General features: G+C 72.5%; 54 protein-coding genes and 1 pseudogene (1 of these 55 only partly in view). 33 read left to right on the forward strand and 22 right to left on the reverse strand.

The features are described from left to right. The first annotated feature begins 653 nt into the window (after positions 1–653). The 6 genes from ACIBL4_RS25385 to ACIBL4_RS25410 all read left to right on the forward strand — a co-directional run bounded on the left by ACIBL4_RS25385 (position 654) and on the right by ACIBL4_RS25410 (position 6,513). Entirely contained in the window at positions 654–1,715 is a 1,062-nt protein-coding gene (locus tag ACIBL4_RS25385) for a hypothetical protein (RefSeq protein ID WP_399413823.1), read from the forward strand. A 123-nt stretch (positions 1,716–1,838) separates the two neighbouring features. After that, positions 1,839–2,174, forward strand: a complete 336-nt coding sequence (locus ACIBL4_RS25390) for a hypothetical protein (RefSeq protein WP_399413825.1) — start codon at positions 1,839–1,841, stop codon at positions 2,172–2,174. Between the two features lie 4 nt (positions 2,175–2,178). Next, the gene (locus ACIBL4_RS25395) at positions 2,179–4,701 is read left to right on the forward strand and encodes a caspase family protein (protein ID WP_399413827.1); all 2,523 of its coding nucleotides are present in this window, start codon (positions 2,179–2,181) and stop codon (positions 4,699–4,701) included. Continuing rightward, positions 4,701–6,113: an extracellular solute-binding protein gene (locus ACIBL4_RS25400; protein WP_399413829.1), complete on the forward strand. Its 1,413-nt coding sequence runs from the start codon at positions 4,701–4,703 to the stop codon at positions 6,111–6,113. Before ACIBL4_RS25395 ends, ACIBL4_RS25400 begins: the two co-directional genes overlap by 1 nt. 20 nt (positions 6,114–6,133) lie before the next feature. Next, on the forward strand, positions 6,134–6,319 hold the full coding sequence (locus ACIBL4_RS25405; RefSeq protein ID WP_399413831.1) for a hypothetical protein: 186 nt from the start codon (positions 6,134–6,136) through the stop codon (positions 6,317–6,319). Then, a complete protein-coding gene (locus tag ACIBL4_RS25410; RefSeq protein WP_399413833.1) occupies positions 6,298–6,513 on the forward strand; it encodes a hypothetical protein in 216 nt (71 codons plus the stop codon). Before ACIBL4_RS25405 ends, ACIBL4_RS25410 begins: the two co-directional genes overlap by 22 nt. A gap of 62 nt (positions 6,514–6,575) precedes the next feature. Here the strand turns inward: ACIBL4_RS25410 and ACIBL4_RS25415 are convergent, their stop codons facing one another. Further along, positions 6,576–8,576: an Ig-like domain repeat protein gene (locus ACIBL4_RS25415; RefSeq protein WP_399413835.1), complete on the reverse strand. Its 2,001-nt coding sequence runs from the start codon at positions 8,574–8,576 to the stop codon at positions 6,576–6,578. A 143-nt stretch (positions 8,577–8,719) separates the two neighbouring features. After that, entirely contained in the window at positions 8,720–8,872 is a 153-nt protein-coding gene (locus tag ACIBL4_RS25420; protein WP_020277587.1) for a hypothetical protein, read from the reverse strand. A 115-nt stretch (positions 8,873–8,987) separates the two neighbouring features. Between ACIBL4_RS25420 and ACIBL4_RS25425 the strand changes: the two genes are divergently transcribed. The 4 genes from ACIBL4_RS25425 to ACIBL4_RS25440 all read left to right on the forward strand — a co-directional run bounded on the left by ACIBL4_RS25425 (position 8,988) and on the right by ACIBL4_RS25440 (position 13,243). After that, positions 8,988–10,331 (forward strand): tetratricopeptide repeat protein, encoded by a 1,344-nt coding sequence (locus tag ACIBL4_RS25425; protein ID WP_399413838.1) that lies wholly within the window; start codon positions 8,988–8,990, stop codon positions 10,329–10,331. 88 nt (positions 10,332–10,419) lie between these two features. Beyond that, complete coding sequence (locus tag ACIBL4_RS25430; protein ID WP_399413840.1) at positions 10,420–11,409, forward strand: permease; 990 nt, start codon at positions 10,420–10,422, stop codon at positions 11,407–11,409. Further along, positions 11,406–12,137, forward strand: a complete 732-nt coding sequence (locus tag ACIBL4_RS25435; protein ID WP_399414148.1) for a TIGR03943 family putative permease subunit — start codon at positions 11,406–11,408, stop codon at positions 12,135–12,137. The genes ACIBL4_RS25430 and ACIBL4_RS25435 overlap by 4 nt, the downstream gene beginning before the upstream one ends. Positions 12,138–12,442: 305 nt before the next feature. Further along, the gene (locus tag ACIBL4_RS25440) at positions 12,443–13,243 is read left to right on the forward strand and encodes a GAF and ANTAR domain-containing protein (RefSeq protein WP_399413842.1); all 801 of its coding nucleotides are present in this window, start codon (positions 12,443–12,445) and stop codon (positions 13,241–13,243) included. Between the two features lie 24 nt (positions 13,244–13,267). Here ACIBL4_RS25440 and ACIBL4_RS25445 read toward each other — a convergent pair whose 3' ends face one another. Further along, positions 13,268–14,071 carry a hypothetical protein gene (locus ACIBL4_RS25445; RefSeq protein ID WP_399413844.1) on the reverse strand — a complete coding sequence of 268 codons (804 nt, stop codon included), beginning with the start codon at positions 14,069–14,071 and terminating at the stop codon, positions 13,268–13,270. 314 nt (positions 14,072–14,385) lie between these two features. Here ACIBL4_RS25445 and thrS point away from each other — a divergent pair, with 314 nt between their 5' ends. Together thrS and ACIBL4_RS25455 are read left to right on the forward strand one after the other, a co-directional pair. Next, positions 14,386–15,645: a threonine--tRNA ligase gene (gene thrS, locus ACIBL4_RS25450; RefSeq protein ID WP_399413846.1), complete on the forward strand. Its 1,260-nt coding sequence runs from the start codon at positions 14,386–14,388 to the stop codon at positions 15,643–15,645. Between the two features lie 88 nt (positions 15,646–15,733). Next, the gene (locus ACIBL4_RS25455) at positions 15,734–16,699 is read left to right on the forward strand and encodes a nucleoside hydrolase (RefSeq protein ID WP_399413848.1); all 966 of its coding nucleotides are present in this window, start codon (positions 15,734–15,736) and stop codon (positions 16,697–16,699) included. Positions 16,700–16,765: 66 nt separating this feature from the next. Here the strand turns inward: ACIBL4_RS25455 and ACIBL4_RS25460 are convergent, their stop codons facing one another. After that, positions 16,766–17,692, reverse strand: coding sequence for an LAETG motif-containing sortase-dependent surface protein (locus ACIBL4_RS25460; protein ID WP_399413850.1), 927 nt, complete (start codon positions 17,690–17,692; stop codon positions 16,766–16,768). 305 nt (positions 17,693–17,997) lie between these two features. On the opposite strand from ACIBL4_RS25460, the gene ACIBL4_RS25465 reads away from it, so the two are divergent. Then, positions 17,998–19,680, forward strand: coding sequence for a glycoside hydrolase family 13 protein (locus ACIBL4_RS25465; RefSeq protein ID WP_399413852.1), 1,683 nt, complete (start codon positions 17,998–18,000; stop codon positions 19,678–19,680). Positions 19,681–19,902: 222 nt separating this feature from the next. After that, complete coding sequence (locus ACIBL4_RS25470; protein WP_399413854.1) at positions 19,903–20,514, forward strand: carboxypeptidase regulatory-like domain-containing protein; 612 nt, start codon at positions 19,903–19,905, stop codon at positions 20,512–20,514. 58 nt (positions 20,515–20,572) lie between these two features. Here ACIBL4_RS25470 and ACIBL4_RS25475 read toward each other — a convergent pair whose 3' ends face one another. Together ACIBL4_RS25475 and ACIBL4_RS25480 are read right to left on the reverse strand one after the other, a co-directional pair. Then, entirely contained in the window at positions 20,573–21,049 is a 477-nt protein-coding gene (locus ACIBL4_RS25475; protein WP_399413856.1) for a hypothetical protein, read from the reverse strand. Positions 21,050–21,054: 5 nt separating this feature from the next. After that, entirely contained in the window at positions 21,055–21,429 is a 375-nt protein-coding gene (locus tag ACIBL4_RS25480; protein ID WP_399413858.1) for a DUF6479 family protein, read from the reverse strand. A gap of 141 nt (positions 21,430–21,570) precedes the next feature. On the opposite strand from ACIBL4_RS25480, the gene ACIBL4_RS25485 reads away from it, so the two are divergent. Continuing rightward, a complete protein-coding gene (locus ACIBL4_RS25485) occupies positions 21,571–22,422 on the forward strand; it encodes a hypothetical protein (protein ID WP_399413860.1) in 852 nt (283 codons plus the stop codon). 132 nt (positions 22,423–22,554) lie between these two features. Further along, positions 22,555–22,968 carry a DUF5994 family protein gene (locus ACIBL4_RS25490; RefSeq protein WP_399413862.1) on the forward strand — a complete coding sequence of 138 codons (414 nt, stop codon included), beginning with the start codon at positions 22,555–22,557 and terminating at the stop codon, positions 22,966–22,968. 10 nt (positions 22,969–22,978) lie between these two features. Here the strand turns inward: ACIBL4_RS25490 and ACIBL4_RS25495 are convergent, their stop codons facing one another. Beyond that, positions 22,979–23,341: a DUF1304 domain-containing protein gene (locus ACIBL4_RS25495; RefSeq protein ID WP_399413864.1), complete on the reverse strand. Its 363-nt coding sequence runs from the start codon at positions 23,339–23,341 to the stop codon at positions 22,979–22,981. Between the two features lie 641 nt (positions 23,342–23,982). On the opposite strand from ACIBL4_RS25495, the gene ACIBL4_RS25500 reads away from it, so the two are divergent. From ACIBL4_RS25500 to ACIBL4_RS25525, 6 genes are all read left to right on the forward strand, one after another. Beyond that, positions 23,983–25,326 (forward strand): serine hydrolase domain-containing protein, encoded by a 1,344-nt coding sequence (locus tag ACIBL4_RS25500; RefSeq protein ID WP_399413866.1) that lies wholly within the window; start codon positions 23,983–23,985, stop codon positions 25,324–25,326. A 73-nt stretch (positions 25,327–25,399) separates the two neighbouring features. Next, complete coding sequence (locus ACIBL4_RS25505) at positions 25,400–27,292, forward strand: hypothetical protein (protein ID WP_399413868.1); 1,893 nt, start codon at positions 25,400–25,402, stop codon at positions 27,290–27,292. 242 nt (positions 27,293–27,534) lie between these two features. Further along, positions 27,535–28,095, forward strand: coding sequence for a TerB family tellurite resistance protein (locus ACIBL4_RS25510; RefSeq protein ID WP_356922240.1), 561 nt, complete (start codon positions 27,535–27,537; stop codon positions 28,093–28,095). 108 nt (positions 28,096–28,203) lie between these two features. Next, the gene (gene bla / locus ACIBL4_RS25515) at positions 28,204–29,160 is read left to right on the forward strand and encodes a class A beta-lactamase (RefSeq protein ID WP_399413871.1); all 957 of its coding nucleotides are present in this window, start codon (positions 28,204–28,206) and stop codon (positions 29,158–29,160) included. A gap of 51 nt (positions 29,161–29,211) precedes the next feature. Next, a complete protein-coding gene (locus ACIBL4_RS25520; protein WP_399413873.1) occupies positions 29,212–29,577 on the forward strand; it encodes a DUF952 domain-containing protein in 366 nt (121 codons plus the stop codon). Positions 29,578–29,598: 21 nt separating this feature from the next. Continuing rightward, positions 29,599–30,291, forward strand: coding sequence for a DUF4328 domain-containing protein (locus tag ACIBL4_RS25525; protein ID WP_399413875.1), 693 nt, complete (start codon positions 29,599–29,601; stop codon positions 30,289–30,291). Positions 30,292–30,298: 7 nt separating this feature from the next. Here the strand turns inward: ACIBL4_RS25525 and ACIBL4_RS25530 are convergent, their stop codons facing one another. Beyond that, positions 30,299–31,177, reverse strand: coding sequence for a putative RNA methyltransferase (locus ACIBL4_RS25530; protein WP_399413877.1), 879 nt, complete (start codon positions 31,175–31,177; stop codon positions 30,299–30,301). Positions 31,178–31,368: 191 nt separating this feature from the next. Then, positions 31,369–32,931, reverse strand: coding sequence for a carbohydrate-binding protein (locus ACIBL4_RS25535; RefSeq protein ID WP_399413879.1), 1,563 nt, complete (start codon positions 32,929–32,931; stop codon positions 31,369–31,371). 169 nt (positions 32,932–33,100) lie between these two features. Between ACIBL4_RS25535 and ACIBL4_RS25540 the strand changes: the two genes are divergently transcribed. Then, complete coding sequence (locus ACIBL4_RS25540; protein WP_399413881.1) at positions 33,101–34,120, forward strand: cytochrome c oxidase assembly protein; 1,020 nt, start codon at positions 33,101–33,103, stop codon at positions 34,118–34,120. 35 nt (positions 34,121–34,155) lie between these two features. Here ACIBL4_RS25540 and ACIBL4_RS25545 read toward each other — a convergent pair whose 3' ends face one another. The 9 genes from ACIBL4_RS25545 to ACIBL4_RS25585 form a co-directional block, all read right to left on the reverse strand. Continuing rightward, the gene (locus tag ACIBL4_RS25545; protein ID WP_399413883.1) at positions 34,156–34,656 is read right to left on the reverse strand and encodes a hypothetical protein; all 501 of its coding nucleotides are present in this window, start codon (positions 34,654–34,656) and stop codon (positions 34,156–34,158) included. Beyond that, positions 34,640–35,131, reverse strand: a complete 492-nt coding sequence (locus tag ACIBL4_RS25550) for an RNA polymerase sigma factor (RefSeq protein WP_399413885.1) — start codon at positions 35,129–35,131, stop codon at positions 34,640–34,642. The genes ACIBL4_RS25545 and ACIBL4_RS25550 overlap by 17 nt, the downstream gene beginning before the upstream one ends. Beyond that, complete coding sequence (locus tag ACIBL4_RS25555; protein ID WP_399413887.1) at positions 35,128–35,769, reverse strand: class F sortase; 642 nt, start codon at positions 35,767–35,769, stop codon at positions 35,128–35,130. Before ACIBL4_RS25555 ends, ACIBL4_RS25550 begins: the two co-directional genes overlap by 4 nt. Then, positions 35,766–36,173 carry a sortase-dependent protein gene (locus ACIBL4_RS25560; RefSeq protein WP_399413889.1) on the reverse strand — a complete coding sequence of 136 codons (408 nt, stop codon included), beginning with the start codon at positions 36,171–36,173 and terminating at the stop codon, positions 35,766–35,768. The genes ACIBL4_RS25555 and ACIBL4_RS25560 overlap by 4 nt, the downstream gene beginning before the upstream one ends. A gap of 291 nt (positions 36,174–36,464) precedes the next feature. Further along, positions 36,465–37,103 carry a response regulator gene (locus ACIBL4_RS25565; protein WP_399413891.1) on the reverse strand — a complete coding sequence of 213 codons (639 nt, stop codon included), beginning with the start codon at positions 37,101–37,103 and terminating at the stop codon, positions 36,465–36,467. After that, positions 37,100–38,305 (reverse strand): sensor histidine kinase, encoded by a 1,206-nt coding sequence (locus tag ACIBL4_RS25570; RefSeq protein WP_399413893.1) that lies wholly within the window; start codon positions 38,303–38,305, stop codon positions 37,100–37,102. Before ACIBL4_RS25570 ends, ACIBL4_RS25565 begins: the two co-directional genes overlap by 4 nt. Before the next feature lie 5 nt (positions 38,306–38,310). Further along, positions 38,311–40,515, reverse strand: a complete 2,205-nt coding sequence (locus ACIBL4_RS25575; protein WP_399413895.1) for an MMPL family transporter — start codon at positions 40,513–40,515, stop codon at positions 38,311–38,313. A 111-nt stretch (positions 40,516–40,626) separates the two neighbouring features. Continuing rightward, on the reverse strand, positions 40,627–42,609 hold the full coding sequence (locus ACIBL4_RS25580; protein ID WP_399413897.1) for a glycoside hydrolase family 97 catalytic domain-containing protein: 1,983 nt from the start codon (positions 42,607–42,609) through the stop codon (positions 40,627–40,629). A 171-nt stretch (positions 42,610–42,780) separates the two neighbouring features. After that, entirely contained in the window at positions 42,781–44,439 is a 1,659-nt protein-coding gene (locus tag ACIBL4_RS25585; RefSeq protein WP_399413899.1) for an alpha/beta hydrolase, read from the reverse strand. Positions 44,440–44,749: 310 nt separating this feature from the next. Here ACIBL4_RS25585 and ACIBL4_RS25590 point away from each other — a divergent pair, with 310 nt between their 5' ends. Continuing rightward, positions 44,750–45,262 carry a signal peptide protein gene (locus ACIBL4_RS25590; RefSeq protein ID WP_399413901.1) on the forward strand — a complete coding sequence of 171 codons (513 nt, stop codon included), beginning with the start codon at positions 44,750–44,752 and terminating at the stop codon, positions 45,260–45,262. 180 nt (positions 45,263–45,442) lie between these two features. On the opposite strand, the gene ACIBL4_RS25595 is transcribed toward ACIBL4_RS25590, so the two are convergent. Continuing rightward, the gene (locus tag ACIBL4_RS25595) at positions 45,443–46,294 is read right to left on the reverse strand and encodes an SDR family oxidoreductase (protein WP_399413903.1); all 852 of its coding nucleotides are present in this window, start codon (positions 46,292–46,294) and stop codon (positions 45,443–45,445) included. Between the two features lie 102 nt (positions 46,295–46,396). Here ACIBL4_RS25595 and ACIBL4_RS25600 point away from each other — a divergent pair, with 102 nt between their 5' ends. The 3 genes and pseudogenes from ACIBL4_RS25600 to pip all read left to right on the forward strand — a co-directional run bounded on the left by ACIBL4_RS25600 (position 46,397) and on the right by pip (position 48,658). After that, positions 46,397–46,972, forward strand: coding sequence for a TetR/AcrR family transcriptional regulator (locus ACIBL4_RS25600; protein ID WP_399413905.1), 576 nt, complete (start codon positions 46,397–46,399; stop codon positions 46,970–46,972). 526 nt (positions 46,973–47,498) lie between these two features. Next, a pseudogene (locus tag ACIBL4_RS25605) lies at positions 47,499–47,624 on the forward strand (Lrp/AsnC family transcriptional regulator); the annotation flags it as partial. A 65-nt stretch (positions 47,625–47,689) separates the two neighbouring features. After that, on the forward strand, positions 47,690–48,658 hold the full coding sequence (pip, locus tag ACIBL4_RS25610) for a prolyl aminopeptidase (RefSeq protein ID WP_399413907.1): 969 nt from the start codon (positions 47,690–47,692) through the stop codon (positions 48,656–48,658). Between the two features lie 25 nt (positions 48,659–48,683). On the opposite strand, the gene ACIBL4_RS25615 is transcribed toward pip, so the two are convergent. Continuing rightward, the gene (locus tag ACIBL4_RS25615) at positions 48,684–50,027 is read right to left on the reverse strand and encodes a BTAD domain-containing putative transcriptional regulator (protein WP_399413909.1); all 1,344 of its coding nucleotides are present in this window, start codon (positions 50,025–50,027) and stop codon (positions 48,684–48,686) included. A gap of 107 nt (positions 50,028–50,134) precedes the next feature. Here ACIBL4_RS25615 and ACIBL4_RS25620 point away from each other — a divergent pair, with 107 nt between their 5' ends. From ACIBL4_RS25620 to ACIBL4_RS25640, 5 genes are all read left to right on the forward strand, one after another. After that, positions 50,135–50,641, forward strand: a complete 507-nt coding sequence (locus ACIBL4_RS25620) for a hypothetical protein (protein ID WP_399413911.1) — start codon at positions 50,135–50,137, stop codon at positions 50,639–50,641. 100 nt (positions 50,642–50,741) lie between these two features. Continuing rightward, entirely contained in the window at positions 50,742–51,659 is a 918-nt protein-coding gene (locus ACIBL4_RS25625) for an amidohydrolase family protein (RefSeq protein WP_399413913.1), read from the forward strand. Between the two features lie 14 nt (positions 51,660–51,673). Continuing rightward, a complete protein-coding gene (locus ACIBL4_RS25630) occupies positions 51,674–52,111 on the forward strand; it encodes a glutaredoxin domain-containing protein (protein WP_399414150.1) in 438 nt (145 codons plus the stop codon). A 31-nt stretch (positions 52,112–52,142) separates the two neighbouring features. Continuing rightward, positions 52,143–52,820, forward strand: a complete 678-nt coding sequence (locus ACIBL4_RS25635; protein ID WP_399413915.1) for a 2-phosphosulfolactate phosphatase — start codon at positions 52,143–52,145, stop codon at positions 52,818–52,820. 39 nt (positions 52,821–52,859) lie between these two features. Continuing rightward, positions 52,860–53,579: a VOC family protein gene (locus ACIBL4_RS25640; protein ID WP_399413917.1), complete on the forward strand. Its 720-nt coding sequence runs from the start codon at positions 52,860–52,862 to the stop codon at positions 53,577–53,579. Here the strand turns inward: ACIBL4_RS25640 and ACIBL4_RS25645 are convergent. Further along, positions 53,570–54,742, reverse strand: a complete 1,173-nt coding sequence (locus ACIBL4_RS25645) for an epoxide hydrolase (RefSeq protein ID WP_399413919.1) — start codon at positions 54,740–54,742, stop codon at positions 53,570–53,572. The genes ACIBL4_RS25640 and ACIBL4_RS25645 overlap by 10 nt on opposite strands. A gap of 104 nt (positions 54,743–54,846) precedes the next feature. Here ACIBL4_RS25645 and ACIBL4_RS25650 point away from each other — a divergent pair, with 104 nt between their 5' ends. Continuing rightward, positions 54,847–55,422 carry a CGNR zinc finger domain-containing protein gene (locus ACIBL4_RS25650; RefSeq protein ID WP_399413921.1) on the forward strand — a complete coding sequence of 192 codons (576 nt, stop codon included), beginning with the start codon at positions 54,847–54,849 and terminating at the stop codon, positions 55,420–55,422. Positions 55,423–55,478: 56 nt separating this feature from the next. On the opposite strand, the gene ACIBL4_RS25655 is transcribed toward ACIBL4_RS25650, so the two are convergent. Beyond that, positions 55,479–55,668, reverse strand: partial view of a LacI family DNA-binding transcriptional regulator gene (locus ACIBL4_RS25655; RefSeq protein WP_399414152.1) — the 3' portion only. 815 nt of this gene lie beyond the right edge of the window; only the last 190 of its 1,005 coding nucleotides appear in the window; the start codon falls outside the window, past its right edge; its stop codon occupies positions 55,479–55,481.

Below are 55,668 nucleotides of genomic sequence, written 5' to 3' on the forward strand. Positions count from 1 at the left end.
GGACGGCGGCATGTGCGGCATGGTGGTGGATGCGGTGTGCTGTCGGGACTGGATGGGGCGTATCGCCGGGGGGCTTGGCCCGGCTCGACCGGTACTGTCGGTCCGGCCTGCCTGGCCGCCTTCGTGGGGGACGGCGGCATGTGCGGCATGGTGGTGGATGCGGTGTGCTGTCGGGACTGGATGGGGCGTATCGCCGGGGGGCTTGGCCCGGCTCGACCGGTACTGCCGGTCCGGCCCGCCTGGCCGCCTTCGTGGGGGACGGCGGCATGTGCGGCATGGTGGTGGATGCGGTGTGCTGTCGGGACTGGATGGGGCGCATCGCCGGGGGGCTTGGCCCGGCTCGACCGGTACCGCCGGGACGGCGTGCGGCGGCAGGAGCGGGTGCGGGGCCGCGGGGGCGGCCTGGGTGCCGCTGCTCGTCGCCGTCGGGGTGGGCGACCACGACGCCACCGGCGACCTTCCGGCCCGGGACGGCACCGGGGCGCTCCACCGGCTCGCGGAGGAGGTGAACCGTGCTCGCCGGCGAGGCCACGCACCGTCGCCGAGGAGGGGGGCGAAGCCCCCGAAGGCGGACGTTTGCGGTGCTGGGGCCCCCCTTTGCAGCCGCAGCGGTTACGGTGCTGACGTACGTGATCGACAGGGGGAGGGACGAGATGCCCGGAACCGTGCTGCTGCTGGCGGCCTCGCCGGTGGGCAAGGGGCGCCTGGTCGACGCCGCGTCCGTGCTTCCCGTCCTGGCCGCCGTACCGCCCGGCGTGCTGGCCGGTACGGACACCGCGAACGTCGTCGAACTCGCCGACCCGCTGGAGCCGCAGGCCGTCCTCACCCGGCTGCGCGCCGCCGCGGCGGCCCCCGGCCCGCTGACCGTGTACGTCACCGGCCAGCTCCAGCTCGACCGCCGCCAGCGCCTGCCCCACCTGGCGCTGGCCCGCACCACCGCGTCCACCGCCCGCTACACCGCCTTCCCCTGGCACTGGTTCCGGGACGAACTGCGCCTCAGGCCGGCCGGCGCGACGACCCTCCTGCTCGACCTGCACGCGGACGCCGAGACCTGGGAGCTGCTGCGCGGCACCCCGCTGGACTCGGGCCGCGGCAACGCCGTGCACGGCCGCATCGCGCCCCCGCCGTCCAGACGCACGGTCGCGGCACCGGCGTACATGAAGGCCGTCGCGACGATCCTGCGCAGCGGGTTCCGGCCGCCGCTGGAGCAGTTGCACCAGCAGGCACTGGCCCGGATCGCACCGGAGAGCGCGGGCACGGACCTCGTGCTGAGCACCCCGGGCCCCGCGGCCGGTGACCCGCACGCCGCCATCACCGCCGCCGTCCAGTCAGGCCGCCACTCGGACGCCGACGCGCTCGCCGCCCGGCACGAGCAGGCGGCCGTCGCCGCTTACGGGCCGGCTTCCGAGGAGGCCCTGCACTGGGCGGAGGTCCGGGCCGACCTGGCGATGTTCGCCGGGGACGCGGGCCGCAGCTGTCACACCTGGCTGACGGTGGCGACCGTCCGCCTGAACGCCGGTCAGGCGCCGGACGCGCCCGCCGTCGAGGCCGCCGTCGACCGGGCCCACCACCAGTGGGGCCAGATCCGCGACCCCGCCCGAGCCCGCGAACTGGGCGCGGCGCTCGCCGAGTTGCGCGGCCGGGTCCCCGGGCGCCGCGAGGGGGCGCTCGACCATGTGCAGCGCCAGCTACGGCAGTTGCAGACCCCGGCCTGAACCGCGTGCGCCGTGTGCGCCTGGCGTGAAGGGGGCGTGTAATCGCTTGCCCAGGTCGCGTCACAGGTCTGCCGCCGAGGCCTCACCCGGTGTCATGATGTCGGGATGACAGAGGGGGACGAAGTGGCTGTCTTAGGCGTGCGCGTCCGGCTGGGCGCCGGCGGGACCGTGGACGATGTCAGAGCCCTGAAGACGTGGCTGGAGCGGGAAGAGCCACTCGCGGAACTGCTCTCCGAGAAGAAGCTGACCATAGAGGCGCAGACCAGCACGGACGGGACGAAGGGGCGGCTGGGGCCCGACCTCGAACTCGTCCTCAAAGTGCTCGGTGACGTCGTCACGATCGCGGCACTGACCGAGTACACCGCACGCGCGGTGAAGACCTGGACGAACAACCGCCGCAGGCTCCAGGGCGGCGATCCCCAGCCACAGATCCGCCCGCTGGACACCGACGGGGAGTAGACCGGTGACTCGCTTCGACCCGCGCGGCGAAGTGAACCGGGCGCTGCTGGTCGGTGTGTCCGAGTACGACCACACGGCACCGGATCCCCAGGGCGTCACCGGCCAGCTCCCCGCCGTGCGGCACAACCGGAGGACACTCGAGGACGCGCTGCACCGGGGCAACGTGTTCGGTGCGCACGAGGTGCGGGCGCTGGCCTCGCCGACGCCGGACGAGTTCACGGGGGCACTGCGCCGCGCCTGCCAGGACGCCAGGGGACTGCTGCTGCTCTACTTCGCCGGGCACGCCGTCACCTCCACCTCCGGCAACGAGCTGCACCTGCAGATGCGTACCGCCCGGGTGCTCACGGGCGACGGGCTGCCCGGCTCGGTGAGTTTCACCGAGGTGCTGGGCGAACTCGTCGAGAGCCGCGCCCGGCAGGTGGTGGTGATCCTCGACTGCTGCTACGCGGGCAACGCCGCGGGAATCTGGCACCGCTTCGACGATCCGAAGCGGAAGAAGCACAAGGTCCTGCTGCTGATGAGCGTGCAGCCCAACCGCTGCATCCTGGGCGGGGACGCCGACGCCCCGACGCCGTTCACCCGGGAACTCGTGCACGTCCTCGACGAGGGCGGGCAGGCCTGGCTCTCCGAGCTGTACGCCCGGGTGAAGCAGCGGATGGAGGAGGCGAAGTACAAGGCGGAGGACGACGACCCGCAGCGGCCGCAGGCACTGGCTCCCCCCTGGGACCCGGACACGGACGTGCTGCTGGCGGCGGGCCCGGTGATCAAGCGTCGGCAGGACCCCCCGGTCAGCCCCTGGGTCCTCTTGCTCCGGCGCACGATCGCCCGTGCCCGCAAGGCCCTCGAACGGTTCGGCCGCACCGGCCTGGCGATGGTGCTGGCGCTGCTCGCCACCGGCGCCGGCGGCTACGGCGTCCTGGTCCTGACCGGCGATTCCGGTCCGTGCAGCCCGGCGCTGGAGCTGCGTCTGCTCGTCGACCCCGATCTGGAGCAGTCGATGAAGGCGGCCGCGGACGCGTACGTCGCCTCGGACGCCAACACCACGGATGACGGCTGCCGGCGCAGCGGCGTCACCGTCTACAGCGCGGGCGCCGCCGGTGTGGTGACCGCGCTGGGCAAGCGGACCGACGCCTGGCAGCAGCCGCGCGACGACGACAACCCGCAGCGGGACATCGGCCCGCAGCCGGACGTGTGGATCCCCGGCACCCGCGCGGACGTCCGCCGGGTCACCGCGGCCTACCAGGACCGCGTCTTCGCCCGGCTGGAGCCGGACCCGCGGCCGTTCGCGTACTCGCCGGTCGTGCTGGCCGTCCCGGAGGGCCTGGAGGACGCCGTCGAGCGCACCGGGCAGTCGCTGTCGCAGCTGGTCACCGACCTCGAAAACGCGCCCGGCGAAGCAGAAGTGCACCGCCCCGACCCGGAGTTCGCCGACGCGGCGCTGCTGGCGACGACGGGCCTGTACCGCGGCGGAGCCGAAGCGCGCAGCGCGGAGCGGCGCCTCACTCAGTCCGGCCGGCCCGAGCCCTCCGCCGCCGGGCTGCTGTGCACGCTGCCCGACGTCGACGCCGTGGACGACCGCAGCGCGGCCCTGGTACCGGAGTTCCTGCTGCGCAGTGGCGTCGGCTGCCACCCGGCCACGCGCGCCCATCGTTCCGCCGCCTACCCCGACGACGTCCCCGGTCTGGAGCCGACGTTCGTGCGGGTGCGCTGGGAGGACGGCGAGCGGGACGCCGACGCGCGCGACGCCGAGGTGGCCCGCTTCCGCTCCTGGCTGACCGGCGACGAGGGCCGGCGGGTGTTCGGCGAGCAGGGCTTCAGGTCCGCGCACGGCGAGCGGCGCCTGCTCGATGCGAAGTCGGCCCCCGAGGGGCTGATCGACGAGGTCCGGCCGGCGGACTCCGCCGACCCGTCGGAGCTGGCCAAGGCGCTGGAGCGCTACGGCAACGCGCACGGCCCCGGCCGGGTCCTGTTCCTCCTGGACAGCTCCGGCTCGATGGCCGGCCTGTGGGACGGGCCCAGCGGCGGTCCCGGCATCATCGAGCAGACCCTGACCGGGCTCGGCGGGGAGGACGAGTACGGGGTGTGGGCCGTGCACGGCCTCAAGGCAGGCCGTACGCACAGCGACCTCCTGGGCTTCGGCACGCACGACCGCCCGGACGCCGAGCGGGCCCTGGACGCCGCCCGGGTGCGGAACGCGGAAGCCGATCCGTCCGCCGCCCTGCTGGACGCCATGGCGTTCATGCGGGAGCGCGCCGCCGGCGACGAGCGGCCGCAGCTGATCGTGTACCTCACCGACGGCGAGGACGACAACCGCCTGACCGGCGACGGACTGGAGAAGGTGGTCGACCGGGCCCGGACCGCCGGCGTGCCCGTGGCCATGGTGACCCTGAACAGCGGGGCCTGCGACCGGGACCGCCCCGGCACGCGGATCGCGGAGGCCGGCCGGGGCCGCTGCCTGGACGCCGGGGACGACCTCGTGCCCGCCCTGCGCGACGAGGTCGCCCGCACCGGAACGGGGGAGGAATGATGGCCCGACGCCTGAGAGCCGCCGCGCTGTCCCTGCTGTCGCTGCTGACGCTCGCGGCCTGCACGAGCGGTGGCGTGCAGCAGCAGCAGCCGCCGGGTGCCGACACCTCCCCCCGGATCGTGCTGGCCAGCGGCCAGGACGTCACCGGCAAGAACGGCATACGCCAGCAGCTCATCGACGCCTGGAACGCCCAGGAGGGCGAAGGCGGCTACCGGGCCCGCCTGGTGGAGCTGCCCGGCTCGGCCGACCAGCAGCGCAGCCAGCTGATCGGCGCCCTGCAGTCCGGCAGCGCCGAGTACGACGTGGTGAACCTGGACGTGACCTGGATCCCGGAGTTCGCCGACGCGGGCCTGATCCGCCCGCTGGGCGACACGGCCGTCAAGGACCCCGAGGACCTCATCCCGTCCGTGGACAGCACCGCGTACTGGGACGGCAAGCGGTACGCGGTCCCCTTCAACAGCGACGCCGGCCTGCTGTACTACCGCAAGGACCACCTGATGAAGGCCGGTACCTCCCGGACCGACCTCGACGAGAACGTCACCTGGGACGAACTCCGGGAACTGCTCGTCCCCCTCGACAGAGCCGAGATCAAGGGCCACGAGGCGGTGTGGACCACCCAGCTCGCCGCCTACGAGGGCCGTACGGTCAACGCGATCGAGGCCTTCGCCTCGGCCGAAGAGGGCTTTCGGCTGACCGACGACGACGGCGACTACGTCGCGACCGAGGAGCAGTTGACGGCGGGGGTGACCGAACTGCGCAAGCGCACGGAGCCGCCGTACCTCCTGGAGGGGGCCGCCGAGTCCCGCGAGGCCGAATCGCTCAGCGCCTTCGCCGAGGGCCGCACCACGTTCCTGCGGCACTGGCCGTACGTCTACCCCACCCTGCACGAGACCTTCGGGGCCGACCTCGGGGTGGCCCGGCTGCCCGGCACGTCCGTCCTCGGTGGCCAGAACCTGGCCGTCACCTCGTCCACCTCCGAGCAGCGCGCCGCGAAAGCCGCCGAACTGATCGCGTTCCTCACCGACCCCGACAGCGAACGCTGCCTGCTGCGCGCCGGGTTCGCCGCGACCCGCACCTCGGCCTACCGTGAGCCCGGCACCGCCCCGGAATGCGGGCACGCCCCCGCGTACGCCGAGGGCCCCTCGGCGTCGCCCGGCGGCGAGAACACCGCCCGCCTGGCCCCCGACCGGATGGCCGACGGCACCAGCTACTCCCGCGACATCCTGCTCCCGGCCCTGCGCGAGGCGGTACACCGCCCCCGCACTCCGCTCTACGGAGCGGTGACCCACACCATCACCACCGAACTCGACGCCCTGTACGGCCCGCCGAAAGGGCCGGGCGGAAGCCGGCCCGGTGACGCGGAGGTGGCGAAAAGCCTTGACGAGGCGTTGAGAGCGATTTTGCCCGGTTGAATCAACTTGCCCCATGACCGATGCGCTGGGGCGCGGTCCTCGGGATCGGCAGCGGCGCGGCGGGCCGCGATGATCGCGTCCTACAAGAGGAGAGCGGCGGTGGTGGCGGCACCGGTGTCGCACCCGCCGACCCGACCGTGAAGGTGGGGTACCGCGACATCAAGATGAAGGGCGTGACGTACAAGTGCACGGCGACCGGGGACTGACCGGCCGGCGCGGCCCGGGCCATGGAGAACGCCTGCTGTTCTCCCTGGCGCTGGTCGTGGTGAGCCTGCTGTGGATGACGCGTGACATGGCCACGTGGGCGACGGCGACCTGCGCGGTCGGTGCCGCCGGTGGGGCGGTCGGGATGTGTTGTTTCGGCTGGCGTTATATGCGCTCCCGCGAGAATTCGCAGTAGCTGAATCCGGTGGGTGAACTCGCTTGGCTTGCTGGATTCACCCACCGAATTCGCGGGCTGCGTCAGCGCGTGAAGACGAAGTACTTCCATGCGCCGTACGTCGTCGTGTTGACGTTGTCGCCCGACTTCGTGTCGATGTAGGACGAGCGGATGCGGAAACGCGGGCCGACGGGCGGCGTGCCGTCGAGCGTCACCGCGTCATTGCCGTAGCGGTCCAGGGCGAAGTAGTCCGTGGTCATGGTGCGCCACGCGCCGTCCGAGTACTGCTGAACCCGGAGCTGGTGCTTGCGGCCCGGGTACATCGACATCGTCGTGTTGTGGACCGGGTCCTTGGACTTCCGGAAGTAGTAGTACTTCTGCTTCCAGGCGGTCGCCGACTTGTAGTAGCCGCTCAGGGACGTCGAGATCTTGACCTTGGTGTAGGCCGAGTTGGTGACGGTCTTCGGCGCGTACCGCGTGTCCCCCGTGAACGTCGCGCTGACCTTCGTGTCACGGGTCAGGTGGACCGTCGCCGACAGGTCGCCGGCCGAGTCGACCTTGCCCTTCTTCACCAGCGTCTTCGGCTTGTCGGAGCCGTACGGGTCGGCCCAGATCTCGACCGTGCGGTTCTTGTACGTCGTGCCGAGGTGCGCCGTGAAGGTGACGTCACGGCCGTAGCCGTACACCTTGCCGTTGTTGTCCAGCGTCAGCGTGGTCGCCGTCTTCGTCACGGTCGTCGACGCCGAGGCCGTGGCGCCCGCGTGGTCGGCGTCACCCGCGTACGTGACCGTGTACGTCACCTTGCCACCGGCCGGCGGCTTGTCCGTGAAGGAGTACGAGCCGTCGGCGGCGACCGTCGCCGTGCCGAGCGGCTTGCCGGAGGGGGACTCGTCGTCGGTGCGGGTGACGGAGACCTTCGTGCCGGCCGGGAACGCCGCCGGCGAGGACAGCGTGCCGGTGAGGGTTAGGGACTTGGCGCGGGTGGCCGTGGCGGGGGCGGTCGCCGTGAGGGTCGTGGACGCCTTGGCGGGGGCGTCGAGGACCCGCAGTGAATAGACGTTGTCGTCGTTCTGCGAGATCGCGAACAGCCTGCTCGCGTCCGGCGCCCAGGCCAGGCCCGCCGACGCCAGGGTGTCGGCGCCGCTGCTGGTGCCGGTGTTGGGGAAGTCGTACTGCTTCAGCGGTATCGAGGTGCCCGGCTTGAAGACATGGACGTCCGGGTCGTACCAGGAGAACGTGCCCGCCGCGACGTCGCCGTTGGGGGCGATGTCCACCGCGTTGGGGTACGTGTTGGTGACGTACTTGCCGTCCGCCGACAGGTCCGTGAGCTTGTAGACCGGCTGGTAGTACGGGGCGCCGCTGGCCGTGACGACGTCCTTGCCGTCCGGCGTGACCGCGAGGTCCTGGAGGTTGCCGCCGCCCGTGTCGCCCGGGTCGCGTGCGTACGCGGTACGGGTCGCCGTGCCGGAGGAGACGTCGTACACGGCGAGCTCGACCGGGCTCTGGCCCGGCGAACCCGCGACGAGCGTGCCCGGGGCGCCCTGGGAGGCGTCCAGGATCGGTGCCTCGTAGAAGGTGCGGCTGGTGTCCTGGCCCAGGGTGACGCCCGAGCCGGCGGCGCTCGGGTCGAGCGAGCCGATGTTGCCCTCGCCACCGTCGCCGTAGCTGAACCACAGCCTGCCGCCCGCCAGGGCCACGTACGCCGGGCCGCCGCCCTGGCCCGTGGACCAGCGGCGGGTCTCGGTGGCCTTCGCCGTGTCGATCGCGACGACCGCGTCCCCGTCGTGCAGGGCCGCGTACAGCGTGCCCGAGTCGGGCGACAGCTCCAGGCCCTGGACGCCGGGCAGCGAGCCGACGGTGGCGACGACCTTGCCCGCGTAGTCGGTGACGACGACCTGGCCGGCCGTCGGATCGCTGATGAAGACGCGCTGGTGGACCCCGTCGACGACGATGTCGCCGGTCGACTTCACGGGCAGGAGCGCGCTGGAGTCGGCCGCCGCCGACCCGGCACCGGCCGCGACGAGCGTGACCGAGCCGAAGAGGACCGCGAGCGCCGTCGCGGTCGAGAGAGTGCGTCTGTGCACGGTTTTCGAACCCCCCGGTACGAAAGTGATCAGCAGGAAGAAGCGATCAGCCCGTGCAGGCTAGAACACCCCACTGACACACGGGAACCGGATATCAAGGCGTTGGCTTGAAGGGGTAGTCGGGGCGTGACGGCACCGTCGCGTCAGCGGCTGTCCGCGACCGTCCGGGGGCCCTGCTGGGGCTCCTCGGCTCTCGCCGGCCCCGCGTTCGCCGCCAGCAGTAGGGTCGCGACAGCGACGACGGCCGCGGCGAAACCTCTGGCGTACCGCTCGGCGGTGCGTGTGCGTTCGAGCACGGCGACCTCGCAACTGGGGCGGTGGCTGTGACAGCAGCGTGTTAAGCACGTTTAACTCTCGGTTTAACCTAGGGGCTGTCCGAGCCGAACGGCAAGAGGGGCAGGGGGAGTCGGCGTGGGGGAGCGTGACGATCCGGGGACCATCGGGCGCCGGGTGCAGCGATTGCGTGTCGAGCAGGGGCTGACCCAGCGGCAGTTGGCGGAACCCGTGTACACCCCCGCCTACATCTCCACCCTGGAGTCGGGCCGGGTGCGGCCCTCCGACGACGCCCTGCGGCATCTCGCCGGACGGCTCGGCGTCGCCTTCGACGAACTCGCCACCGGCCGTTCGGCCCGGCGCGTGACCGAGCTGCGGCTGCGGCTGACCGAGGCCCAGCGCGTCTTCGCCGTCGGTGAGGCCGAGGCGGCGGCGGAGCAGTACGCCGGGTTGCTCGTCGAGGCCGAGACGCAGGGGCTGGTGAGGGAACAGGCCGCCGCGCTGCTCGGGCTCGGCGAGTGCGCCCTGGAGACGGGCGAGCTCGTGGCGGGGCGGCAGTACTTCGAGCGGGCCGAGGAGTGCCTGGCAGGCGCGCCGCTGCCCGCACGCGTCCCGGCGCTGCGCGGGCGGGCCGTCGCGCACTATCTCGCCGGTGAACTCCGGTACGCCGTGTACCTGCTGGAGAGCACCCTCGACGAGCTGAATCGCGGCGGGCTGCACGATCCCGACGCGCTCCTGCTGCTGTACGCCAGCGCCATCGGGCCCTACATGGACATGGGCGCGCACGCCCGCGCCGCCCAGGCCGCCGAGTACGCCCTGGCGCTCGCCCCGCAATCCGGCGACCCGGCCCTGGTCGCGCGCATGCACCGGTCGGTCGCCCGCACCCTGGTCGCCGAGGGCCGTCTCGCCGAGGCCGACGCCTCGCTGGCCAAGGCAGCCGAGCTGTACCGGGGCCTGCAGATCCGCACCGAACTCGCCAACTGCCACTGGATGCGCGGCTACGTCTACGCGCAGGACGGCCAACTGGAGCGGGCGGAGAGCGAGTTGCGGGAGGCCCTCAGCATGCTGTCGGCCCAGCGCGCCGCGCTCTACAGCAGCCAGGTCGCCGTCGAGCTGGCCGACGTGCTGCACCGGCGCGGCAAGTCCGACGAGGCGGCGGCCCTGCTGCACGGTGTCCTCGACGACCTGTCCTCCGAGCGCGGCGCCGTCCACTCCGCCGCCGCGCACCGCCTCCTCGGCATCATCGCCGAGGACGCCCGCCGCACCGAGGACGCCGAGGAGCACTACGTCCGCGCCCTGAGCCTGCTGGAGCGGGCCGGCGCCGCGGGTGACCTGGCCGACGTGTGCCGCCTGCTGGGCGACCTGCTGCGCCGCACCGGGCGGGTGGAGGCCGCGCTGGACGCCTACCGGACGGGTCTCGGGCACCGTACGGCTCCCGGCACGACGACCCTGGGGCCCGCGCCCGCGCAGCCTCCGCTGTGAGGACACACGGGCCTCGCGCGCTCGTGCGGGTTAGCCTCCTCCCGGGACGCGAACGACCGGGGCGGGGCACGTGGAGAACCAACGGACAGTGGCCGACGGCATACGGCTGGGCCTGCGGGCCCTCGTGTACGCCGTCCTCGGCGGCGCCGCGCTGATCGCCATCGTGACGGTGGTGTCGGTACTCGGGCCGATGCTGGCGCTCGACCTGTACACCCCGCCGGTCGCGGCCTGGTGGACGGTGTTCACCGCGATCACCGTCCAGGGCGTGCCCTTCCTGCTGCTGGGCACGGTCGTGTCGGCGGCGATCGGCGCGTTCGTGCCCCAGCGGGTGTTCCAGCGGTTGCTGCCCCGCCGTACGGCCCTCGCCGTGCCGGTCGCGGGTGCGGCCGGGGTCGTGCTGCCCGGGTGCGAGTGCGCGTCCGTGCCGGTGGCGGGCAGCCTGATGCGGCGGGGTGTCGCCCCGGCGGCCGCCCTCGCCTTCCTGCTGTCCGCGCCCGCGATCAACCCCGTCGTCCTGGTGGCGACCTCCATCGCCTTCCCGGGGCAACCCGGGATGGTCCTCGGCCGGCTGGCCGCCTCGCTCGGCACGGCCGTGGTGATGGGCTGGCTGTGGGCGCGGTTCGGGCGGGAGGAGTGGCTGCGGCTGCCGAAGCGGGACACCGCGCACGGGCCGGAGGGCGGGCCGCGGGCCTTCGTCTCCGGTCTCCAGCACGACTTCCTGCACGCGGGCGGCTTCCTCGTGCTCGGCGCGGCTGCCGCGGCGACCTTCGCCAGCGTCGTACCGAGCTCGCTGCTGGGGGTGTTCACCGGGTCGGCCTGGCTGTCGGTGCTGCTGCTGGCCGTCCTGGCGGTCGTGCTGTGCGTGTGCAGTGAGGCCGACGCGTTCGTGGCGGCGTCGCTGAGCGGCTTCTCGCCCACCGCGCGGCTGGCGTTCATGGTGGTCGGGCCGATGGTCGACCTGAAACTGATCGCGCTGCAGACCGGCACGTTCGGCCGGTCCTTCGCGCTGCGGTTCTCCTCCGTGACCTGGCTGGTGGCCGTCGCCGGCAGCGTTCTGGTGGGGTGGTGGCTGCTGTGAGGCGGTACGGACCGGCCGTCCTGCTCGCGCTCGTCGGCGCGGCGATCCTGCGGGTGTCGCTCTTCAGCGACCTGTACCTGCGGTACGTGCAGCCCGCGCTGCGGCCGTATCTGGTGGTGTCGGGCGTGGTGCTCCTGCTGCTGGGCGTGGCGGTGGGGGTGCTGGTGCGGACTGCCGATGACGGGGAGGCGCAGGAGGACCTCGGGGCCCCCGCCGGGCACACCCACGCCCCCGCCGGCCCCCGCGTCGCCTGGTTCCTCACCCTCCCCGCCCTGGCCTTGCTGCTGTTCCCGCCCCCCGCCCTCGGCTCCTACAGCGCGCAGCGCGAGGCCGGCCGGCGTGCGGAGCGGGGCGTCGGCACCTTCCCGGCGCTGCCGGCCGGGAACCCGGTCGACCTCACCCTCGGGGAGTTCGGCTCCCGGGCGGTCTACGACAGCGACCGTTCCCTGACGGGACGCACGGTCCGGCTCACCGGCTTCGTCACCCGCGACGCCGACGGCACCTGGTACGTCACCCGCCTCATGGTCTCCTGCTGCGCCGCCGACGCCGGCTCGGCCAGGGCCGAGGTGCGCGGTGCCGCCGCCCCGCCCGTCGACACCTGGGTCACGGTCACCGGCACCTGGCACCCGGAGGGCGAGCCCGGCTCGGACGCCGCCTGGCCGCCGGCCCTCGACGCCACCTCCGTACAGCGGATACGGCAGCCGGACAACCCGTACGAGAAGCGCTGAGAAGCGCCGAGGGCCGGGCAGGGGCGGTGGCCCGGCGCCCGGGTTTCGCCCCACCCCCGACGGGTAGTCGGGCGACGACTCCGGGAAGGCTCGGTGCATGATCCGGGCGGGCGCCCGGTTCGGGTGCTGTGAGGCACCGGGCACGGCACCGGGTCGGCCGCTGAAGTCGGCCGGCCGGGCGGTAGCCGTACGCGACGGCCGCGCGGCCGTCGCGCCGCGGGTCGTCCCGGGCGGGTGGTTGTGCTCCGGCCCACTTCGCGTCCGCGGCAGGGCGCCCGGAAGAGCGTCGATGGTGAAGGCCGGTGATGAAGGAGGCGGTGATCGTGCGGCCCAGGGACGATCCCCGAGGAGTTCCCGGCGGCGACCCCGGTCCGCGTCGCACCGGGGGCGGCGACCTGGACTTGGACGGGATCCGGGCCGCCGATGTGATCGCCAGGGGTGTGCGCGGCGTTGAGCCCTCGAAGGTCCCGCGCCGGCTGTGCGAAGTGGCGGTGGAGCTGCTGCCGGTGACCGGCGCGAGCGTGTCGCTGCGCAGCGAGGGCATGCCCGTCCAGCTCAGCGCCAGCAGCGAGCGGGCCGCGCGCCTGGCGCAGCTGCAGGCCACGCTGGGCGACGGCCCCTGCCAGAGCGTGCTGGAGGAGGGGGCGCCCGTCTTCGCCTGCGATCTGACGACCGGCCGGGACGCGGGCCGCTGGCCGGTCTTCGCGCAGCAGGCGACGGAGGCCGGGGTACGGGCGGTGTACGCGGTGCCGCTGGGCAGCGACGCGGTGTGCGTGGGCACCCTCGACCTGTACCGCGACAGCCCCGGCGTGCTCACCGACCGTCAGTTGCACGTGGCCCGGCTGGTGGCCGGTGTCATGACGGTGGCCCTGATGGCACTGCCCCGCGAGTCCGAGGCCGAGCCGCGGGACGCGGAGCCCTGGCTGAGCGGGCTGGCCGCGGACCACGACGAGGTCTACCAGGCCGTCGGCATGATCATGGCGCAGCTCGGCGTCGGTGCCGACGACGCGCTGGCGCGGCTGCGCGGGGACGCCTTCGCGCGCGGCATCACGGCCGTCGACGTGGCCCGCGACGTGATCGCCCACCGCAGGCGTTTCGAGCGGTAGACCCGCTGCCGACCCACCGCCGGTTCAGATCTGTGCCCGCCCCTGCTTGGTGATCTCGGTCAGGCGCTGCGCCCCGAGTTCCACCGTCTGCTGCGTGACCTCCTCGTACACCTCGTCGAGGCCCGCGTTGGTGAGCGTGATCGCCTCCTCCCCGACGCGCACGGCCGCGAGGTCCATCGTCAGGTACGTCAGCTCCCCCTCCTCCGTCTCCCCGGCCAGGGTGACCCGCAGGGCCTGCCGGGCGTCCCCCACCGGCGGCAGCGGCAGGTCGCCGACCTGGACGGTCTGGACACCCCCGCGCGTGGTCGCCGCCGTGAACTCGCCGCACTTTCCCGGCAGCGACTTCAGCCAGGCCAGGGTGCGGTCGACGTCCGCCGGGGGATGCGCGGCGACCTGGTAGCGCACCTGGGCGTCGGTGTCGGCGTCGTCGAACGCGGCCGTCGCCCGCGGCCCGGCCGGGGTCCCGAAGAGTTCCTCCGTGTAGAGGGCGTCGAGCAGCCGCTGGCAGTCGCCGTCCTCCGTGGTCGCCTTGAGCAGCCCGTCCCGCCACGTCCTGGCACCCCGGGTCGGCCCCCAGGGCTCGCCCAGGTCGGCGTCGGTGATCAGCGCCGCCCGGGCCTGGGCCTCGGTGAGTCCGGCCCCGGAGCTCGCGGGCCGCTCGACGGCGGGTGACGCGCCGGTGTCGGTCGGGGAGGCGGAGAACCACCGTGGCCGCGGCTCGTCCTGGAGGGAGCAGGCGGCCGTGGCCAGCAGAGCGGTCACGGACAGCGCGCAGGCGAGGAGGGCGCGGGCACCTGGGCCACGTCGGCCGGCCGGAGGGTGGGGCATCGGAGGGCCTCCTGCGGGAGTTCATGGAGGTGCCTCCCGGCGGGGCGGGCTCTCCAAGATCGGGTACGTGCTCTTACGGCACCACCGCGACGGGCGGCACACCAGTGCGACGGGCTGTTCGGGTGAGGGAGGAGTACGCACTGCGGGCCATGGAAAAAGCCGTGGCCCCGCGCGCCACGCCCCTGTTACGGTCACGCCCATGAAGCGCGCCCAGCCGTTCCCGTCTCTCACGACGACGCCGGAGAGTGTCCCGGCGCGCTGACAGCTGACGCAGATGTCTTCAAGCCCCGGGGCGAGTGCCCCGGGGCTTCTTCGTGTGGTGCTCGCCTCGCCTCCGACCCGAGGAGCCCACCATGCACGACCACCGACGGCTCGGCCGTGAACTGAACCTCTTCGACACCGACCCGCTGATGGGCGCGGGGCTGCCGTACTGGCTGCCCGACGGCGCGATCGTGCGGCACACCCTGGAGGAGTACGTCCGCGAGGCGGAACAGCGGGCCGGCTACCGGCACGTGTACTCGCCCGTGCTCGGCAAACGCGAGCTGTACGAGATCTCCGGGCACTGGGACCACTACAGCGAGGACATGTTCCCGCCGATGGACCTCGGCTCGGAGCAGGTCCTGCTGCGCCCGAGCCTGTGCCCCCACCACGCGCTGATCTACCGCTCCCGCTCCCACAGCTACCGGGAACTGCCCCTGCGCATGGCTGAGTTGGGCGGCATGTACCGCTCGGAGCTGTCCGGCGTCCTCGGCGGTCTGACCCGGGTGCGCGCCATCACCCTCAACGACGCGCACATCTTCTGCACCCTGGAGCAGGCCGTCGACGAGGCCCGTGCCGCGCTGGAGCTGATCGGCCGGGCCTACGCGGACCTCGGCATCCGCGCGGTCCGCCACCGTCTCTCCCTGCCCGGCGAGGGCGGCAAGTACGTGGCGGACCCGGACCTGTGGCGGCGGGCCACCGCCCTGCTGCGCGAGGTCCTGGACGGCTCCGGCATCCCCTACGAGGCCGCCGAGGGCGAGGCGGCCTTCTACGGCCCGAAGATCGACGTGCAGATCGCCGACCCGGCCGGGCGGGAGTCCACCCTGTCCACCGTCCAGATCGACTTCCACCAGCCCGAACGCTTCGACCTGCACTACATCGGCGCCGACGGGGCCAGGCACCGCCCGGTCATGGTGCACCGCAGCGTCATCGGCAGTGTGGAGCGCGCGGTCGCCCACCTCGTCGAGGCCCACGGCGGGGCCTTCCCGCCGTGGCTGGCCCCGGTGCAGCTGGTGGTGCTCCCGGTGGGCGACGAACAGGCGGACCGTGCCCGTGAACTCGTGGGCCGTGCCCGGGAACTCGGCCTGCGCGCCGAGGTCTCCGGACGCGACCAGGGGACCCTGGCCGCCCGCATCCGCGCGGCCCGGCTGGTCCCGTACCAGGCGGTGATCGGCGGGCGGGAGGCCGAGGCGGACCAGGTGGCGCCGCGCCTGCGGGACGGGCGACGGCTGGGGGCCCTGCCCGCCGCCGCGTTCCTGCGGTGGGTCGCGGACCGGGTGGCGGCGCGCGGCACCGAGCTGTGGGAGGCGGCGTAGGGCGGGCTCCCCGTATGCGCAGGTGCCGCGGGCCCGTAGGGTCGCTCGTGCGGAACCCCGTGCCAGAACAGTGGAAGGAGCCACCGCCGTGACCGACGGTCAGCGTATTCCGGTGATCATCGACTGCGACACCGGCGTCGACGACGCCCTCGCCCTGCTGTTCGCCGTACGGCATCCGGGCCTCGACGTGCGGGCGATCACCTGCGTGGCCGGGAACACGGACGTGGACGGCGTGGTCCGCAACACCCTGACCGTGCTGGAGGTGGCCGGTGCCGGTGACATCCCCGTGGCCCGGGGCGCCGAGCGGCCGCTGATCGAGCCCGTGCGGACGGCCCGGCATGTGCACGGGCAGGACGGGATGGGGGACCTGGGGCTGCCCGCGCCGACCCGTGTGCCGGTGGACGTGGACGCGGTGACGCTGCTGCGGCGCGAGATCCTCGCCTCGCCGAGGCCGGTCACGCTGATCCCCATGGCGCCTCTGACGAACATCGCGCTGCTGCTGCGCACGCACCCCGAGGTGACCCGCAACATCGAGCGGATCGTGTTCATGGGCGGCGCGGTGGCGACCGGGAACGCCACGCCGGTCGCGGAGTTCAACGTGTGGCACGACCCGGAGGCGGCGGCCGTGCTGCTCACGGCGGGGGTGCCGATCACGATGTACGGGCTGGACGTGTTCAAGAAGGTCCTGGTCCCGGCGGGCGATGTGCAGCGCCTGCGGGCGGGCACGGACCCCAGCCTCCGCCTGGCCGGTGAACTCCTCGCCCACCGCGACCCGGCCACCTCCGGGGACCCCACCCCGACGGGCGGTCTCGGCGACGCGGGCGCGGTGTGCGCGGTGGTCGACCCGGGCGGCCTGACCACCGAGCGGCTGCCCGTCGAGGTCGCCCTGGCCCCCGGGCCCACCCGCGGCCAGACGATCGTCGACCGCCGCCCGGTCCCCGGCGAGTCCGAGATCCACGAGGGATCCCGCACCCAGCCCCTGGTGGACGTGGCCCTGGGCGTCGACGTGGAGCGGTACGTGAAGCTGTGGCTGACGACGGTGGAAGGGGCCTAGCACCGGTCCTGGCACCGGTGAAGCAGAAGGGCCCGGGACTGTCGAAGTCCCGGGCCCTCCACGATGTCAGGAACGCGCGCGCTTCCTGCGGGTCACGATCACCATGGCCGCGCCGCCCGCGAGGAGGACGCCCGCGCCGATGGCGATGGGTCCCGTGCTGCTGTCGGCGCCGGTCTCCGCGAGGTCGCCGCCGCCGTTCGGCTTCGGGGCCGGGGGCGTCGTCGACTCGGAGGCGGACGGGGTGGGGGTGTCCGTCTCCGTGGCCGGGGGCGACGAGGGCTCCGACGGCTCCGACGGCGCCGGGGGCGTCGTCTCCTCAGCCGGCTTCGAGGGGCTCGCGGGCGGGGTGGACGGGGGCTGCGACTGAGCCGGCGGAGGCGTGAGCTCGCACTCCTTCGTGCCGCCGTTCCAGGCCGCGATCAGCTTTTCCTTGATGACCGGGCGGTCGGGACCCTTGGGCAGCTCGCCGTGCTCGAAGCCGTCCTTCGCGTCGAGCTCGCCGTCGAACTTCGTCGCGCCCCGGTAGAGGTCGATCTGCCCGAAGCAGTCCTTGTCGGGGATGGCGATGTCGAGCGAGTCGGTGCCGCCCGGCTTGACCGTCACCGTGTCGAAGTCGACGAACACCTGCTCGCCGGAGGTCTCGAAGGTCGCGCCGTGCGCGAGGTAGGAGGCCAGGGAGGCCGTGCACGTCGTCGCGTCGCCGGCCGTGCGGACCTTGATGTGGACCTTGCCGTCCTCGGTGGGCTTCAGGTTCTGGTCGTCGACCTTCACCGAGTCGAAGAAGTTCGAGCCGTCGAGCGAGAACTGGCAGCGGTCGGTCCCGGTCTCGGTGCCCGCGCCGGTCCCGGGCTTGTAGGTGCCGCCGGACGACCAGCCGTCACCACCGGGGGTGCCGGTGGCGAACGCGGTGGTGGCGGAGGCGGCGCAGAGGGCGAGGGCCGCGGCGCCCGTTCCCAGCAGGCGGCGTGCGGTGACACGTCTCGCTATGGACATGGGTATCCCGTTTCTTGGCTGTGCCGGAACCCGGGTGGCGGCGTGCGGGCAGCGCGCGGCGCACGGCTGCCGGGGCCGCACCGTGGGGTGAGTGGTCGAAGAAACACTGGGCTCATTGGTCACATGCGCCTCAGTGCGCCCCCATCGTGGCCGTGCCGCAGCAAGCTGTCAACCTGCGGCTATGCCAAGGAAGTTGCGCCGCCATCACACTTTCATCACAGCAGGAATGGATCACTCCGATCAACGCGATGGTTCCTTTTTCCGGCATTCTGGACAGATTCAATGCTGTCGATGCTGTCGTCCGTATGCCGTGCGAAGGAGACCGCGTGACCGATCGCTCCACCCTCGACCTGTCGTCCCGGGACCCCGACTGGTGGCGCCAGGCCGTCGTCTACCAGGTCTATCCCCGCAGCTTCGCCGACGCCGACGGCGACGGCCTCGGCGACCTGCGCGGCATCACCCGCCGCCTCACCCACCTCGCCGCCCTGGGCGTGGACGCCCTGTGGCTGAGCCCGTTCTACCCGTCCGAGCTGGCCGACGGCGGCTACGACGTCGCCGACCCCCGGGACGTCGACCCGCGCCTTGGCACCCTCGACGACTTCGACGCCCTGGTCGCCGAGGCCCACCGGCTCGGTCTGAAGGTCATCGTCGACATCGTGCCCAACCACTCCTCGCACCAGCACGTCTGGTTCCAGGAGGCCCTGCGCTCCGGGCCCGGCTCGCCGGCCCGCGACCGGTACGTCTTCCGCGACGGCCGCGGCGAGCACGGCGAACTCCCGCCCACCGACTGGCAGTCCGTCTTCGGCGGCAGCGCCTGGAAACGGGTGCCCGACGGCCAGTGGTACCTGCACCTGTTCGCCCCCGAGCAGCCCGACCTCAACTGGGAGAACCAGGAGGTCCGCGCCGACTACCGCACCACCCTGCGCTTCTGGTCCGACCGCGGGGTCGACGGCTTCCGCGTCGACGTCGCCCACGCCCTCGTCAAGGACCTGAGCGAGCCGCTGCGCGACCTCGGCGCGCCCGAGCTGAGCCGCGAGGGCGCCCTCACCACGATGCCGCCCGGTACGCACCCGTTCTACGACCGCGACGACGTGCACGAGATCTACCGCGACTGGCGCAAGATCCTGGACGCCTACCGCCCGCCCCGCATGGCCATCGCCGAGGCGTGGGTGCCCGGCGCCCGGCGCGCGCTGTACGCCCGCCCCGACGAACTCGGCCAGGCCTTCAACTTCGAGTACCTGGAGGCCGGCTGGGACGCGGACGAACTGCGGCAGATCATCACCGACTCGCTCGCCACCGCCCACGCGGCCGGTGCCTCGGCCACCTGGGTCCTGTCCAACCACGACGTGATCCGCCACGCCTCCCGCCTGATGCTGCCGCCCGGCACCGACCTCAACGCCTGGCTGCTCTCCGGCGGCCACGCTCCGGCCGTCGACGAGGCGGCCGGGCTGCGCCGGGCCCGGGCGGCCACCCTGCTGATGCTGGCGCTGCCCGGCTCGGCGTACGTCTACCAGGGCGAGGAACTCGGCCTGCCCGAGGTCGCCGACCTGCCGACCGAAGTGCTCCAGGACCCGATCTGGGAACAGACGGGCCACGTCCGCAAGGGCCGCGACGGCTGCCGGGTGCCGCTGCCGTGGACGACGACCGGACCGTCCTACGGCTTCGGCCCGGGCGGCGCCTGGCTGCCGCAGCCGCCCGGCTTCGCCGCCCACGCCGTCGAGGCGCAGGACGGCGTCGAGGGCTCGACCCTGGAGCTGTACCGCACGGCCCTCCGGCTGCGCCGCAAACTGCTCGACGGGGAGGAGCTGACCTGGGCGGAGGACACCCCGGACGGGGTCCTCCAGTTCGACCGCGGCGAGGGCTGGCGCTGCGTGACGAACCTGTCCGGCACGGCGGTCCCGCTGCCGGCCGGTGAGGTGCTGCTGACCAGCGCCCCACTGGAGGACGGCCGGCTCGGGCCGGACACGACGGTGTGGCTCGGGCGTTGAGGGACGACCTCGGGCGTTGAGGGGTGTCCGCGCCCCGGCCCCGGGGCGACCCCCCGGGGCCGTACCACCCGCACGGCCCAGCAGCATGCGCCACCTGCGGGAACGCCCCGCGGGAATCGCTGGCAGAGTGCCGTCGACGTCCGCACAGGGAGCCCCGCCCGCCATGTACAGGTCCAGGAAGACAGCAGCCGTGGCGGGGGCCGTCGTCGCCGGGGTGCTCGCGTGCCCCGGCCCGTCGGCGGCGGCCCGGACGGTGAGCTGTGGGGTGCCGCGACCATCGCGCCCGGCCGCGAGGGCATCCTCGACGTCGCGAGTGCCCAGGGAGCGGCGCCGGGCGCCACGCTGTCGCTGACCGCGCCCCGGGGCACCCGTGTGACGGCCACGCCGCTCGACGCGCCCGGAACGCTGGGACGGGTCGCCGCCGACGGCCGCACCGCGACCTACACGGTCAGTGGCGAGGCGGCCGGACAGCCGTGGCAGGGCCGTACCTTCCCCTTCGTGCTCCCGGTCTCCGCCGACGCCGTGCCCGGCACGCGGCTGCGCGACTGCGTCCTGCGGATCACCGACGCGGCCGGAGTGCGGCGGGCGGCCGGCCGGTGTGCCGTGACGGTGGGCCTGGCCGGGCCGACGCTGACCCTCCCGCTGTCCGGCGTGACGCTGGACGTCCGGCCGCGGATCGCCGGTACGGCCCACCCCGGCGCCCGGGTCACCGTCCGCGACAAGGACGACCGGGAGGCCTGCGCGACAACCGCCGCCCCCCACGGCACCTGGGCCTGCACGCCGGGGGCGCGCTCCCGGAGGGCGCCAACCGGCTCCAGGCGGTCGCCACGCTGAACGGCGTGAGCGCCATGAGCGAGCAGATCGACATCTCGGTGGCGGACGCCGGCGCCGGTCAGTAGCGCACGGCCCGGGCCACCTCGGCCCTGACCTCCCCGGACAGGTCGTGGGTGCCGCGGGCGGTGGCCGTGGCGGAGTCACCCGCCTGCACGTGCTCCACCGTGACGATGACCGTGTCGGCCAGACGCCCCCCGGCATCGGTGAAATCGACCTGGACGGCGAATGAACGTTCCGAGTCGTCGGTGTTGGTGACGGTGACCTCGGCACGGGCCCGGCCGTCGGAGCCGACGACGGCCCGGCCGGCCTTCACATCGCCTTTGACGTCGATGCCGCCCCGGATGTCGTCCAGCCGCCGTCCGGCCTCCGCCGTGGCCGACTCCACCGCCTCGGAGGCCTGCGAGGCGAACGACTCGACCGCCGACTCCGCCTCCCGGGCGGCGTCCCCGGGGCTGTCGCCGCCGCAGCCGGTGAGCACGGCGGTCAGGGCGAGCGGCAGCACCGCCCCGCCCGTCGCCGTCGCCAGGCGTCTCATGGGCTTCATGTGTGGCCGAGGCCGCCGCCGCCGAAGGAGCCGCTGGATCCGGGCAGCCAGCGGCGGGGCTTCTGGTCCTTGCCCGTCCTGGTGCTCGCGTGGTGCAGCTCATGGGGCAGGAGCCGCTCGCCGTCGTTCGTCACGACCGGCATCTCGTCGGGCTCCCGCATCTCCCGCATCTCGCGGACCGGCCCACCGTCCGGGAGGTGCGGCTGCTCGTCCGGGGCGGGGTGGTGCGTGTCCTTGTCCATGACGCGCATCCCGACCAGCACGGCCCAGATCAGCGCCAGGGCGATGATCGCCCCGCCGACGAAGGCGATGGTCACGGCGACCGCGTGATCTGACGAAGCCGCCAGCACTTCATACGTTGCCGTAGTCATGCTCCGATTATCGCCGACGTAATGCGATAAAGCGCCCGCAATGTCCACAGCTGAGCATCTGTCCCGGTGGCGCGGGCAACCTTCGCGAGTGCTGTGACGACCTGCCGGTGATACCCCGTCCCCCCACACGAGGAGATCACCATGCGCAGACACCTCGCACGGCTGCTCACCGTGCTCGCCGTGCTGGCGGCGGCGCTCGTCACCCCCGGCATGGCCGGCGGCAAGGCGCAGGCCGCCGACGAGTGGAACCCGCCCGCCCGCCTCGTCCAGCCCCTGAACGAGGTGTGGAACCACGTCGAGTCGACCTACGGGAACCTGTACGGCTTCCGCAACTACGGCTGGGACCAGGTCATGGCCAACCGCGGCAGCGTCAACTACTGCGTCCGCTGGGAGTCCGACGCCCCCGTCAGCACCGCCCTGCGCGACCGGATCCACGCGGCGCTGAAGAAGCAGTTCGGCAAGTGGATGACGGCCATGACCGACAACGGCAAGGGCCACAACGCCTGGCCGTACCCCAACGTCTCCGTCAACATCGTCGGCTGGGCGGTGAAGAACCGCTCCACCCTCCAGTGGACCGACAACTCCGTCGACGTCTACACCGGCGTCCTCGACAGCGGCGGCGCCCCGCAGTGCGCCCCGGACTGCGGCCGCTTCTTCCACCAGGACGGTGACTACTCGAAGTGCCCGGGCGGCGCCGCCCGCCACTACGACCAGTCACTGTGGCTGACCAAGGGCTTCGGCGGCGGCGCGGGCGGTGACTGGGGCCAGCGCATGGGCCAGGAGTACTTCACCGGCGCCCTGAACCAGGAGGACATCCACATCTACCTGCACGAGGTCGGCCACACCTTCGGCCTCGACGACTTCTACGACTGGTCGCCGACCGGCCAGTGCTGCTTCCTGATGAAGGCGGGCAGCGCCACGCGGATCACGGAGTTCGACCAGTGGATGCTGCGTGACTTCTGGCGCCATCTGAAGAGCCGCTACGGCCTCTGACCCGTGCCGGGCGGTACGGGCGGCCCCCCGCTCCCGTGCCGCCCTCCGGGGTACGGTGGAGAGAACCGCGGGTATGCCGGAACCGGTGGCCGACGGTCTCCTGGCCACGCCCCCGTAGCAGCAGGAGCCCTGATGACGTCCGCCTCCTCGCCCCCGCCGCCCCTCCCGGCACCCTCCGAGGTCCGGCTGAGACTCGCGGCCCAGCCCCGCCTCGGCCGCACGGCCCGCCGTATCGACGGGGCGTGGTGGCCCCGCTCGTACGACCTGGCCGCCGAGCTGCCCGGGCTGCTGGCCGTGCTGCCGCGCGCCTGGGGCCGGGTCAGCAGCGTCCTGGTCCACGGGGAGACCTGGCTGCCCTGCCCGGAGCGGCTGGACGTCGCCGGCCGGGAGGTCCACGTGGGCCGCAGGGACGCGCCGGCCACCCCGGACACGGTCTGCCTGCTCACGCCCGGCCGGGGCCGATGGGACCTGCTGGTGGTGCCGCCCGAGACCACGGAGACGGAGGCGGTCGCACTCATGGAACAGGCTGTCACACAGGACGCCTGACGCCTCTGCCCTAGTGCGCGAGCAGCACCAGGGTCAGGGCGATCAGCGCCGGGACGGTCTGGACGAAGAGGATCTTCCGGCTGGCGGTGGCCGCGCCGTACGCCCCCGCGACCGCCACGCACACCAGGAAGAACACCGAGACCTGGAAGCCCACCGGGTCGGACGCCACCGCGCCCCAGAGCAGGCCGGCGGCGAGGAAGCCGTTGTAGAGGCCCTGGTTGGCGGCCAGGGCCTTCGTGCTCTCCGCGAACTCGGCGGTGGTGCCGAAGGCGCCGCGCGCCCGCGGCGTGGTCCACAGGAACATCTCCAGCACCAGGATGTAGGCGTGGAGGGCGGCGAGGGCCAGCACCGCGAGGGTGGCGAGAATCGACATGCGCCGCATCATCGCAGGCTCGCAGGGCCGGTCTCGTAGGGCCGTCCTGGCAGGGCCGTCCTGGCGGGGCCGGTCTCGTAGGGCCGTCCTGGCAGGGCCGGTCTCGCAGGGCCGCCCTCGCATGGCCGTCTCGTTACGGCCGTCCTCGCAGGGGCGTCTCGCAGGGCCGCCTCGCACGACCGTCCTCGCCGGGCCGCCCTCGTACGGCCGCCTCGCAGGGCCGTGTCCTCCGGCCGTCCTCGTTCGGGCCCGCCCGGGAGGCGGAGTGGGGCGCCGGGTGGGAGATTGCGGGCAGTGGAAGGCCGGGCCGGGCCGTCGCGTCCCCGCGTGTGCCGCTCGGGAGCCCGGCCCGGCCTTCCCGCCCGCCGGTGTCGTCGTCCCGGCGCGATGCGCATGAGTGAGCCTCCGGCCCGTCGTTCGGTGGCGACAGTGGCCGTTCGGCCGAGCAGCTCCTCGCCTCGTGTGACCCGAACGCCACGGCGGCCGACCACCACGTGAAGTCCGTTGAAATCAACGGTGGTTGTGGTCATTTCTGCCACCGTCAGGCCGATAAACGATCATCCCGTGGGTGGATGTAAGGCGCATCCGCTTCCCGTGACGATAACCCCGACCTTGTCGAACACCGAGGAAGGGGAAGGCCGTTGCGTATCGCCCGGCTTCTCGGAACCGTCCTGGGCACCACGTTGCTGACGACCACCGCCGTACTGACCGCACCCGCCCACGCCGGCCCGGCCGCGCCGCCCGCAGGGCCCGCGGACCGCACGTCGCTCGACAGAACCGCCCTGCGCGACTCGCTGGACGCCATCCACGAGGCGGGCATGTACGGCGTCTTCTCGTCCGTCAGGGACGGCCGCGAGCGGTGGACCGGAGCCTCCGGCGTCGCCGACGTGAAGACCGAACGCCCCGTCACCCCGGGCATGCGGCACCGCGTGGGCAGCATCAGCAAGACCTTCACCTCCGTCGCCCTGCTCCAGCAGGTGGAGCGCGGCCGCCTCCGCCTCGACGCGCCCGTCGGCGACTACCTGCCCGACCTGATACCCGGGGAGCGCGGCCGGCAGATCACCGTCCGTATGCTCCTGAACCACACCAGCCATATCGGCGACTACGTCGTGGGTGCCTTCCCCTCCCTCGCCGAGGGCTCGACCGCCAGCCTCGACGAGGAGCGCTTCCGCTCCATCCGCCCCGGGGAACTCGTCCGGCTGGGCCTGGCGGCCCCCGCCACCGGACGCCCGGGCGAGCTGCCCGGCTCGTACTCCAACACCAACTACGTCATCGCCGGGCTGCTCCTGGAGAAGATCACCGGCCAGGACGCCGAGAAGCACATCACCCGCAACGTCATCGACCGGGCCGGACTGCGCCACACGTCCTTCCCGCGCACCCCGTACATCAAGGGCCCGCACCCGCGGATGTACGAGTCGTTCTACGGCCTGATCGACCCGCCCCGCGACTACAGCGTCTACGACATGTCCTGGGCGTACACGGCGGGCGCGGTCGTCTCCACCACCGACGACCTGAACCGCTTCTACCGCGCCCTGCTCGGCGGGAAGCTGATCGGCAAGGCCGCCCTGGGCGAGATGACGCGCACGGTCCCGGTGAGCGGCCTCGACTACGGCCTCGGCATCTACGCGCTGGAACTGCCCGGCTGCGGCCGCTTCTGGGGCCACGACGGCGCGGTGTTCGGCGCCGGCATGACCGCGCTGTCCAGCCGGAACGGCAAGCGCCAGGTGGCTCTCGCGCAGAACCTGATGAAGTACCAGAGCCTCGACGAGAACGGCCGCCCGAAGGCGCACGCGATCGACAACGCCCTCTACGCGTACGTCGTCCGCGCCCTCTGCCCGGCCGGCTCGGGGAGCACTCCCGGGGCCGCTCCGGGGGCCGGTCTCGTGAGCCCGGAAGACGCCCGTGACGGGCTCAGCAAGCGGTTGCCCGGAATTGACCATTCTCAGTTGACCAGTGGCCTCAAGTTTGGTCAGCTGTCCCACTGATCGTGTTCGATTCTGATCGAGCGTTTCACGGCTCCCTGGGGAGGAGCTGGTGACAAGTGGGGGAGTTTCCTTGATGCATCACGGTTCCGTCGTGCTGCGCCGCGCCGGGTTCCGGCGCGGCGCGGCGGCCCTGGGCTTCGTGGCGTTGACCGCCGGTACCGCCCTGACGGGCGTGCCGGCCGCCACGGCCGCCGGCAGCGCGGTCCTCGCCGGGACGACGTGCACGCCGACGGAGGGCTTCTCCGGCTGCCGGCTGTTCGATCCGACCGGCGCCCGCGAGGAATTCCAGGTCCCGGCCGGCGTCACGGCGCTGGACGTGCGGGCCTGGGGCCAGGGCGGCGAGGGGACCCCCTTCGCCGGCGGCGGCGCGGGCGGCTACACCGCGGGCACGCTCAGCGTCACGCCCGGGGAGCGGCTTTCCCTCGCCGTCGGCGGACCCCGCTTCGGTGACGCGCTCGGCGGCGCGGGCGGCGACAAGCACGGCGCGGTCGGCGGCAACAGCAGCGGCGTCCGCACCGGCGACGGCGAGCCGCTGCTCATCGCCGCCGGTGGCGGCGGCGGTGGCTACGGCGGCACGGCCACCGGCCAGGGCGGCCCCGGTGGCGGCGAGCGCGGCCAGGACGACACCCAGTCCGAGCGCGGCGGCAAGGGCGCGGCCGGGACCACCGGCGGAACGGGCGGCGGCAACGGCTCCTCCGGCGCCGACGCGTCCGGGAGCGGCAAGGGCGGTGCGGGCGGCTCCGGTTCGGTTGGTGCGGGCGGAGGCGGCGGCGCCGGTTACGCGGGCGGCGGCGGTGGCGGCGGCACGGACGACGACCGGGGCGCGGTCGGCAGCGGTGCGGGCGGCAGCAGCTACGTCGACCCGGACCGGGTGACCGGCGCGCGGCTGCTCAGCGGCGAGCGCACGGTGGCCCCCGCCAAGACGGACCCCTTCTGGCAGCCCGCCGACGAGCGGGTGCGCGGCGGCATCGCCGAGGGCGGCGTGAACACCGCACGCTCCGGCGACGGGCGCATCGTGTTCCAGTGGAAGACCCCCGCGATCGCGGAGGTGACCCAGGCCTCCGGAGCCGGCCAGACCATCCAGCCGGGCGGCGGCGCGGACCCGGTGGCCGTGGTGGTCGAGGACAAGGCCGGCAACCCGGTCGAGAACGCCTCCGTCACCTTCACGGTCGAGGACCCGGACAAGCTCGGCGCCTCCTTCTTCGTCAAGGACGGCGCCGACACCACCGAGCTGGCCGTGCCGACCGACGCACGGGGCCGCGCCCGTTCCGCGCCGCTCCGGACGGGCCTCGGCAAGGAGGGCGAGTTCACGGTCCGCGCCGAGGCCGGCGGCGCCTCCACGGTCTTCACCGTGAAGGTGAGGAAGTCGGCCTACACGGTGAGCGTCGCGGGCGGTGACGACCAGCGCGCCGAACAGGGCGAGGCCTTCGAGGAGGCCCTCCAGGCCCGGGTGATCAGGTCGGGCGCCACGGCACCGGCCGGCACGGAGGTCGAGTTCCGGGTCGAGGACGACAGCGACGACGCCCCCCGCTTCGAGGACGGTGAGCGGGTCGTCCGCGTGGAGACCGACGACTCGGGCAAGGCCACGGCCCCGACCCTGACCGCCGGTGAGGGCACGGGCACGTACACGGTCGCCGCGTCGGTCGGCGACGCCATGGCCCAGTTCGCGGTCGAGGTCGTCGCCGGCGAGGCGTCCGGTTCGCCGTCCCCGAGCCCCTCCACCGACCCGAGCGCTTCGGCCGACCCGAGCCCGTCGCCCAGCTCGAGCGCGTCCGGCACGACCGGCGGCACCGGCTCCTCGACCACGGGCGGCACGTCGACGGACCTCGACAGCGGAAGCCTCGCCTCGACCGGCGCCGGCGGCATCGGCGTCCTCCTCGGGGCGGCCGCGGCCCTGGCCACGGCGGGCTTCGTGGCGTTCCGCTTCGGCCCGCGCCTGAAGCTCCGCTCGCGCGACAGCGCGTGACGCGGCGGGGATGCGGCGGTGACAGCGCCTTGACGCGACGTCACAGCACCTGACAGCACGTCACCGCGGCTGCCCGCACCCGATCACCGGGTGCGGGCAGCCGCCGTTCCGGCGGCGAAAGAGGCAGACGGTGAGAGAGGGGCGCGTTTTGCGGAACCTTTGCCCGGGGGTCGGGCGTTGATCCGGTGAGCGCGCGGGAGCGGGTTCGCGAGATGACTTCCGACGATTACCGAGGTGACTCCATGGCAGTCTGGGACAAGCTCAAGGACCAGGCCAAGGCTCTCCAGCAGAATCAGGGCGGGCGTGGCGCCACCGCCGGCCACAGCGGCGGGCCCAGCGGGGGGACGCGGTCCGGCGGTGGCAGCAAGGCCCAGTTGATCGGCGTGTTGAAGACGCAGCTCGGCTCGCTGAAGACCGAGCTGAAGAGCGGTGCGTACCGGGACGCGAGCATGGCGGTCTGCGCGCTGGTCGCGGCGGCCGACGGGCAGGTGGACCCGGCCGAGCGGCAGCAGGTCGAGTCGATGATCCTGAGCAACGACGTGCTGCAGAACTTCCCGCCGGAGCAGCTGCGGCAGCGTTTCAACAAGCACGTGGACCAGCTGACGATGAACTTCCAGCACGGCAAGGCCGAGGCCATGCAGGAGATCGCCAAGACCGCCAAGAAGCCCACGGAGGCCAGGGCCGTGATCCAGACCGGCATGGTCATCGCCGGTGCCGACGGCCACTTCTCCCAGGCCGAGGCGCAGGTCCTGCGCGAGGCCTGCGCGGCGCTGGGGCTGTCCCCGGCGGAGTTCCAGCTCTGAGTCCGGGCCCTGTGTTCCAGCTCTGATCAGCGACCCGGCTCACCGAACAGGCGGCGGCTCGGCCGGACCGGTCGTCCGCCGCCTGCCTTGGTGAGAGGAGCACCACGCATGTCCGTCGACGGGCCCGTCTCGTCCCGCCGCGCCGTGCTGGCCGCCGCGGCGTTACTTCCCCTGGCCGGCTGCGGCACGGGCGGCCGGGACACCGACCGCGCCGCCCGAGCCGCCACGACCACCCGGCCCGCCCCGGAGCGGAGCCGCCGCACCCCGGCCCCACCCGTCCACCGCCCACGCCTCGCGGACCTGGAGCGCGAGTACGGCGCCCGTGTCGGCGTCTACGCCCTCGCGACCGGCACCGGAGCCACGGCGGTCCACCGCGCCGACGAGCGCTTCGCGTTCTGCTCGGTCTTCAAGGCCCTGGCCGCGGCGGCGGTCCTGCACCACCGCTCCCTCGACGGCCTGGACCGGCGCGTCACCTACACGCGGGCGGACCTCAAGTCCACCTCGCCGATCACCGGACGGCACGTCGCGACCGGCATGACCCTGCGCGAACTCTGCGACGCCGCCGTCCGCTACAGCGACGGCACGGCCGGCAACCTGCTCATGCGCGACCTCGGCGGCCCCGCGAAGCTCACCGCCCATCTGCGCGGACTGGGCGACAGCGTCAGCCGCATGGACCACTACGAGCCAGAACTGCACGAGGTTCGGCCGGAGGACCCCAGCGACACCACCACCCCCCGCGCCGTCGCCACCGACTTCCGCGAGCTGCTCCTGAGCACCGCCCTGCCCGCCGGGGAACGCGCCCTGCTGACGGACTGGCTCTCGCACAACGCCACCGCGGTCGGCGCCCGGCGCATCCGGGCCGGGCTGCCCAAGGGCTGGCAGGTGGCCGACAAGACCGGCACGGGCAACTGGGGCAGGGCCAACGACATCGCGATCGTCCGCCCGCCCCGCACCGCCCCGCTCGTCCTGGCCGTCATGACCGACCGGCCCGGCTACGACACCGAACCCTCCGACACCCTGATCGCCGAAGCCACCGCACGTACCGTCACGGCCCTGGGGTTCTAGAGGCGCCCGGGCCCCCGGCCACCCGGGCCCCCGGTGGCCTATAACGGGGTCATGATCTACCACTCCGTACCGCTCACCGACTGGCAGGCCGCCCCCGGCGGGCCGTACGGACCCGCCTCCCTCGCCGAGGAGGGCTTCGTGCACTGCTCACCGGACGAGCCGACCACGCTCGCCGTCGTCAACGCCTTCTACCGGGACGCGCCCAGGCCCCTGCTGGTGCTCGCCCTCGACGAGACCCGCCTCACCGCACGGGTGGAGTGGGAGGCGGCGGACCCCGCCCCGCCGCCCGGCGTCGACGAGGGCACCCTCTTCCCGCACGTGTACGGCCCCCTCGACCGGGACGCCGTCGACCACGTCCTGGAGGTGCGGTGGGACGAGCAGGGCCGGGCCGTCGGGCTCGGGGACACGAACGGATGAGCAGTACGACAAGATGACCCGGTGAGCGAACAGGAACCACCCGTCACCGACAAGGCCCCCGCCCCCGCCCCCGCCCTGCGCCCGGTCCGTGGCGCGGCCCGCTGTGCCGTCGCCGCGCTCGGCCTCGCCGCGCTGGCCTGGGTGGTCCGGGCGGTCTGGCACATCCGGCTCGCCCTCACCGGGCAGCCGGCCTCCGGCCCGCCGGACCAGGGCGGCACCCACCGCCCGCTGACCGCCCTCGAGGACTCCTACCACCTGGTCAGCTCCGTGGGCGCCGCGGTCACGGTGGTCTGCGCGCTCGTGTTCCTGTCCTGGCTGGACCGCGTCCGGGACAACGCCCGTGCCCTGTCGGGCGCCGAGCCGCGGTACGCCTATCTCTGGCTGTTCCTGGGCTGGGTCGTCCCCGTGGTGAACCTGTGGATACCCCGGGGCATCGTCGCGGACGCCCACCGGTCCGTCTTCCCCGACCGGCCGCTGCCGGCCGTCGTGAACTGGTGGTGGGGCCTGTGGCTGGCCGGTCTGGCCGGGGGCATGGGTGTCCTCTACGCCGACTCCGCGGACGAGGTCATCGCCCGCGCCTACACCGACGTCCTGCCCCTGCTCGCCGCCGACGCGGTGATCGTGGCGGCGGCCGGGACCGCCACCCTGATGATCCGCACGCTCACCACGGCACAGCAGCAGCGCATGGACGAAGCCGCACGCCCCGCCGCCTGAGCGGCCCCTAACGTCCCCGGGGCCGGTACACCGACACCACGAACGAGGCGGTCACCCGCACCGGGATCGCCAACTCCCCGACGCGTCGCCGCAGTTCCGCGTCCCCGACGTGATGTGCGGTCGGACTCATCGCCACCAGGCCGGCGACGTCCTCGGCGCCGAGGCTCATGGCGTACTCCAGCGACTCGGCGCGCTCGTGCCGGAAGCGGTCCGCCAGAGTCCGGCGCAGCCGTTCCTCCTTCCTGGGGTCGACGTCCAGCAGCCCCACGGAGCTGCGCAGTTCGCGCAGATGCCGGTCGCTGGGGGTGACGACGAGCAGGGCGCCGTCCGGCCGCAGGACACGGTGGAACTCCGGCCCGTTGCGGGGCGCGAACACGTTGAGCACGAGGTGGGCGCAGCCGGAGCGGACCGGCCACGGCTGCCAGACGTCCCAGCCGACGGCCTCGCCGCGGGCGTGGGCGCGGGCCGCGGCGCGCAGGGCGTGCGCCGAGCTGTCCAGCCCGAGCCCCATGGCCCCGGGGAGCGCGTCCAGCACCGACGCGAGGTAGTGCCCGGTGCCCGCCCCGGCGTCCAGCACGACGGCGTCGGGCGGGGCGAGTTCGGTGGCGAGCCGCGCGAGGGTACGGGCGAGCGGGTCGTAGTGCCCGGCCCGGAGGAACGCGCCGCGGCACCTGACCATGTCGGCGGAGTCGGCGCTCGCGGCCCGCCGGTGGCCGGTCAGCAGACTGACGTAGCCGTGGCGGGCGATGTCGAAGGTGTGCCGGCCCGGGCACCGCAGCGCGCCGTCGGCGCGTTCCAGGCCCGAGGGGCACAGGGGGCAGGTCAGGAAGGTCAGCAGCCGGTCGGACGGGCGGTGTCGGCCGGTTCCGGCAGGGGTGGTCGGCATGGATGCTCCTCGACAGCCCGGCGGGACGAGGGGCCTCGGCCGAGCTGATGCAGGCGGTGAACGGGGAGTCGTCGGCGCCCGCGAGAACGGCGGGCACGCCGAGGACGGCGACGTGATCGGCTCACGTCGCCGTCCTCACCGCGGTGTCAGAGGAAGCAGTGCGGAATGCCGGTGCATGCCATACGGCCAGGCTACCGGCTGCCCCCGAACGTCACGACGAGCCGCCCGTCGGAGCCGAACGACCAGCGCAGGGCCCCGGCGTAGGAGGAGCAGCGGGAGCCGTTCGAGCCGGACCAGAACTGATTCGAGCTGTCGGAGTTTCCGATGATCCGGTCGTTCGACCCGCTGTTGCACGAGGTGTTGTTCCGGAACACCGACGTGCTGCCCGAGTCGAAGTTGAAGTTGCGCTGCTCGTTGCCGACGCTCACGTTGTCCGAGATCTGCATCGCGCCGGTGTTGCTGTTGTAGGTGAAGCCGTGCTTGCCGTTCTGGTAGGCGATGCTGCGCCGGACGACGTGGTTGACGCCGATGTCGTCGCCGCCGAGCTTGTAGCCGTTGCGGTCGCCGTTGCCGGCCTGGGAGCCGTCGCTGAGGGTGCCGTTGTCGTAGGCGAGGGAGTCCTCGATGGTCACGGCGCCGATGGGGCCGGTGTCCGTCTTGGTGTAGAGGTCGTAGCCGTCGTCGATGTTGTTGTGGGCGACGGTGTAGCGGAAGACGTTCCCGGGGCCGACGGTGAGCTTCGGGGCGAAGCCGTCGGCGTCCTCGCCGTCGGAGTCGACGTTGTCGTGCGACTCCGCGCTCAGGATCAGGTTGTTGGACGGCCACTGGTCCTTGGGCGTGCTGGACAGCGCCCGCGAGAGCTGGAGCCCCGAGTCGCGGTTGAAGCGGGTCACCGTGCGCTCGATGACGTTGTTGCTGCCGCTGAGGAAGATGCCGTTGTCACCGGCCCGTTCGACGACGATGCCCTTGACGTGCCAGTACGACGCGTTGACGGCGAGACCGCGGTTGGCCGGGTCCTCGGCCTGGGCGGAGAAGTTCAGCACGGGGGTCTCGCCCGGGTAGGCGAACAGTTCCGTGCGGTCGCCGGACGTGCCGTTCCTGCCCGCCGGGATGGTGACGGTCTGGGAGTAGCGGTACGTGCCGCCGCGCAGGTAGATCGTGCCGCCCGCGGAGACGCGGTTGATCGCCGAGGTGAGGGTCGTCGGGTTCGACTCCGTACCGGCCGCGCCGTCCGTGCCGCTCGGCGACACGTACAGGACCGGTCCGGTGGGCTGCGGGTCGCTGCCGCTGGTCTCGACGTCGACGTAGTCGATGTTGGGCAGGCCGGCGGAGGTGGTCGGGGCGAGCCGGACGGTGTTGCCGCCCGACCGCAGCGGCACGGTAAGCGTCTTGGTCGCCCAGGTGCTCCAGGCGCCGGTGCCCTCGAAGGACGCGGTGGTGGCCGTCGTGCCGTTGACCACGACGTTCGCGGCGCGTGCGGAGGTCGTGCCGTTGGCGAAGCGGACCTTCAGGGTGGCCGTGCCGGCGGTGGACGCGGTCACGGTGAACTGGGCGTACCCGCCGGTTCCGTTGTCACCGTTGCAGAAGCCGCTGCCGGAGTATCCGGCCCAGTTCGATTCGATGGCACCGGCGCAGACGGCCGGCGACGTCTCGGCCTCGTACCGGACGGTCGCCGCCTGTGCCGTGTTCCCGGACAGTGCGACGAGGCTGCCGGCCAGGAGGCCGACGGACGCGATCACTGGTCTCAGGTGCATCTTCGTCTCCAGAGGGTGAGAGCGGACGCAGGGGACTGGCTGGAGTAAGCGCTTTCTGGGAACGTAGAAGCCTGCCGTGAACGCGTCAATAGACGTGTACATGATTCTCATTCATATTCATGAACCTACGGTCATCCACCCTCTTAACTTCGACGGCTACCGTCCGCCCGTGAGCGAACTGTCGGCTGTGTACCTGCCGGAGCTGACCACCGGGCGGCTGCTGGGCTCCTGGCGGCTGGACGTGCCCGCGCTGCTGCTGGTCGTCCTCCTGGGCGCGCTCTACGGCCTCGGTGTCGCGCGCGTCCGCGGCCGGGGCGGTTCCTGGCCGCTCACGCGCCTCGCCGCCTTCGTCCTGCTCGGGCTGGGCACGATCGTCGTGGCCACGATGTCCGGGCTGGCCGTCTACGACCATGAACTGTTCTGGCCCGCCGCCGTGCAGAACGTCGCCCTCGACCTGCTCGCGCCGCTGGGCCTCGCCCTCGGTGACCCGCTGCGGCTCGCGGTCGAGGCGCTGCCGGAGGGCGGTGCGGACCGGGTGCGGCGGGTCATGACCGGCCGGCTGGTCGGAACGCTGACGTTCCCTCTGGTCAGCACGGTCCTGGTGCTGGCCACGGAGCTGACCGTCTACTTCACGCCGTACTTCGCCACCGCGCTGCGCGTCGGCTGGCTGCACGAGCTGATGTATCTCCATCTGCTGGCGGCCGGCTGCCTGTTCGTCCTGCCGGTGCTCACCCGCGAACAGGCCCTGCCCGCCTGGTGCACCCACCCCGTCCGGGCGGCCCTGGTCTTCCTGGACGGCATCGTCGACGCCCTCCCGGGGCTGGTGGTCATGACGCACGGCACCCTGATCGCGGGCGCCTGGTACCTGCACCACGCGCCGCCCTGGTCCCCCGACGTCCACCACGACCAGCAGGTCGGCGGCGGCGCCATGCTGGGCATCGCCGAACTGGCCGCCCTGCCCTTCCTGCTGACGATCCTCGCCCAGTGGTCCCGCGCCGAGCGCGCCCAGTCGGCGGCACTGGACCGCCGGCTGGACGGCGAACTCACCCCGGCTGCCCCGGAGTCCGGGGGCGGACCGGCTCCCGAACTCGTGCGCCCCTGGTGGGAGACCGAGAGGAGCGAGGTGGCGCAAAGGGTGCGACGCCAGGGGCACGGCGCCGGGCAGGCTGACCCGTACGGCGACCTATGACACCGTTCCTGAAGACTGAGCGGGAGTCAGTCCTGTTACCCCCTGGTGGCCGGCCTCTGATCCGTGTCCGGGTGAGCCGCCGACGGGACCGGCCGGGCCGGGGTCGGTGTCGACGACGTGGTGGGGGGCACGGCCGTCGGGCGGGCGGCGTCGCCCGGGGCGCCGGGGCGGGTCGTGGCCGGGGCCGGGGCCTCGGACGGAGACGCCGATGAAGGTGAAGGCGACGGCGTCGACGCCGGGGGAGAGGGATCCGGTGCCGTGCTCGCGGGGGGCGCCATCGGGACCGTCGGGGAGCGGGCGGGCTCCGAGGCCGTGAAGCGCAGGGGGAGGGCGATGAGGGCCGCCGCCGCGCAGCACAGGCCGGCCCCGGCCGCGACGCGCAGCACCCGCCGCCGGGTCGCCCTGCGGCGGACCACCTCGTACTGGCCGGGGGGCGCGCCCAGGTAGTCGGGGGAGGAGGGCCGCAGGATCACGGCGAGCGGGTCGTCGGGGCCGGACTCCCGGTCATCCGGATCGTCGTCAAGGCGTGTGGTCAAGGCTTCTCCTCAGGTGGACGCGGAGCAGTTCCCGGGCCGCGTGCAGGTCGGCCTTGACGGTTCCTTCCTTGCGCCCGGTCAGTACGGACACCTCCCGGATCGGCATGTCAGCGTAGTAGTGGAGGAGGATCGGGACGCGGAGTCGTTCCGGGAGCGACTGCACGAGCAGCCGCACCGACGGGTCGGCCTGCTCGGGGTGGGGCCGTACGGCGGCTTCCGAGGTGACGCGGTGCATGGCCCTGCGCTCGCGCTCCAGTTTGCGCCAGTGGTCCCGGACGAGGTTGGCCGCGGTGACGTAGAGGAAACCGCGGGGCTCCTCCACCTTCGTCCAGCGGGCCCAGAGCCGGGTGAACGCCTCCGAGGCGATCTCGTGCGCCGTCTCGTCGTCGTCGACGAGCCGGCGGCACCAGCCGGCCAGGCGCGGGTAGAGGGCGGCGAACAGCTCGGACGCGGCCGTCTCACGGGACCGTTTCAACGCTCTCCAGGGGTGGTGGTCTCGGTGCCGCTCAGCGCGGCGAACACGATCACGTTGTCCGCGTATCCGTCGCCGGTACGCGCTCCGCCGCACGTGATCAGCCGCAGCTCCGGGCGGTCCACGTCCCCGTAGACGTCGTCCACCGGGAAGCGGGTTCTGGGGACGGTCCGTACCTCCGTGACGGCGAACTCCGCCGCCGTGCCGTTCTCCAGGCGCGCCACGATCCGGTCGCCGCGGCGCAGCTCGGTGAGGCGGCGGAAGACGCCGTCGCCGTACCTGCCCACCGTGACGTGCCCGAGGATCACCGACGGGCCGGTCCGGCCCGGTGTCGGCGAGTGCCGGTACCAGCCCGCCCGGTCGTCCGCCGTCACCGGCGGCACCCGCACGGTGCCGTCCGGGGCCAGGCCCAGCCGGATGACCGGGGTGTCGACACCGATGACCGGGACCAGCAGCCGGACCGGGACCGAACGGGCCAGGGGGCGGGCCTGCTCGGCCGGGACGGTCCGGTGCGGGGACCGCGGCTGTGGTGCGGAGGTACCGGAGTCCGGCGCCGTCCCCGTGGTGCCCTGGCCCGCGCAGGCCGTGAGCAGGGTCGCCAGCGCCGCCGTGGTGAACGCGCGCCTGGAGAACGTGGTCATGCCCCGGTCGCCCGGCGACGCCGTACGACGACGAACGTCCCGCCGCCCAGGGCGAGCACCGCGGCGGCGCCCGCGCCGATTGCGATGCCGCCGATGCCGGAGTCCGAGGACGCCTCGGTCACACCGGTGTCGGGCGCGCCGCTCGGTACGACGGAGACCTGGTCGTCGCCATCGGCCGGTGCGGGGGCCGGCGCGGCGCTCTCCGCCGGGCGGGCGTCGCTCTGGCCGCGCGTCGGCTCGGCGGGGGCGGCCGTCGGTTCGGCGCTCTCCGCCGGCCCGGGGGTGGGCGCGGCGGCCGTCGGGACCGGGCTCGGGGTCGTCGCCTCGCTCGCGAACGCGGGGCCGGTGCCCAGGAGTACGGCGGTGCCCGCGAGGGCCAGGGCGGTGAGGACGGTTCGGCGCATGGGAACGCTCTCCTTCGTCGGTCCCGCCCGGTGGAGGGCGGGGTGCGTGACGGGTCGAGCGGAGAGACGAGGCGGCCGGGGGGCGGGTTGTAAAGAGATGGCAAAGCCCGTGAAGTCCCGACCCCGCGCGGGGTCCCGTCCGCGCCAGGTGACTGCTGATGCTCACCGACATCGCGAACGGGGGCTCCCCGCTTTCCCACGGGCCGCTTTCCCACGGGCCGCCTTCCCACGGGCCGCTTTCCTTCGGGCTGGGCCCGCGTGGTGGACATCGGGTCATGACGGCTCAACGGATCAAGGCCGGTGCAACAGGCCCCGTTCCATCGCCACCACCACCGCCCTCGTGCGGTCGTTGACGTCGAGCTTGGCGAACAGGCGGAGCAGATGGGTCTTCACCGTGGCCTCGGCGATGACGAGGCGGCGGCCGATCTCGGCGTTGGTGAGGCCGTCCGCGACCGCGTTCAGGACGTCCGCCTCCCGGGCGGTGAGCGGGATCTGAGCGGGCTGGCGCATGCGGGCGACCAGGCGTTCGGCGACCCGGGGCGCGAGCACCGTCTCCCCGCGTGCCGCCGCGTGGATCGCGTCGGCCAGTTGCTCACGGGTCGTGTCCTTGAGGAGGTAGCCGATCGCCCCGGCCTCCACCGCGCGCTCGATCTCCGCGTCCGTGTCGTACGTCGTCAGGATCAGCACCCGGGTGCGGGGGAAACGCGCCACGATCTCGGTCGTGGTGTCCACGCCGTCCAGGACCGGCATCCGCAGGTCGACCAGGGCGACATCGGGCTCGTGGCGCTCGACGAGGGCGAGGGCCGCGCGGCCGTCGCCGGCCTCGCCGACGATCTCTATGCCGGTCTCGGAGGCCAGGAGGGCCACCACTCCGGCCCGCATGACGGTGTGGTCGTCCACGACGACGATGCGCAGAGGGCTGTCCGTCATGCCGTCGCCCCGCTCTCCGAGGCGGTCGGCGGTATCAGCGCCAGCACCCGCGTCCCGTCGCCCACCGAACTCGTCACCGTCAGTCTCCCGCCCAGCTCCGCCAGCCGTTTGCGCATGCCGTCCAGGCCGAAGCCCGACGACGACTCCACCACGAACCCGGTCCCGTCGTCGGTGATCTCGAGCTCCACGCCGTACGGCTGCCGGGCCAGCACCACCCCGACCGTGGAGGCGCTGGCGTGCTTGCGCACGTTGGCCAGGGACTCCTGGGTGCAGCGCAGCAGCGCGATCCGGGTCTGCTGGTCGCACTCCAGATCCGCCAGCTCGGCCTCCACGGTCAGGCCCGTGTCCTCCGCGAAACGGTCCAGGGTCCGGCGCAGGGTCTGCGCCACCGAACCGGCGGCCGCCTGCCCCGGGCGCTGGGGCGAGCCCACCAGCTCCCGGGCCTCGGCGAGGTTCTCCCGGGCCGTCGACTCGATCGACCGCAACTGCTGGGCGCTGCGCGCCGGTTCGGAATCGAGCCCGGCCCGGGCCGCCTCGGCCAGCACGATGATCGAGGCGAAGCCCTGCGCGAGGGTGTCGTGAATCTCGCGTGCCATCCGCTCCCGCTCGTCCGCCGCGCCCTGCCGCTGGTGCGCCTCGGACAACTCGGCCTGCGCCTGCTCCAGTTCGGTGATCAGCCGCGCCCGCTCGGCGCTCTGCCCGACCACCGAATGGGCCCACAGTCCGATCAGCGCCCCCACGGCGACGACGAGCACCGTGGACACGAGCGTCTCGGTGAAGAACTCCACGGTCCAGCCGTCCTGCCGCAGCACGGTCGCGGCGAGCGTGGCGGCCGCGGCGAGCGCCAGGAACGTCATCGAGGCCTTCGGTGTCCGCCCGAACATCCAGTAGTGCGGCAGCGTCACCATGAACAGCGCCGCGTAGTTGCCCCGCAGATACGCCAGCCCACCGAGCGCGACCACCAGCACCGACAGATAGACGTGCGGCCGTACGACCGGATTGGCCGGGAACCGGTCCAGGACCGCGTACGACAGCATCACCACGCCCAGCAGGACCAGTGCCACGTACTTGCTCTCGCCGGGCCGGTCGATGGCGACGAGCCCGGCGGCCATCACGGCGAACAGCAGCCAGCACACCGTGTTCCAGCGGCGCAGTGACGTGGCCCAGAGGGCGTCGGGGGTGGCCCCGGCGAGAGCGGTCATGCCGGTCAACGTACGTCGACCGCCGGGCGGGAGGGAGACCTTTTCTCCGGGGCGGCCGCCGCCCTCCGCCCCGGGCGCGAGGGCCACCAACTCGCCTCGCCCAGCAGCAGCATCGCCGCCGGCAGCACCATCACCCGGACCACGAAGGCGTCGATCAGCACGGCCGCCGCCAGGACGAAGCCCATCTGCTTCATCTCGATGATGTGCAGGAAGACGAAGCTGGCGAACACCGTCGTCATCACCACCACCGCGCTGGTCACCACGCTCGCCGAGGAGCGGATCCCGTCCAGCACGGCCTGCCGCGTGGGCACGCCCGCGAGCGCCGCCTCCCGGATCCGGCTCACCACGAACACCTGGTAGTCCATCGACAGACCGAACAGGATCACGAAGAGGAACAGCGGCACCCGCGACCCGATCGACCCGGTGGACCGGAAGTCCAGCAGCCCCTCGGCCCACGTCCCCTGGAAGACCAGCACGAGCAGCCCGAGCGCCGCCGCCGCGGACAGCAGGTTCAGGGCGACGCCGAGCAGCCCGAGCACCACCGAACGGAAGGCGTACACGGTCATCGCGAACGACACCAGCAGCAACGCACCCAGCACCAGGGGCAGTTTGCCGTTCTGATGGGCGGGATAGTCGGCGTAGCGGGCGACGTCCCCGGACACGCCGTACTCGGCGCCGGTGATCCGGCCGACGGTCGCGGGCAGGAAGCCGTCCCGCAGCCGGTCCAGGGAGTCGTACGCCTCGTCGGAGTTGCCGAGGTACGGCACCCTCAGTTCGAGGGTGTGGGTGCGGTCGTCGGCTGAGGCGCGGACGCGCGAGGCGCCGCTGAACAGCGGGTCGGCCTCGGCCCGCCCGGCCACCTCGCGCAGCGCGTCGGAGACCTCCCCCGACCGCGAGGCGTCGGCCCGCACGACGACCTGGTGGGTCACCCGACGCTCCGGGAACGCCTCGTTGAGCCGGTCGTAGACCTGCATCGCGGGGATGTCCCGGGAGTGCGTGTCCCGGCTCATCTCGGTGATCTTCAGCCCGGCCAGCGGGACGACGAGGGCGAGGAGCGCGAGGACCGAGACGCACAGGGTCGCCAGGGGATGCCGGGCGGCGGGCCGCAGCAGAGCACTCCACGCCCGGCCGCCGCTGGTCCCGCCGCGTACCCGGCGTGCGGGCTTGCCGCGCTCGGCCCGCCGCAGTGCCCGGCGTTCCGCCCGCCGCCCCAGCCTGACGAGCAGCGCGGGCAGGGCCGTCAGCGAACTGGCCACCGAGACCAGGACGACCACGATGGTGCCGGTCGCGAGGGAGGAGAAGATCACGTCGGAGGCCAGGTACAGCGTCGCCGTGGAGGCCACCACCGCGAACCCGGAGACGACGACCGCCCGGCCCGAGGTCGCGGCGGCGAGCTCCACCAGCGCCTCCGAGGAGAGCCGCCCGCCGGAGCGGGCCCGTTCCTCCCGCTCCCGCTTGAGGTAGAAGAGCGTGTAGTCGACGCCGACCGCGAGGCCGATCATCAGGATGACGTTCGTGCCGACCCCGGCGTCGGGCGACACGTGCGAGACGACCATGGAGAGCCCGACCGCCGCCGCGATCGACGACAGCGCCAGCAGCAGCGGCACCCCGGCCATGGTCACCGACCCGAACACCACCAGCAGTGTCAGCAGGGTGACCGGCAGGGTGATCGCCTCGGACAGGGCCAGGTCGTCACTGCGCTGCTGGTCGACTCCCTTGCTGACGGAGGGACTTCCGGTCTCCTCCAGCAGCAACCCGGGGTGGCCCTTCTGCACCGCCGAGGTCTGCGCCACGAGCGCGTCGACCTTGTCCTTCGCGTCCCGCTCCTCGCCCTTCAGCGCCACCTCGACCATCAGGATCCGTCTGTCCTCGGACAGCAACGGGTCGGCCACGCCCGCCACATCGGGCAGCCGCCGCATCCGGTCGGTCAGATCGTCCGCGGCGGCCCGGGCGGCGCCCTCGTCGAGAGCACCGCCCGAGCGGGAGGAGATCAGCACCTGCTCGGCGGCCCTGCGCTCCAGATGCGCCTCGGCAGCCAGGGTTTCGGCACGGCCGGCCTCGCCGACCCGGTAGTCCGCCGTCTTCGCACTGTTCGTGCCGACGGCGCTGCCGGCTCCCAGACACAGGGCCACGAACACCAGCCAGCCGGCGATCGCCCGCCAGGGGTGCCGCGCACTCCAGCGCGCCACCCGCTCAGTTAATGAGTTCATGCCCAAAAGCCTGGCTGAGCTGGGCAGTTGCCGGACAGAGGCACTCGGTTGAACCTGCCGTCCACCGGCCGGTGGACGGCGGCCCTGGGGAAAACCCCACCTTCTCCCGGATCAGCTCGGGGCCAGGACGACCGCCTGGCCGCCCGCCGGGGCCATGGCCACGTCGAGCGTGTCGGCGGCGGTGACGGTCCGGGTGCCGACCACGACGGGGGTCCGGAACGGGCTGGTGCCCGGGGTGCCGTCGGCGTAGACCGTCGCCGTGTAGGTGCCGCTGCCGAGGAAGGACAGGGGCAGGGACAGCGTCCTGGACGATTCGTTCGTCATCGCGCCCAGGTACCAGGTGGGGCCGCTGCGGCGGGCGACCGCGATGTACTCGCCGATCGCCCCGGCCAGGGTGCGGCTCTCGTCCCAGGTCACCGGCACGGCGTTGAACCACGGCAGGCCGGGCCAGTTGGCCGGGTTGTCGTACTTGGACGGCTTGTCGTACCAGAAGAGGAAGTTGAGGGGCTGGTAGTAGACGGCGGCCATCGCCATCTGGTGGGCGTTGGTCGTCTTGTCTCGGGACTGGCCGTAGCAGATCGTGTAGTCCATCGGGCCGCCGATGTTGCGGGCGAACGGAAGCGTCACGTTGTGGGTGGCGGTCGGGAACTGCTCGTTGCCGCGCACGCCTTCCAGGCTGATCCAGTTCGGGTACGTCCGCTCGTAGCCGAAGGGCCGGACGTCGTCGTGCATGTCGATCAGCAGTCGGTACTTGGCGGCCGTCTTCGCCCAGTCGACGATTTGGTTGGTCATCGTCTGCGTGCCGTCGTTGATGAAGCCGAGCTTGACGCCCCGCACGCCCCAGCTCTTGTAGAGGCCGAAGAGGGAGTCGGCGTCGGTCAGCGCGAGCCGGTTGACGTAGAGGAAGACGCCGATGCCCTTGCTCGTGGCGTACGCGATGACCGACGGCAGGTCGATCGCGGCGATCGGCTTCGTCGCGTCCGGGGTGGTGAACTCCGGGCCGTACCAGCCGGCGTCGTACTCGATGTACTCCAGGCCGCGGACCACGGCGAAGTCGACGCCCGCCAGGCCGGCGGCGGTCGAGAGCTCGCAGCGGAAGACCTTGCCGGGCTTGATCCAGGAGGTGTCGGTCAGGGCGTTCGGCGGCGCCAGGTTGAGCACCAGCTCGGCGTTGTCGACGAGTTCGGCGTGGGTGGCCCCGATCACCACCGCGCGCCAGGGCGTGGCGAAGGGCGTGGTGACGGTGGAGGTCGTCTCCACCGGGCCGGTTCCGCGGGCGGTGTGCTCCATCAGGAAGGCGGCGAGGGTGTTGGGCTCACCGGCGACCGAACCCAGCATCAGTCGCGGGTAGTCGAGGCGCGAGGACTCGCAGACGCAGGCGATGAGCCCGCCGGTGAGGGTGGCGGTGAGGGGCAGGTCGGTGAGCGGGCCGTTGTCCGTGGTGGATGTGCCCGAGACGGGTATGGAGCCCGGCGCGACCGGCTCGTAGGCGTTCTCGTCGCGGGCGCTGTAGACGGTGGTGCCGTCGGGGAAGACGAACGTGGTCAGCTCGTCGGCGACGGTGGCGGTGCCCTCGCCGAGGAGGAGGTAGCGCAGGGCGACTCCGGTCCGGTACGCGCGGACCTGGACGCCGAAGCGGATGCCCGAGGCCCGGTCCTCCAGGTCCCAGCGCTGTTCCTGGTGGTGGTCGGTGACAGTCGCGTTGCGGCCGTAGACCGGGGTCCAGGTGGTGCGGTGGGTGCCGTACCGCTCCCGGACCACCCGGACGTCGGCGCCGAGGACGGTGCCGTCGCCGAGCCTGAGGCCCAGGGCCGAAGTGTCGAGCACCGTGCGGCCGTTGCGGCGGGCGGACCAGCGCAGGGCGCCGTCCACCAGGGACAGGGTGACGGCGGTGCCGCCCATCCGGGCGGTGACGCTCTCCGGGCGGCCCGGCTGGTCGTCCTCGGCCCAGGCGGGCCGGGTCGTGGCGATCCCGGCCGCGGCCAGCCCGGCGGTGACGGCCGCGCCCTTGAGCACGACCCGGCGGGAGGCGGCCGTCGGCTGACCGGCCGTTCTGTCCGCGGCGGGCTCTTCCCGGTCTCCAGAGGCTCTCATCGTGGGGACCTTCCCTTGCGGTAAGTGGTAGTAACCGGTTTCTGCGAGTGCAGTTCTACGTGCCCGCGCAAGAGGGGGTCAAGAGGCCGGAAGCACCGGAAACGCGCACACCCCGGGCCCGGGCCCGGTGAGGCCCGGCACCCGGGGTGCCGTAGTGGGGTTCTCGGTCGGTCAGCGCAGGGAACCGAGGCGGTCCAGGCGGTCGTTCACGCCATTGCGGAGCTCGCCGAGGGTCGTGCCCGGAGGGGCCACCTTCGGTGTGGCGGACGGCGGCTGGGTCTCGTCCGCGCAGGCCGTGCCGCGCGCCGGGACCGTCAGGTCCACCAGGTAGCCGGTGACGGCGTCCGTCGCGCAGACGCTGCGCCCGAAGGCGGTGTGGCCCTCGGCCTGGAAGGTGAGCAGCCGGCCATTGTCGAGCGTGCGGGACAGGGCCACCGCGTCCCGGTACGGGGTGTCCGGGTCACCGGTCGTGCCGAGCACCAGGATCGGCGCGGAGCCCCTCGCCCGGAAGGAACCGTCGTAGCGGCTGGGCTTCTCGCCGGTCCACTGGGCGCACGTGGTGGCGTGCTGGTGGTCGTAGAGCGGCGGGCCGTACGCCATGGCCGGGCCGAGCAGCGGAGCCAGCTGGGCGTTGGTGGTGACCTGCCGCTTCAGCAGGGCCGGGCTGCGCGGGTAGTCCTTGTCGACGCACTCGACGACGATGTTCGGGTTGAGGAAGTCGAAGCTGGCCGGGGACGGCGGCCGGAGCAGGAACGAGGTGGTGTCGCGCTGCTGGGCCTTGCGCAGGGCCTGGCCGAGGGAGGGCCAGATGACCTTGCCCTCGTTGATGTTGAACATCAGGCGGTAGACGACGGTGTAGCCGTTCGCCTGACCGCCGTTCGCGGTCGGTACGGGGTTGGCGTCGAGGTCGGCCTTGAGCTTCTCGAACGCGGCCCGGGGGTCGCCTTCCCCGAACCCGCACGTCTCCTGGTCCGCCTTGCACCAGTCGAGGAAGCGGCTCATCGCGCCGTCCAGGGCCAGGTACTGGGGCCGGTCGTAGGCGTACGGGTGGTTCGCGTAGTGCTCGGGGTCGTACGCGCCGTCGAGGACGAGGGCGCGCACCCGCTCGGGGAACATCGCGGCGTAGACGGTCCCGATGTAACTCCCGAACGACCGCCCGTAGTACGTCAGTTGGTCCTCGCCGAGGGCCTGACGGAGCAGGTCGATGTCACGGGCGACGTACCCGGTGCCCACGTACGGCGCCAGCTCGCCCGCGTTGTCCTTGCAGGCCTGGTCGAACGCGGCGCCCTGGCGGACGGCGGTCTCGTAGGCGTCCGGGCCGGGGGCGCCCTTGGCGGCGGTGATGGCCTGCGTGTACGTCGGGTCGTCCCAGCAGGTGACGGCCGAACTGCGCGCGACGCCGCGTACGTCGTATCCGAAGACGTCGAAGGAGTCGCGCAGGGCGGCGGGCAGGCCGGCGTAGTTGCCGCGCACGAAGTCCACGCCGGAGTTGCCGGGCCCGCCGGGCTGGAGGAAGAGCGTGCCCTTCTTCTTGGCCTGGTCCGGGGCCTTCTTGCGGATGACCGCCAGGGTGATGGTCTTGCCCTGCGGGTCGCGGTAGTCCAACGGCACGTCGGCGTTGGCGCATTCGAAGCCGCCCTGGCAGTCGGACCAGGACAGGGACGGCACGGCCGGCTGCCCGTCACCGGGTTCGGGCTGGGTGGCCATCGCCTGGGCGGCGGTTCCGGCGACGGCGAAGGAGACGGCGGCGGCGAGGGCGATCCTCAGACGCGGGAAGCGTCTGCCCGCGCGGGTGCCGGACCGTCTGGGTCCGTGAGCTTGCTCGGTCACTGTGGTGATTCCCCCTCGGGGCGCGGCGCGTGTGTCGTGGCGCACCCTGTGGTGCGGCTGGGTCGTTGAGGTTTCTAGCTCAACTGGAGGGGGAAGGGAACGGCGATCACCCGTGTGGCCCGCCTTCCACGTGATCTCCCCACTACCCGGCGGTAGTTGCGGTGCCGTTCACTTCCGGAACGGTGGAGGGTACGCGGTGCCGCGCGGCCTGGGATCGGCTTCGTAGTCTGAGGGCATCTCCGGTCAAGTGCCAGGCCCGGCCAGCCGGTTCACCCAAGCGAATTGCTCCCCCACCGAAGGACCGTCCAACGTGTCGCTGTCGAAAAACAGTCGTCTCAAAGTCGCCCTCCTGGCCGCCCTGGTCGCGGTCACCGGTCTGACCACGGCGGGACCCGCCCCAGCGGCACCGCCGGCGGTCACCGCAGCGGCCTCAGTGGCCTCCCAGGCGCAGGAGCCCGCCGTACCCACGGGCTTCATCGACCTGCCGACGGGCCCCCTCCGGCCCGAGGGAAGCCAGGAGGTCACGCTCACTTACCGCCACACCACGCAGACACCCACGACCGTCGCCCCCCAACTCCTGCTGACGTCCCCGGACACCGGGCCGTTCCTGTCACCGTCGGACGTCAGGGTGGAGCGGCGCACGGGGCATGGCTGCTGGGTGCCCGTGCGGCTGGGCAGCCAGACGGGGACGCTGTTCACGGATCTCGTGGGGGTGCGGCGGACGTTGGGGGCGGGGGAGACGCTCAGGGAGCGGTATCGGGTGACTGCGCTGAATCCGAAGGCTGGGGGGACGGTGGAGCCGAGGGTGGCGTTGTACGGCTGAGTCGGCGCTCTCGTCTCGCGCAGAAGAGGCTTCACCGGCCCCAACGCGGTGGGTAGGGATGCCGGTGGACGTGCCACAGCAGCACGACGGGGAGGGACGAAGTCGACTCCGTGGAGCGCGTTCGCTCCTCTGCCGGCGACGTCTGCGAGATTTCCTGATGTGTCGTGCCGCTGGGGCGGATCAGCGGCTGAAGGCGACGGATTCAGCGAGGTTCTTCTGGGTTTCGAGCACGGTGAGACGTTCGGTGAGTGCCGCGTGGATTGCGCTGTAGGTGTCGGAGCCGAGAGCCAGGCGCAGGGGCGGGCTCGGGTGGCGGGTGGTGTCGTAGATCGCGGCGGCGAGCTTGGCCGGGTCACCGGTGAAGACGTTCTCGTCTGCGGTTTCCAGGTAGCGCCGGGTCTGGCCGACGACGTTGTCGCGGTAGGCGGTCGTTTCGGTGGTGTATCGCAGGGCCGAAGCGAAGCCGGTGCGGGTGGCGCCGGGCTCGACCAGAGTGAAGTGGATGTTGAAGTCGGAGACCTCGCGGCTGACGCTCTCGGTGAAGCCCTCCAGCCCCCACTTGCCCGCGTGATAGGAGCTGTGAGTGGGGATGCCGACCTGGCCGCCCACGCTGGAGATCTGGATGATCCGGCCTCCGCCCTGCTCACGCATCGGTTGCAGGAAGGCACGGGTGATCATCATCGGCGCGAGCAGGAGCACCTCGATCTGGTCGCGAATCTGCTCGACGGTCATTTCCTCGGCGGCGCCCACAACCGCGTATCCGGCGTTGTTGACCACGATGTCCACCGGCCCGGACCGGAGAGTCCTGCCGACCACCTCGTCCACATCGGCCGGCCTCGTGAGGTCGAGGATCTCGACAGTCAGCCGGTCGCCGTGCGTCTCACGCAGGTCTTCCAGAGCTGCGGGGCGGCGGACCGTCGCCGTGACGCGGTCGCCGTTCTGGAGGGCGTGCTCGGTGAGATGGCGGCCCAGTCCACCGGAGGCTCCGGTGACGAACCAGTGACGTGAGGGCTTGTCGGAGGGGGCGGGCATGGGAGTCTCCTGGAGTAGTGTGATACCGGAACGCATTCCGCTTAAGAGTTAAGCGGAACGCATTCCGGAAAGCAACTGGAGACCGACCCCGAAGGAACCCGCATGTCCGCCACGCCCCGCCGCACCAGGAGTGACGCGCTGCAGAACCGGGAGCGCCTGCTGGAGGTCGCCGCGCAGGCCTTCGCCGAGCAGGGGCTGGACGCCGCGCCTGCCGCCATCGCCAAGCAGGCGGGCGTCGGTGTCGGCACGCTCTACCGGCACTTCCCGACTCGGGAAGTCCTCATCGACGCCGCCTACCGGCGCCAACTCACCCAGGTGTGCGAGAAGGTGAACGACCTCCTCACTCAGCACCCGGCCGCCGAGGCCACCCGGATGTGGATGGAACACTTCATCCACTACGCCACGGCAAAGAGCGGAATGTCCGAAGCCCTCAACGCGGTCATCGCCTCCGGCGTCGATCCATACTCCGACAGCCGTGCACTCCTTACCGACGCCGTGGCCACCCTCCTCGCGGCCGGCGCCCGAGACGGAAGCCTGCGAACCGACGTCGCCCCCGACAATGTCCTACTTCTCATGGGTGGCATCGCCTATTCCGTGCAGCACGGCACCAAAGAGCAAGCCCGCCCGCTCGTCGACCTTTTCATGGACGCGCTGACCAAGGACTCGACCGCGAGCTGAGCCCAAGCCCCCGGACCAGCACGCCAACGCAAGCGAGCGCATTTCGTGGACGAGGCCTGAGTGTCCGGTCACTGCCCCCGGCGAGTTGGTCGACGCGGCCGACGCACAGGTCCGGCAATGCCGTGACCCTGGTGAGCAGCGAGGACGGACAGTGCTCGCCCTGTCCGTCCTCGATTCCGGGCGCGGGCATTCGCGTCGGGCCCCGGGAGGTGGTCACATCACGGCGTCGGTCTGAAGCGGGCCCGCGGCGATGCGCAGTGTGCGGACGCGGACCGGCTCCTCCTGATCGAGACAGAAGATGTGCGCCCGCGGTCCAGTACTCCAGGGTGTCGATGGCGTCCATGAACGTCAGGACCCAGTCGGGTACGGCCGGGCAGGGCGGCGAGGAAGGCGTCGATCTCGCCACACACACGACGCCGAACATCAGGCGCAGAGATCACGGACGCTGTCTCCGGCCGACAACTCGCTCGGCCGCATCCAGCGCCAGACCCCACGGGTACTGTTCCGGCTTCCCCTGGCCCGGCTGGTGGCCAGGATCCCCGGCATCCTCACCGTCAGCGTCGACGTGATGCTCGCCGAACCCCGCCGCTACTGGCTGGACCGGGACCTGACCTCAGGGCTCGGCGAGTTCCACGCGCCGGCGTTGCTGTGAACGCACCGCAGGGAAGAAACGGGACTGTCCGTGGAGAGTCGAGAGCCGAGGAGAGTGCGTCGCGCATGGCCGAACTCCATCCCCCCGTCGAGCCGTACGAGCACGGCATGCTCGACGTCGGCGACGGCAACCGCGTCTACTGGGAGAGCTGCGGGAACCCGGCCGGCAAGCCCGCCCTCGTCCTGCACGGCGGGCCCGGCTCCGGCGCGGGGCCGTTCTGGCGTCGGCTGTTCGACCCGGCGGCGTACCGCGTCGTGCTCTTCGACCAGCGCGGGTGCGGGCGGAGCACACCCGACGCCGCCGATCCGCGGACCTCGCTCGACACCAACACGACACCCCGTCTGATCGCCGACATCGAACTGCTCCGGCAGCACCTCGGCATCGGGGAATGGCTGCTCCTCGGCGGCTCCTGGGGCGTGACCCTCGCGCTGGCCTACGCCGAGCAGCACCCGGGGCGCGTATCCGAGCTGGTCCTCTTCAGCGTCACCAACACCACCCGCCGCGAGGTCGAGTGGGTCACGCGGGACATGGGGCGGATCTTCCCCGAGGAGTGGGCCCGGTTCCGTGACACCGTCCCCGAGGGCGAGCGCGACGGCAGCCTGGTGGACGCGTACGCCCGGATGCTCGCCGACCCGGATCCGGCCGTACGGGAGCGGGCCGCGCGGGAGTGGTGCCGGTGGGAGGACGTGCATGTGTCGACGCACCCCGGGCACCGGCCCGACCCCCGTTTCGAGGACCCGCGCTTCCGGCTGCGCTTCGCCCGCCTCGTCACGCACTACTGGCGGCACGCCGGTTTCCTGGAGGACGGGGCGCTGTTGCGCGACGCCGGAAAGCTCGCCGGCATCCCCGGCGTGCTGATCCACGGCCGGATGGACATCAGCGGCCCTCCGGACGTGGCGTGGCGGCTGGCCCAGGTGTGGCCGGACGCGGAACTCATGCTGATCGGCGCAGAGGGGCACGGGCTGTCGGGCGACGCCACGACGGAGGCCGTGCTGGCGGCGACGGACCGGTTCCGGCCGGTCCGCTTCGCATGAGAAAGACCCCCGCCTGAGTGACCTGTCACCTGCCCCCGGCCGACCGCTTGGCGCCGCACGTCGCCAGACTGCACCACCGGCGCCGCCCGCTCTCGTCGAGGAACAGCCAGCCGCAGTCCCGGCTGGGGCAGCCGCGGACGGTGAAGCGCCGCGGGTCGGAGAGCAGTTCCCCCGCGCTGCGGGCCACCGCGCAGACGGGCAGGCGCAGACCGGCCGACGGCGACGGCTGCCAGCGTCCGAGACCGTCCTGGCCCCGCGTGAAGACCGACAGCCGCGCGGCGTCCTCCACCGCCGCGGCCACCGCCTTGAACGCCCGGCCGTCCTGCGGATCCGTCAGACAGGCGTACAGGTCCGTACGCAACCGCCGGGCCTCGTCGAGGACGGTGGCGGCCTCGGCCGGCTGCCGCAGGGCCTGTTCCCGCAGCCGGGTGACCTGCCGGTCCTCGATCAGATCGAGGTGGCCGGCCCATACGGCGAGCGTGGCGTAGCCGCGCAGCCACTCCGACCCGGGCAGCGGCTCCCCGCCCCACCCGGCATAGGTGTTGCAGAACTCCAGCGCGGGGTGTCCGCTCGTACTCCACGGCAGCAACTGGTCACCGACCCGCACCGCGTAGACGGGCCCGGGGGGCCGGTCGAGCCGGGGGTCGGCGCCCAGGATGCGCTCGTGGAGCGTGCGCAGTTCCCGCCCGGGCTCGATGCCGAGTTCGTCCGCCAGCAGGTCGCGGGTGCGGTCGTACAACTGGAGCGCATCGGCCTGGCGGCCCGCCCGGTACAGGGCGGTCATCTGCGCGCCGACCAGCCGTTCCCGGCTCGGGTGCTCCACCAGCAGCGGCGTCAGATCCGCCACGACACGGTCGTGCAGACCCATGGCGAGCTGGGTCTCGGCTCGCCTCTCCACGGCGGACAGGCGCAGTTCGCCGAGCGTGCCGCCGAGGTGGGTGCGCAGCCGTTCGTCGGCCACGTCCGCGAGCAGCGGGCCGCGCCACAGCCCGAGGGCCTGGTCGTACAGGCGGATCCGCTCCGCGGGATCAGCGCAGTCCGCCGCCTGCCCGACGAGCCCGGCGAACTGCTGGGCGTCGATCGTATGAGGGCCCTGCTCCACGGCGTAACCGTCGTGCCGGGTCTCGACGGACACCCCATGCGGCCTGAGCGCGGCACGCAGGCGGCCGACGTAGGTGTGGACGGTGGCGCGGGCGGCGGCGGGCGGCTCGTCGTCCCACAGCAGGTCGATGAGGCGGTCCGTCGTGACCGCGCGGCCCGCGTGCAGCAGCAGGACCCCCAGCAGGCACCGCTCCTGGCGGCGGCTGCCCACCAGTACCTGCCGCCCCTCGTGGCGGGCGGCGAACGGACCGAGCAGTTGGAACTCCATGGCTGTCCGGCAGCCTAACGGGACGTCGATGGTCAGGCTTTGGTCAGAGGCCGGGAAGAGACTGGCGTACGCCCCTTCCTTCCACCTGTCTCTTCCCAGGGAGAACCATGCGCCGAACAGCTGTCACCACGCTGGCACTTGCCGCCGTGCTCGTCGGGACGCGGCCCGCGTCCGCGGAGCCGGCGCGGGGCTGGGAACCGGCGCCCTCCGCGCCGTGGGACGTCGGCGCCGGTGCGCGGTGCGACTTCCCCGTCCACGGCGAGCCCGTCGTCGACGAGGTGGTGCGGCGCGTGCTGAGCACCTACCCCGACGGCTCCGTGCGGCGGGTCGCGTACCGGGGCGACCTGGTCGTCCGCGTCACGAACACCGAGACCGGCTCCTCGTCCGACGCCGACGCGAGCGGCTCGGCCGTCGTCGAGTACCGGCCCGACGGCTCCCGGCTCTGGGCCGTGCACGGGCCGGTGCTCGTCGGGGTCGGCCAGGACCAGGGCAGTCTGCCGCGTGGGCTGTACCTCGTCGACGGCGTCTACACGATGGACATCAGCCCCACCGGATACAAGTCCGTACGACTCCTCCACGGGACGACGGACGACCTGTGCGCGCACATCGACTGAACGTTCCCCCCGCGGGCGTCGGCCCGGGTGACGGATCCCTCACCCCTCTCTCGCGCAAGGGAGTGGACCGACCGCCTCGCCCGGGCCGATCGTGGGCGGCATGGATGATCACCCAGTGGCACCAGTCGGTCCTGCCGGTCCGGGTACGGAAGCGGAGGAGGCCCGTCGATTCTGGGGACGGCTCGGGCTTCCCGGGCTGGTCGACGTGCACACCCACTTCATGCCCGAGCGGGTGCTGCACAAGGTGTGGGAGTACTTCGACGCGCTCGGGCCGATGACCGGCGGGCTGGAGTGGCCGATCACCTACCGGCAGGAGGAGACGGAACGGGCGGACATCCTCCGGGAGTTCGGGGTGCGGGCCTTCACCGCGATGCTGTATCCGCACAAGCCGGGCATGGCCCGCTGGCTGAACGGCTGGGCGGCCGACTTCGCCCGCCGCACCCCCGACTGTCTGCACACCGCGACCCTCTACCCCGAGCCGGGCGTCGAGGCGTACGTCCGGGAGGCCGTCGAGGCGGGCGCGCGGGTCTTCAAGGCGCATGTGCAGGTGGGGGCGTACGACCCCGCCGACGACCTCCTCCAGCCGGCCTGGGGACTGCTGGCCGAGGCCGGGATCCCGGTCGTGATCCACTGCGGCTCCGGCCCCGCCCCCGGCAAGCACACCGGCCCCGAGCCGATCACCCGGGTACTGGCGCGGCACCCCCGGCTGCGGCTGGTCGTCGCGCACCTGGGGATGCCCGAGTACGAGGAGTTCTTCGCCCTGGCCGAGCGGTACGGGGAGGTGCGGCTGGACACGACGATGGCGTTCACCGACTTCAGCGAAAGCCTCATGCCGTTCCCCCGCCGGGCCCTGCCCCGGCTGGCCGCGCTCGGCGACCGCGTCCTCCTCGGCTCCGACTTCCCCAACCTCCCCTACCCGTACGTGCACCAGCTCCACGCCCTGGAACGGCTGGACCTCGGAGACGACTGGCTGCGGGCGGTGTGCCACGACAACGCGGCGGAGTTGTTCGGGCTGTGAGTGCGTTCCGGAGCATGATGCGCGCCTGGATCCTGCCGATGCTGCTGGTGCTCTGCGGCTCAACCGTCGCGGCTGGCCTCATCTCAGCGGGCGACGGCGGCGTGGCCACAGCGGTCCTGCTCGTGTTCTTGGTGCCGGCGGGCGTGAACTCACCCCTGATGTTCCCGAGGTCGATCGGCGCGGTGGAGGCACAGCGCCGCAGCGCGGTCGACGGACGGCCGGTCGTGTACTGGCGGCCGGGCTGCGCTTACTGCATGCGGCTGCGCATCCGGCTGGGGCGCAGCGCCCGCCGGTTGCACTGGGTCGACATCTGGCGGGATCCGGCAGGGGCCGCAGCGGTGAGGGCGGCCAACGACGGCGACGAGACGGTGCCGACCGTCGTCGTGGCGGGCCGGCCGCACACCAACCCCGATCCTGTATGGGTGCGGGATCAGTTGTCCTCTTCCGCGTGATCTCAGGCGGGCGGGCCGTCAGAATGGTGCGATGGATCATCACTTCGTCGGCATACCGGAGTTGACCGGCGTTCCCCGTGTCGCGGTCGTCATCGACGTCATGCGCGCCTTCACCGTGGCCGCCTGGGCCTTCTCGCGTGGCGTCGAGAGGATCGTCCTGGCTTCATCGGAGAGTGAGGCACTCGCCTTGAAGGAGAGCCACCCGGGCTGGCTGGCGTTGAAGGACGGGCCTCCGGCTGCGGGCTTCGACGCGGTGAACTCGCCCGGCCTGCTCAGGTCGCGTGATTTCGCCGGTCGCACGCTGGTGCAGAAGACGACGGCGGGCACCGTGGGCGCCCTGGCCGTCGCGGACGCGCCGCTCGTCCTGTGCGCGAGCTTCGTGGTGGCCGGGGCGACCGCGCGGTTCCTGCGGGACGGGGATTCCTCTCCGGTGACGTTCGTGGTCACCGGTGAGGACGGCCAGGCCGACGAGGACCTGGCCTGCGCCGAATACATCGGCCGATCCATGGGCGGGGGCGAGGTCGAGGCGGCACCGTATCTCCAGCGCGCGCGGAATTCCCGTGCCGCGGCCGATCTCGCCGGCGGGCGGCGCAGCGGGTACCACCCGGACGATGTCGAACTCTGCCTGGAAGTCGACCGGTTCCCCTTCGCGATGGTGGCCCGGCGGGAGGAGTCTTTGATGGTGCTCCGTCCCCACGGAGTCGTCTGAGCGCCCTATACCCGGCTTCGAGACGACAAGGAGCACAGGATGACGACCCGTCTGGGGTCATCGAACGAGTTCTGCTGGATGGACCTCAAGACCCGCGACTCGGCCGGCACCGCCACCTTCTTCTCGAAGACGCTGGGCTGGCGCTTCGCCGTGGACGAGGAGGACTGGCGCAAGGCCATCAAGATCGCCGTCGACGGCCACCTGATCGGCGGCGTGAGTGACCTTGCGAATCCGGTCTACCCCCCTGCGACCCCCGCCCACATCGCCTACTACTTGTCGGTCGACGACGTCGATCGCCGTGCCGAAGCGGCGGTGGTGAACGGGGCTCGCCTTGTCGTGCCGCCCTTCGACGCGGGCGATCAGGGCCGCATGGCGACACTGATCGATCCGCTCGGTGCCGCCTTCTCGCTGTGGCAGCCCCGCCACTTCACCGGATGGACGTTTCCGCCCCACCTGGAGGGCGCTCCCCACCGCATGGTCCTGGCCTGCGATCAGCCCGAGAAAGCCCGGCACTTTTACGGGGAGACGACCGGCACCCCTCTGAACTGCGCCGATTTCATCGCCACACGCGAACCCAGCGCATCCGCCCCGCAGTGGGAACTCGCCGTCGAGGTCGGTGATCTCGACCGCGTCGTCGCCCGCGCACAGGACCACGGCCACGCCTCGGTCACCTGGTGTGGAGAGACCGGTCGTCGTGTGGTGCGGTTGAGCAGCCGGGAAGGACTGACATTCCAGGTTCACAGCCGCGTTCACCGATGAGCGGCCAGCACTGCCGCGAGGCCCTCTCGCAGATCCTTGACGAAATACTCGGGAACCTCCAGCGACGGGAAATGCCCCCCGTTTTCGGGCGTGCTCCATCGGACGATCTGCCGGTACCGCTCCTGCGCCCAGGGGCGCGGGCACTTCTCGACGTCGCGGGGATACATGGTGAGTGCTGAAGGGACGTCGACCCGGAGTTCGGGGTCCAGCGAGTTGTGGCTTTCGTAGTAGATGCGGGCCGCCGATGCGCCGGTCCGCGTCAGCCAGTACAGGGTGACGTCGTCGAGAACCCGGTCTATGGACAGAGTCTCGAACGGGCTGTCCTCGGTGTCCGACCACTCGGCGAACTTGTCGAGGATCCAGGCGAGAAGCCCGACCGGTGAGTCGACGAGCGAGTAGCCGATGGTCTGCGGCCGGGTCGCCTGCTGTTTCGCGTACGCCGCGCGGTGGCGCCAGAAGTCGCGGGTGTCCTCGGCCCACTCGCGCTCGACCGCCGTCAGCCCGTCCGTTGTCAACCCGGGCGGTCCCTCCGCGAACGTCGTGTGGATGCCGAGAACGTGCGCCGGGAACCTGCCGCCGAGAACCGTGGTGATATTGCCTCCCCAGTCACCGCCGTGGGCTGCGAACGTGCTGTAACCGAGCCGTCCCATCAGTTCCACCCAGGCGGCCGCGATCTTTTCGGTCCCCCACCCGGTGGTGGCCGGCTTGTCGCTGTAACCGAAGCCCGGCAGCGACGGGACCACGACGTGGAACGCCGGCGCGTCCGCGTCTTTCGGATCCGCCAGCTCGTCCACGACGTCGATGAACCGAACAACGCTGTCCGGCCAACCGTGCGTCAAGATCAGAGGAGTGGCATCCGCGCGCGGGGACCGGCGGTGCAGGAAGTGGATTCCCAGATCATCAATGGTCGTGCGGTACTGGCCGATCTGGTTGAGGCGCTCCTCGAACGACCGCCAGTCGTACCCGGTGCGCCAGTAGTTCACGACATCGACGACGTCGGCGAGCGGAACGCCCTGTTCCCAGCGGCGCGGGCCGGGCGAGGCGTCATGGACCGTCTCGGCCTCCGGTAGCCGCGCCGCGGCCAGTCGCGCGCGCAGATCGTCGAGGTCGGCGTCGGTCGCACGGGCTTCGAATGCTTGTACGTCGCTGGTTGGGCGGTGCATGAGACCTCCTGGCCATCGCGGAACCGGCTACGACCCGTCGAGTGAACCGGCTTAGACGGTTCTAACAGGCTTCCCTGCCGACCGCAACCAGCTAAGGTGGTTCCATGCCTTCTGGGTTTCCTGACTTCCGCCTCGGCAGCGTGCTGGCGACCAGCTTCACGGGGACTCTGTCGGAGCGTCACGGCGAGGCCGTGGAGCGCATACCCACGCCGCAGCGACTCGTCGACTGGCTGGCGGTGTACGGCCTCGCCGTGGACTCCTGCACCCCTGCCCAGCTCGACCTCGCCCGGGAACTGAGGGAGTCGATCCACGCCGCCGCGACTGCGGCCGCGCTCCAGGACGCCCTCCCCACGTCTGCTGTCCACGTCATCAACGACCGCAGCGCTCAGGGGCGGGCCGCGGCGATCCTGACGCCCGAGGGTGAGCGGCGATGGCAGCTCAGCTCGGCTTCCCGCGTGGAAGACGCCCTCGGCGTGATCGCCGCCGACGCGATCAGCATCATCGCGGGCGAACGCGACGGAAAACTGGCCTTGTGCGCGTCACCGACCTGCCGGGCCGCCTTCTTCGACACCAGCCAGAGCCGCACCCGTAAGTGGTGCGACATGAACACGTGCGGGAATCGTCAGAAGAAGGCGCGCTTCAACGCCAACCGGCGCAAGAACCCCAGCTCAGCCGAGTGATCGTCACCTCGGGGAGGCGGCCGGCCTGAGCAGCCGATCGACGTACGCGCTCGTCGTCACCCTGCTCGTACTCCCCGAGTCCCCGGCACCCCGGTGCTCTCCCGCCGCACCAACCGCGTGGGCACCAGCGTCGTCCCGTGTTCCTCCCCGTCCTGCCGCATCTTGCTCAGGACACCCTCCACGCACAGCCGTCCCACCTCGGCGAAGTCCTGGTGGATGGTGGTGAGGGGCGGGAGGAAGGACGCG

The organism is Streptomyces sp. NPDC050416, from assembly GCF_044458845.1.
Lineage (GTDB): Bacteria > Actinomycetota > Actinomycetes > Streptomycetales > Streptomycetaceae > Streptomyces.

Excerpts from the sequence above, each read along its gene's own strand:
- ACIBL4_RS25385 (WP_399413823.1), top strand. The coding sequence starts at position 654 with ATGCCCGGAACCGTGCTGCTGCTGGCGGCCTCGCCGGTGGGCAAGGGG.
- ACIBL4_RS25400 (WP_399413829.1), top strand. The coding sequence starts at position 4,701 with ATGGCCCGACGCCTGAGAGCCGCCGCGCTGTCCCTGCTGTCGCTGCTG.
- ACIBL4_RS25405 (WP_399413831.1), top strand. The coding sequence starts at position 6,134 with ATGCGCTGGGGCGCGGTCCTCGGGATCGGCAGCGGCGCGGCGGGCCGC.
- ACIBL4_RS25440 (WP_399413842.1), top strand. The coding sequence starts at position 12,443 with ATGAAGGAGGCGGTGATCGTGCGGCCCAGGGACGATCCCCGAGGAGTT.
- ACIBL4_RS25445 (WP_399413844.1), bottom strand. The coding sequence starts at position 14,071 with ATGCCCCACCCTCCGGCCGGCCGACGTGGCCCAGGTGCCCGCGCCCTC.
- ACIBL4_RS25460 (WP_399413850.1), bottom strand. The coding sequence starts at position 17,692 with ATGTCCATAGCGAGACGTGTCACCGCACGCCGCCTGCTGGGAACGGGC.
- ACIBL4_RS25465 (WP_399413852.1), top strand. The coding sequence starts at position 17,998 with ATGCCGTGCGAAGGAGACCGCGTGACCGATCGCTCCACCCTCGACCTG.
- ACIBL4_RS25475 (WP_399413856.1), bottom strand. The coding sequence starts at position 21,049 with ATGAGACGCCTGGCGACGGCGACGGGCGGGGCGGTGCTGCCGCTCGCC.
- ACIBL4_RS25480 (WP_399413858.1), bottom strand. The coding sequence starts at position 21,429 with ATGACTACGGCAACGTATGAAGTGCTGGCGGCTTCGTCAGATCACGCG.
- ACIBL4_RS25485 (WP_399413860.1), top strand. The coding sequence starts at position 21,571 with ATGCGCAGACACCTCGCACGGCTGCTCACCGTGCTCGCCGTGCTGGCG.
- ACIBL4_RS25490 (WP_399413862.1), top strand. The coding sequence starts at position 22,555 with ATGACGTCCGCCTCCTCGCCCCCGCCGCCCCTCCCGGCACCCTCCGAG.
- ACIBL4_RS25495 (WP_399413864.1), bottom strand. The coding sequence starts at position 23,341 with ATGTCGATTCTCGCCACCCTCGCGGTGCTGGCCCTCGCCGCCCTCCAC.
- ACIBL4_RS25505 (WP_399413868.1), top strand. The coding sequence starts at position 25,400 with ATGCATCACGGTTCCGTCGTGCTGCGCCGCGCCGGGTTCCGGCGCGGC.
- ACIBL4_RS25510 (WP_356922240.1), top strand. The coding sequence starts at position 27,535 with ATGGCAGTCTGGGACAAGCTCAAGGACCAGGCCAAGGCTCTCCAGCAG.
- bla (WP_399413871.1), top strand. The coding sequence starts at position 28,204 with ATGTCCGTCGACGGGCCCGTCTCGTCCCGCCGCGCCGTGCTGGCCGCC.
- ACIBL4_RS25520 (WP_399413873.1), top strand. The coding sequence starts at position 29,212 with ATGATCTACCACTCCGTACCGCTCACCGACTGGCAGGCCGCCCCCGGC.
- ACIBL4_RS25530 (WP_399413877.1), bottom strand. The coding sequence starts at position 31,177 with ATGCCGACCACCCCTGCCGGAACCGGCCGACACCGCCCGTCCGACCGG.
- ACIBL4_RS25535 (WP_399413879.1), bottom strand. The coding sequence starts at position 32,931 with ATGCACCTGAGACCAGTGATCGCGTCCGTCGGCCTCCTGGCCGGCAGC.
- ACIBL4_RS25555 (WP_399413887.1), bottom strand. The coding sequence starts at position 35,769 with ATGACCACGTTCTCCAGGCGCGCGTTCACCACGGCGGCGCTGGCGACC.
- ACIBL4_RS25560 (WP_399413889.1), bottom strand. The coding sequence starts at position 36,173 with ATGCGCCGAACCGTCCTCACCGCCCTGGCCCTCGCGGGCACCGCCGTA.
- ACIBL4_RS25565 (WP_399413891.1), bottom strand. The coding sequence starts at position 37,103 with ATGACGGACAGCCCTCTGCGCATCGTCGTCGTGGACGACCACACCGTC.
- ACIBL4_RS25570 (WP_399413893.1), bottom strand. The coding sequence starts at position 38,305 with ATGACCGCTCTCGCCGGGGCCACCCCCGACGCCCTCTGGGCCACGTCA.
- ACIBL4_RS25575 (WP_399413895.1), bottom strand. The coding sequence starts at position 40,515 with ATGAACTCATTAACTGAGCGGGTGGCGCGCTGGAGTGCGCGGCACCCC.
- ACIBL4_RS25580 (WP_399413897.1), bottom strand. The coding sequence starts at position 42,609 with ATGAGAGCCTCTGGAGACCGGGAAGAGCCCGCCGCGGACAGAACGGCC.
- ACIBL4_RS25595 (WP_399413903.1), bottom strand. The coding sequence starts at position 46,294 with ATGCCCGCCCCCTCCGACAAGCCCTCACGTCACTGGTTCGTCACCGGA.
- ACIBL4_RS25600 (WP_399413905.1), top strand. The coding sequence starts at position 46,397 with ATGTCCGCCACGCCCCGCCGCACCAGGAGTGACGCGCTGCAGAACCGG.
- pip (WP_399413907.1), top strand. The coding sequence starts at position 47,690 with ATGGCCGAACTCCATCCCCCCGTCGAGCCGTACGAGCACGGCATGCTC.
- ACIBL4_RS25615 (WP_399413909.1), bottom strand. The coding sequence starts at position 50,027 with ATGGAGTTCCAACTGCTCGGTCCGTTCGCCGCCCGCCACGAGGGGCGG.
- ACIBL4_RS25620 (WP_399413911.1), top strand. The coding sequence starts at position 50,135 with ATGCGCCGAACAGCTGTCACCACGCTGGCACTTGCCGCCGTGCTCGTC.
- ACIBL4_RS25625 (WP_399413913.1), top strand. The coding sequence starts at position 50,742 with ATGGATGATCACCCAGTGGCACCAGTCGGTCCTGCCGGTCCGGGTACG.
- ACIBL4_RS25630 (WP_399414150.1), top strand. The coding sequence starts at position 51,674 with ATGATGCGCGCCTGGATCCTGCCGATGCTGCTGGTGCTCTGCGGCTCA.
- ACIBL4_RS25635 (WP_399413915.1), top strand. The coding sequence starts at position 52,143 with ATGGATCATCACTTCGTCGGCATACCGGAGTTGACCGGCGTTCCCCGT.
- ACIBL4_RS25640 (WP_399413917.1), top strand. The coding sequence starts at position 52,860 with ATGACGACCCGTCTGGGGTCATCGAACGAGTTCTGCTGGATGGACCTC.
- ACIBL4_RS25645 (WP_399413919.1), bottom strand. The coding sequence starts at position 54,742 with ATGCACCGCCCAACCAGCGACGTACAAGCATTCGAAGCCCGTGCGACC.
- ACIBL4_RS25650 (WP_399413921.1), top strand. The coding sequence starts at position 54,847 with ATGCCTTCTGGGTTTCCTGACTTCCGCCTCGGCAGCGTGCTGGCGACC.